The organism is Pseudomonas sp. NPDC008258, assembly GCF_042956345.1.
Classification (GTDB): Bacteria; Pseudomonadota; Gammaproteobacteria; order Pseudomonadales; family Pseudomonadaceae; genus Aquipseudomonas.
Map to the genome: position 1 here is coordinate 114,362 of NZ_JBIBGE010000008.1, position 57,671 is coordinate 172,032.

The following is a 57,671-nucleotide window of genomic DNA, read 5'->3' on the forward strand; positions in this document are numbered from 1 at the left end:
GCCAGGCTGCCAACAGCAGTACTGGCAGCGCCCACGGCGCCAGGCGTTGGGCCAGGTTGGAGGAAGTTGCACGACTCATGGCCCGGCCCTCAGCTCTGCGACACAGACTTGGGCAGGATGTCGTTGGCCACCATCTCGCCGAAGGGGCTCACGTAGCCGCCGGTTTTCGGTTGCTCCGGGCGCTGTACGTCGAGGTGCGGGAACAGCAGCTCGGCAACGCGGTACGACTCTTCCAGGTGTGGGTAACCCGAGAAGATGAAGGTATCGATACCCAGATCAGCGTATTCCTTTACCCGCGCTGCCACGGTCGGGCCATCACCCACCAGTGCGGTACCGGCGCCGCCGCGGACCAGGCCAACACCGGCCCACAGGTTGGGGCTGACTTCCAGGTTGTCGCGGTTGCCGCCGTGCAGGGCAGCCATGCGTTGCTGGCCTACCGAGTCAAAGCGCGACAGCGAGGCCTGGGCCCGGGCGATGGTGTCGTCGTCCAGGTGCGAGATCAGCTTGTCGGCGGCAGCCCAGGCTTCTTCGTTGGTTTCACGCACGATCACGTGCAGACGAATCCCGAAGCGTACCTCACGGCCCTGGGCAGCTGCCTTTTCGCGCACCTGGGCGATCTTCTCGGCAACCGCTGCAGGTGGCTCGCCCCAGGTCAGGTACAACTCGACCTGTTCGGCGGCGAGGTCCTGGGCAGCTTCGGACGAACCGCCGAAATACAGCGGCGGACGTGGTTGCTGAATCGGCGGGTAGAGCAGCTTGGCGCCCTTCACCTGAATGTGCTTGCCGTCGTAGTCGACGTTTTCGCCTTCCAGCACCTTGCGCCAGATACGGGTGAACTCGACCGAGGCTTCGTAGCGCTCCTGGTGGTTCAGGTGCAGGCCATCACCGGCCAGTTCGTCCGGGTCGCCACCAGTCACCAGGTTGAACAAGGCACGGCCATTGGACAGGCGGTCCAGGGTTGCTGCCTGGCGTGCGGCCACGGTTGGCGAAATGATGCCTGGGCGCAGGGCAACCAGGAATTTCAGGTGCTGGGTCACGGGGATCAGCGACGCTGCCACCAGCCAGGAATCCTCGCAGGAGCGCCCGGTGGGGATCAGCACGCCACCAAAGCCAAGGCGGTCGGCCGCCTGGGCGATCTGCTGCAGGTAGCCATGGTCAACGGCGCGAGCGCCATCGGACGTGCCCAGGTACTTACCGTCACCGTGCGTAGGAAGGAACCAGAAAATGTTAAGGCTCATTGGAGTTGTCTCCTCAAGGGTGGCTCAGCCAGGGCGGCGCCCCGGCGCAGGCGAATCAATCAAGGCGCGCTAGCGACCTTGGCCGGGGGTGTCCAGATCACGTCCTTGATGCTCAGCGGCTTTGGTATCAGCTTGAGCGCCTGGAAGGTGTCGGCGATTTTCTGTTGTGCGGCCACGACCTCGGGAGTCAGCGGTGCAGCACCGTAGCCTTGGCGCTTGACCGAGGTCAGGGTGATGTCGGCGGGCAGGCCGAGCAGCGGTGCAACCTGGTCGGTCACCTCCTGCGGGTTGGCCTGGGACCACTCGCCCACGGCACGCACTTCCTCGATCAGGGTGTTGATCACCGCCGGGTGCTGGGTCGCGTAGTTGCGGGTGGCGAGGTAGAACTGGTGGTTGTCGACCAGGCCCTTGCCATCACGCAAGGTACGCGCCTGCAGCTGCTGTTCGGCGGCTGCCTGGTACGGGTCCCAGATCACCCAGGCATCGACGCTGCCACGCTCGAAGGCGGCGCGGGCATCAGCCGGCGGCAGGTAAACGGGCTGGATGTCGCTGTACTTCAGGCCAGCATCTTCCAGGGCGCGGACCAGCAGGTAGTGCACGTTGGAACCTTTGTTGAGCGCGACTTTCTTGCCCTTCAGGTCCTTGACCGACTGGACCGGTGACCCCTTCGGCACCAGGATCGCCTCGCTGTGCGGTGCTGGCGGCTCATAGGCTACGTAGAGCAGATCGGCGCCGGCAGCCTGGGCGAATACGGGCGGGGTTTCGCCGGTAACGCCAAAATCGATGGAGCCAACGTTCAGCCCTTCAAGCAGCTGCGGGCCGCCGGGGAATTCGGTCCACTGCACCTGCACGCCCTGCTCGGCCAGGCGCTTCTCCAGCGTGCCTTTGGCTTTGAGCAGCACCAGGGTGCCGTATTTCTGGTAACCGATACGCAGGCTCTCGGCCTGGGCTTGGGTAATGGCGCCGAAGGACACAGCCGCCGCAAACAGGGCGACCAGACCGCGACGCAAGAAGACTGTGCGCATGGCGCTCTCCTGTACGTTTGGGTTCGGGTTGCACCTGCTTGCCTCGTTGTCGGGCGAGTAAGGTGGTAAAGCGGGGTGTGCCGGTCAGATGCTCCAGCGAGCGCTGATCAGGCGTTCATTCAGTACGCCGGGGGCCACGGGGCGTGGCCGACGGGCCAAGGCAACGTGGAAGGTTTCCAGCGAGTCCAGCAGGCGTTCTTCCAGCGCCGGTACCAATTGCGCGGGCTTCGTGCCCTCTGCGTAAGCCACCTGGCTGTCGTCGGCAAAGATCCCTTGCAGGGTCTCTTGTGCCTTGAGTGCCGACAGCACGGGTTTCAATGCGTAATCCACCGCCAGCATGTGGGCGATGCTGCCGCCGGTGGCGATTGGCAACACGATCTTGTGTGCCAGGGCGCGCTCAGGCAGCAGGTCGAGCAAGGTTTTCAGTGCACCGGCAAACGACGCCTTGTACACCGGGGTTGAAACGATCAGGCCATCGGCCTGGGCTACCAGCTGCTGGAAGTGCTGCACATGCGGGCTGTCGAAACGAGCGTGGAGCAGGTCTTCGGCGGGGAAGTCCCGTACCTGGAACGTCACGACCTCGACGCCTTGGTCCTGCAGCCACTGGCGCGAACGCTCCAGCAACACGCCGGAGCGTGAACGAGGGCTTGGGCTACCACCGATTGATACGACCAGCATTGCAGCGCTTCCTTGTGTTCTGTTGGGAGTGACATTAACAGTCACCGCATATATCTAGAAATCATATTTTTTCATTTGGTTATTCCATTTTTGATTTTGTATTTCAGGGCCTATTCGCGGGCATGCGCGGTCCCTGTGGGAGCGGGCGCGCCCGCGAAGAAGCCCACACAGTTCTTGCAGCCATAAAAAAAAGGCCGTCGAAACGGCCCGAAAATCCCTGCTTGGCTAAGAGCAATGCAACGAGGAATCCATTAACGATTGGGCTGAGGGGTCAGCCGCAGATAGGGTTTGACCGCCCGGTAACCTTTGGGGAAGCGCTGCTTGATCTCTTCCTCATCCTTGAGCGAAGGCACGATCACCACCTCGTCACCGTCCTGCCAGTTACCTGGTGTGGCGACCTTGTGGTTGTCGGTCAGCTGCAGCGAGTCGATCACCCGCAAAATTTCGTTGAAGTTGCGCCCGGTACTGGCCGGATAGGTGATGGTCAGGCGCACCTTCTTGTTCGGGTCGATCACGAACAGCGAGCGCACGGTGAGGGTGTCGCTGGCGTTCGGGTGGATCAGGTCGTACAGGTCGGAGACCTTGCGGTCAGCGTCGGCGATGATCGGGAAGTTGACCACGGTGTTCTGGGTCTCGTTGATGTCCTCGATCCACTTGTGGTGCGAGTCGACCGGGTCTACCGACAGGGCAATGGCCTTGACCCCGCGCTTGGCGAAATCGTCCTTGAGCTTGGCAGTCAGGCCCAGCTCGGTGGTGCACACCGGGGTGAAGTCGGCCGGGTGGGAGAACAACACCCCCCAGCTGTTGCCCAGCCACTCGTGGAAGCGGATCTTGCCTTCGCTGGAATCCTGTTCGAAATCGGGGGCGATATCGCCGAGTTTGAGGCTCATGGGCTGCGGCTCCTTGGCTGGGTTCTGTACCGTATGGGTTCAATGTGCCTGCATTCGATTAAAAACAAAAAGAATAAATAACGATTTATTTATAACCTTAAAGCATACTAATTTGCAGGCACAAAAAAGCCTCGCACTAGGCGAGGCTTCTTGTTCAGCTACGGCTTACAGGAAGTTGTAAGTGTAGTTCACGATGAAGCGAGTCTGGTCCTGATCGTTGGCAGAGCCGGAACCGGTACCACGATACACACCTTGACGCAGGCTGAAGCCCAGGCCTTTGAGCGTACCTTCCTGCAGCACATAATCAACGCGCGCGTCGCGCTCCCACTCAGTGAAGGTGCCATTACCATTGGTGCTACGGCCATCTTCACCACGCAGGTAAGCTACAGACGCTTTCAGGCCTGGTACGCCCAAGCTGGCGAAATCATACGAATATTGACCAAAGGTAGTGTTTTCACCTGCTTTGGCAAACTGGTTGATCATGCTGTCGGTGAACAGGTAGAAGCTCGAGCCGCCAGCACCTTCATCAACCAAGCTGCCTTGGTTCAACCATACGAAACCACCGTCATCACTGACCTGCTGGTGACCCAGCATCAGAGCATGGCCACCCAGGGTGTAGGTGAACATTGCAGACCAGGTCTTGTTATCGACCTCGCCTGGATTCTTGGCATACCCGCCGTTGTTCTTGAACTCATAGCCAGCTTCGCCATTGCGACCGTCCTTGCTACTGTCGAAATAGCGCAGGTCGGTTTTGAACGACTGATCGTCAGCAATCTTGAACACATGAGTAGCGCCCAGGAAGTGCTGCTTGTAGAAATCTTCCAGGTTCGAGTAGTAGTACTGCAGAGTCAGGTCAGGAGTGAGCTTGTAATCCAGACCCGCGTAGCGGAATTTGTTGCTCTCCTGAGTCGCGCCTTGTACCGAAAGACCAGTGCGGTTGCTCGATGCACGGCCCATGGCGTGAGTCAGCTGACCAGCGTTAATGGTCAGATTGTCGATTTCCTTCGACTGGATAGTACCGCCCTCGAAGGTCTGCGGCAGCAGACGGCCATCGTTGGAAACAAGGATTGGCAAGTTCGGCGCGAGTGCGCTACCGAAATGCGCTTCCGTCTTCGAGAAGCGAGCCTTGGCGTTGGCACCGAAGCGAGCCCACTGGGCTGCCGAACCTTTGCCGTCATCCGGGAAGAAACCGCTCTTGTGGTAGCCCTCGCCACCGTCCAGGTGGATACCCCACAGGGCCTGCGCGTCGACCCCGAAGCCTACGGTGCCTTCGGTGAAGCCGGAGATGTAGTCAAGCTTGAAGCCTTGACCGGATTCACGCTGATCCGGACGCTCGGCCCCGGCTGCGGCGTGAGCTTCACGGTTGTCGTTGTTGAAGTACATGGTGCGCGAGCTGAGCGACAGTTTGCTGTCTTCAACGAAACCGGCAGCGCCTGCTGTTTGGGCGAAAACCCCCAGTGCCACGGCCACGGCCAGGCTGGACTTGTACATGTTTTGCTCCTCTACGTTCTAATTCTTGTGTATCTCTGGCGGCGGGGTCTGTTGCCCCGCTCACCGTGGATTGGCGATTTAGTCCCAAAGCGTGACCATGAAGTCAATCGTTTCTAAACGTTTCGCGACTTTGGTCTAAGACGCCACCTGCGCTACAGGATAATGACAATCCTATAAATCCAAAATGACCGTTTTATGAATTTGTAAGATTTTTAAGGAATATGTTAGGAACCTTTACTGCCATTCGTTGTAGCAAGCGCCCAATCAATAACCTTTAGTTATTTGCAAACGTTTGCTCATAACCTAATAACGTATCGTTCTATAAGGACGAGGAAGCCTAGCAGCTAGCTCTGATTTCGCCATTCGCGAGGATCATCCCAAGTCGGAACGTTGTGCGTTCGCTGTGGGAGCGGCCTTGTGTCGCGAAAGGGCTGCACAGCAGCCCCAGCGATTTCTGCTGCGCTGCTGAAGCCGAGGGGCCGCTGCGCGCCCCAATCGCGACACAAGGCCGCTCCCACACAGAGCCCCCGCTCCTGGGCTTAAAGCATTTGGCTCCTAAGCTAATGCAAAAAAGTTATTTATTTGTAAATTCTTAGATCATTTAGTCTTCTCGCCATCCATCACACCGATTGCCTGACGAGAGGTTCACCATGATCCCGCACGCTCCGCTGCGCCTGTTCGCCGCCCTGACCCTCGCCGGCACCAGCTGGTTTGCCCAGGCTGCCGACCTGACCGTGGCCTACCAGACCACGGTCGACCCGGCCAAAGTGGCCCAGGTCGATGGCGACTACGAAAAAGCCAGCAAGGCCAGCATCGATTGGCGCAAATTCGATAACGGCGCCGATGTGATCACAGCGGTGGCCAGCGGCGACGTGCAGATCGGCTACCTCGGCTCCAGCCCGCTGGCCGCTGCCGCCACCCGCAAGCTGCCGGTGGAAACCTTCCTCATCGCCACCCAGATTGGCGCCGGTGAAGCATTGGTCGCCCGCGACAGCATCAAGACCCCGCAAGACCTGATCGGCAAGAAGGTCGCCGTGCCGTTCGTTTCCACTGGCCATTACAGCCTGCTGGCCGCCCTGAAAAGCTGGAACATCGACCCGTCCAAGGTACAGATCCTCAACCTGGCACCACCGGCCATCATTGCCGCCTGGAAGCGCGGCGACATCGACGCCACCTACGTGTGGGACCCAGCCCTGGGCGTGGCCAAGGAAAACGGCAAGGTGCTGATCACCTCGGGCGAGCTGGCCCAGAAAGGCGCACCTACGTTCGACGCCTGGATTGTGCGCAAGGACTTCGCCGAGAAGCACCCTGAAGTGATCAAGGCCTTTGCCAAGGTCACCCTCGATGCCTACGCCGACTACCGCAAAGACCCGAAAGCCTGGCTGGCCGACAAGGCCAACGTAGACAAGCTGGTGAAATTGTCCGGTGCCAAGGCCAGCGACATCCCGGTGCTGCTGGAGGGCAACGTCTACCCGCTGGCCGCCGACCAGGCCAACGCCCTGGGCGCACCGACCACCCAGGCACTGACCGACACGGCCAACTTCCTCAAGCAGCAAGGCAAGGTCGACGCCGTACTGCCGGACTACTCGCCGTACGTCAGCGCCAAGTTCCTTCCAAACTGATCCGGAGCCCGTCATGGCCTTGCTCGAGCTGGAGCGCATCAGCGCACAGTACCCTGGCGCCAGCACCCCGGTGCTGGCCGACATCAACCTGAGCCTGGGGCCGCGCCAGTTGCTGGTGGCCTTGGGGCCTTCCGGCAGCGGCAAGACTTCGCTGCTGAACCTGATCGCCGGCTTTGTCGCCCCCAGCGGCGGGCGCATCACCCTCGACGGCGTGCCGGTGCAAGGCCCCGGTGCGGAGCGCGGCGTGGTGTTCCAGGACGATGCCTTGCTGCCGTGGCAGAACGTGCTGGGCAATGTCGCCTTCGGCCTCGAGCTGGCTGGTGTGCCTCGCGCCAAGCGAGAAGCCAAGGCCCGTGAAATGCTCGCCCTCGTCGACCTCGATGGCTTTGGCGAGCGGCGTATCTGGCAGTTGTCCGGTGGCCAGAAGCAGCGCGTAGGCCTGGCCCGCGCACTGGCGGCCGACCCTCGCGTATTGCTGATGGACGAACCGTTTGGCGCCCTTGATGCCTTCACCCGCGAGCAGATGCAAGAACTGCTGTTGCAGGTGTGGCAGCGCACCGCCAAGCCGGTGTTCCTGATTACCCACGACATCGAAGAAGCCGTGTTCCTTGCCAGCGAACTGGTACTGCTGGCCCCCAACCCGGGGCGAGTGGTGGAACGCCTGCAACTGGACTTTGGCCAGCGCTATGCCGCTGGTGAATCGGCTCGGGCGATCAAGTCCGACCCCGCCTTTATCGAAACCCGCGAGCATGTGCTGGCGCGGGTGTTCTCCCAACGCCAAAACCTGCAGGAGCGCGCATGAGCAGCCTGGACCTGCCGGTAGCCGGCAAACACCAAGCCCAAACCCGGCCTGTTGCAACAGCACGCCGGCAACTTTCTACCCGCTGGATCAGCACCCTGACCCTGGCCAGCCTGCTGCTGGTCTGGTGGCTGGTGACGGCCGCAGGCTGGATCGAGCCGCTGTTCCTGCCTTCGCCTGGCGACATCCTGGCCAGGGCCTGGACCCTGCTGACCCAGGGTTACATGGATGCCAGCCTGTGGCAGCACCTGGGCGCAAGCCTGGGCCGTATCGGCCTGGCGCTGATAGCCGCAACCCTGACCGCGATACCGGTCGGCATCGCCATCGGCTACAACCGCGTGGCGCGGGGCATCCTCGACCCGCTGATCGAGTTCTACCGGCCTATCCCGCCGCTGGCCTACCTGCCGCTGATCGTCATCTGGTGCGGCATCGGCGAGCTGTCGAAGGTGTTGCTGATCTACCTGGCGATCTTCGCCCCCATCGCCATTGCCACTGCCACCGGCGTGCGCACGGTCGACCCGGCCAAGCTGCGTGCAGCGCAGTCGCTGGGCGCCACCAAGGCCCAACTGATCCGCCATGTGATCCTGCCCAGCGCGCTGCCCGACATTCTTACCGGCATCCGCATCGGCCTGGGGGTCGGCTGGTCGACCCTGGTGGCCGCCGAGCTGATCGCCGCCACCAGCGGCCTGGGCTTCATGGTGCAGTCGGCGGCTCAGTTCCTGGTCACCGACGTAGTGGTGCTGGGGATCCTGTTGATCGCCCTGATTGCCTTCGCCCTGGAAATGAGCCTGCGTGCCCTGCAACGCAAACTGGTGCCCTGGCACGGGCAGAGCCACTGATTGCCGACTGACCACGCCGGCAACCCGGCGCAAAGAACGAGAAAAGACATGAGCCTGACCGTTACCCCCCTCAGCCCGGCGCTGGGTGCGCAGATCAGCGGCGTGGACATCAGCCGCGAGATCACCGCACAAGAGCGCGACGCCATCGAACAGGCGCTGCTGCAGCACCAGGTGCTGTTCTTCCGCGACCAGCCGATCAACCCGGAGCAGCAGGCGCGCTTTGCCGCCCGCTTCGGCGACCTGCACATCCACCCGATCTACCCCAACGTGCCCGAAACCCCGCAGGTGCTGGTACTCGACACGGCAGTGACCGATGTACGCGACAACGCCGTGTGGCACACCGACGTGACCTTTTTGCCGACCCCGGCACTGGGCGCGGTGCTCAGCGCCAAGCAGTTGCCCGCTTACGGTGGCGATACCCTGTGGGCCAGCGGCATTGCCGCCTTCGAAGCCTTGTCGGCGCCGCTGCGGGACATGCTCGACGGCCTGACTGCCACCCACGATTTCACCAAGTCGTTCCCGCTGGAGCGCTTTGGTACCACCCCCGAGGACCTGGCGCGCTGGGAGGCGACGCGGCGCAACAACCCGCCGCTGTCGCACCCGGTGGTGCGTACGCACCCGGTGAGCGGGCGCAAGGCGCTGTTCGTCAATGAAGGGTTTACTACCCGCATCAACGAACTGAGCGAGTTGGAAAGTGATGCGCTGCTGAGGTTGCTGTTCGCCCATGCGACGCGGCCGGAGTTCAGCATTCGCTGGCGCTGGCAGGAGAATGACGTGGCGTTCTGGGACAACCGCGTGACCCAGCATTTTGCGGTGGATGATTACCGGCCCAATCGGCGGGTGATGCACCGGGCGACCATCCTGGGGGACGCGCCCTTTTAGTGGTTGCCTGTGCTGGCCTCTTCGCGGGCTCGCCCGCTCCCACAGGTACAACATAGGTTTCGAAACCGGTGCCGTACCTGTGGGAGCGGGCAAGCCCGCGAAGAGGCCAGGACAGGAGAGCCTGGTCAGCGGACCAGATGCAGGTACTGCATGTGCCGCTCGTACTGGTCGAGGATGTCGTTGATGATCTGCTCCTTGCTGTAGCCCACCAGGTCGTAGTTCTGGCTGCCTTCGCTCAGGTGCACCTCCGCCCGGTAATAGCGGCGGTTCTTCAAATCCTGCGTACCCAACCCACCCAGGGCAAACGACGGCGTGAAGTAGCCACGCATCTGCACCTGGTAAATGAACGGCTGCTCCTCGCCATGCCCGATCTTCAGGCTGACGTTGTCGTGGCTCGGGTCATCCTGGGTAATCAGCACCAGGCCCTTCTGCTCGAACACCTCACGCACTTCGGCAATCGCCGGGCGCACCACGTCGTCCATGAAGCGGTACACCTCATCGCGCGACGGGAAGTGCACAGCCTGGCTCAGGCGCTGGCGCCAGCCGCCACGGCCGCGACGTGACTGGGCAAACGGGGCCAGCGAGTGCATCTGCGCGATCTGCCGTTGCGACTCCAGGTAGAACGCCTTGTGCAACCCCCACATCATGCACAGCAGAATCAGCGAGAACGGCAACGAGGTCAGCACCACCGCCGACTTCAGCGAGTCGATGCTGCCGGCAAACAACAGCGCACTGGTGATCAGCGCGGTCATTGCACCCCAGAAGATGCGCAGCCAGTTCGGCCCATCCTCATCCGCTCCACCGCCCTTGGCCGACAGGGTCGACAACACAACGGTGCCCGAGTCGGCCGAGGTCACGAAGAACACGAAGCTGATGAACACCGTGGTGGCGATCACCGCCTTGCTCCAGGGGTAGGTCTCCAGCAGCAGGTACAGGCTCATCGACGGGTTATCCAGTGCCGACTGGCCCAGCGCTGTCATGCCGTGATTGATGACCTGGTCCAGCGCGCTGTTGCCGAAGATCGACATCCACGCCAGGGTAAAGCCCAGCGGAATCAGCAGCACGCCAAAGACGAACTCGCGGATGGTACGGCCACGGGAGATACGGGCAATGAACAAGCCCACGAACGGCGCCCAGGCAATCCACCAGGCCCAGTAGAACACCGTCCAGCCACCCAGCCAGTCGCGGTTTTCACCGTAGGCATACACGTCGAAGCTTTTGCGTGGCAACGCACCCAGGTAGTCGCCCAGGTTCTGGATCAGCGTGTTGAACAGGTGCTGGGTTGGCCCGGCAAACAGCACGAACAACAGCAGCGCGCAGGCCAGGAACAGGTTGATGTCGCTCATCACCCGCACGCCCTTTTCTACCCCGGCAACGGCAACGGCCACCGCCGCGCCCATCATCAGGGTGATGAGGATCACCTGCACCCACTGGCTGTGGCTGATGCCGAACAGGTAATCCAGGCCAGCGTTCAGGTGCAGCACGCCAAAGCCCATGTCGGCACCCAGGCCGAACACCGTGGCAATGATGCCGAAGCCATCGACCGCGTAGCCGATCGGCCCATTGATGCGCTTGCCGATCAGTGGATACAGGGCCGAACGCAAGGCCAGTGGCAGGTTATGCCGGTAGGCGAAGTAGGCCAGTGCCATGCCGACGAAGGCGAACACGCCCCAGCCATGCAGGCCCCAGTGCAGGAACAGGATCTGCATCGCCTGGCGCCCGGCCTCGGCCGTGCCCGCTTCGCCCTGGGGCGGCTGCAACATGTGCGTCAGCGGCTCGGACACGCAGAAGAAGAACAGGGTAATGCTGATGCCGGCGGCGAACAGCATGCCGGCCCACGACAGGTAGCTGAACTCGGGTTCGTCGTGGTCGGCACCGAGCTTGATCTTGCCGTAGCCGGACAAGGCGGTGACCACCACGAAGACCAGGTACAGCGTCATCGCCAGCATGTAGTACCAGCCGACCGTGTTGGCTGCCCAGTTCTGCGCCGCCAGCAGCCAGTCGCCTGCGGCTTGCGGGTTGCTGATGACCACCAGGCCAAAGATGAGGATGAAACTTGCCGCAAAGTAGAACACCGGGGGGTTCATGCGGATCTTGCCATTGGCAAGGGATGGGGTCGGTGCACTCATCGGGCGTGCACCTCGTCAAATGACGTAAGGTTCGGAATGAACGGGTTCAGCAAAGGAATCCTCCTGTTGAACACCGGCAGCGGACCAGCGTTTTTCATTGAACAATCGTTCAAGTTAAACATGGATCGGATTTCAATGCGAATTGGGGCGCTGATTGGTGCTGTCCTGTGCCGGCCTCTTCGCGGGCTTGCCCGCTCCCACAGGTACGGCACAAGCCTTGAGCGTTCTGCAGTCCCTGTGGGAGCGGGCAAGCCCGCGAAGAGGCCGGCACAAGCAAAAAGAAGGCTAGATCAATTCTTGTCCTGGCAATCCAGCTGCAGGTTGGCCTGGGTAATGTTGCTTTCAGCCGGCACACTACGGGTCAGCCACACGTTGCCACCAATGGTCGAGCCTTTGCCGATGGTAATACGCCCCAGCACCGTGGCCCCGGCATAGATCACCACATCGTCCTCGACGATAGGATGGCGCGGCAGGCCTTTGTGCAAGGTCCCCGACTCGTCACTGGGGAAGCGCTTGGCGCCCAGGGTCACTGCTTGGTAGATACGCACGCGCTCGCCGATGATCGCGGTTTCGCCAATGACCACGCCGGTGCCGTGGTCGATGAAGAAGCTCGGGCCGATCTGCGCGCCAGGGTGAATGTCGATACCGGTGGCCGAATGCGCCAGCTCCGAACTGATCCGCGCCAGCAGCGGCAGGCCGGCCTGGTACAGGTGGTGCGCCAGCCGGTGGTGGATGATGGCCAGAATGCCCGGGTAGCACAGCAACACTTCATCGACGCTGCGCGCCGCCGGGTCGCCGTGATAGGCGGCCAGTACGTCGGTGTCGAGCAGCACGCGCAGGTCTGGCAGCGCGGCGGCAAACCCCTGTACCAGGCTCAGCGCATGGGCATCGACGCCGGCCAGCTCGGCGTTGCTCTGGCGCGCCGCGTAACGCAGTTCGAGGCGAGCCTGGGCAAGCAAGGCAGTCAGCGCGGCATCCAGGGTATGGCCGACGTAGAAGTCTTCACTTTCTTCGCGCAGGTCTACAGGCCCGAGGCGCATCGGGAACAGCGCGCCGCAGAGCTGCTCCAGAATCTGCCGCATCGCCTCGCGCGACGGCAGCTCGCGCCCGCCCTGCTCGCCTATGCTGCGGCCATTGCGGGTGCGCCATTGCTCACGGGCGCCGCGCAGGCCGCTGACGATGCTTTGCAACTGCCAATGCGCGGATGAAGGTTGTTCGCTCACGGTTTTCTCCTGCCGTATAGGCCATCTGATTTATTCGCCAGGCCCGGCCTCTTCGCGGGCGCGCCCGCTCCCACAGGAATCTCGCAAACATCAGGCCCTGTGCTGTACCTGTGGGAGCGGGCGTGCCGGCGAAAAGGCCGGGCCTGGTTACATGCAATCCACTCTACGGCAAATCCGGCCCTTGGAAAAAACAACGCTTTATTCCATCCTGCGCTAAGTCGGGCATAAGCCGCGATGACGGAGTGGGCAACCTCGCCTACCCTCAAAGCAGCCAGCACCTGACGAAACACAAAAAGGAAATAACAAAATAATTTTTTAGTATTTCCTGGCCTAAGCAGCCAACCCTATAGTCGCCACCTCACTACTTACACAACAAGCGCGGGGCTCTGTCATGTCGAAATTCGCCAAACCTCTACTCAACGCCACCCTGGCTCTGCTGCTGGGTACCGGCCTGCTCAGCCAGGCCTTCGCCGGCGAGCAGCTGAAGACTATCCAGGAAAAAGGCGTGATCAACGTCGGCCTGGAAGGCACCTACCCACCGTTCAGCTTCCAGGACGAGAACGGCAAGCTGGCCGGCTTCGAGGTGGAGCTTTCGGAACTGCTGGCCAAGGAGTTGGGGGTCAAGGCCAAGATCCAGCCTACCAAATGGGACGGCATCCTTGCCGCGCTGGAATCCAAGCGCCTGGACGTGGTGGTCAATCAGGTAACCATTTCCGAGGAGCGCAAAAAGAAATACGACTTCTCTGAGCCTTACACCGTTTCCGGTATCCAGGCCCTGATCCTGAAGAAGAAAGCCGAACAGTTGAACATCAAAGGCGCACAAGACCTGGCTGGCAAGAAAGTCGGCGTAGGCCTGGGCACCAACTATGAGCAATGGGTGAAGCAGGACGTGCCGAAGGCTGAAGTGCGTACCTATGAAGACGACCCAAGCAAGTTCGCCGACCTGCGCAACGGCCGCATCGACGCCATCCTGATCGACCGCCTGGCCGCACTGGAATACGCGCAAAAAGCCAAGGACACCCAGCTTGCCGGCGATGCCTTCTCGCGCCTGGAAAGCGGCGTGGCCCTGCGCAAAGGCGAACCCGAACTGCTGGCGGCCATCAACAAGGCCATCGACAAGCTCAAGGCTGACGGCTCGCTGGCCAAGCTGTCCGAGAAATACTTCGGTGCCGATGTCACCAAATGATTGCTGAAAGCCTGCAACTCGTTGTCGACTCCACGCCCTTCCTGCTGAAGGGCGCGGGTTATACGGTGCTGCTCAGCGTTGGCGGCATGTTCTTCGGCCTGGTGCTCGGCTTTGCCCTGGCGCTGATGCGGCTGTCGAAGCTCTTGCCGCTGAACTGGCTGGCGCGGATCTACGTGTCGTTCTTCCGCGGCACGCCGCTGCTGGTGCAGCTGTTCGTGATCTATTTCGGCATGCCGCAGATCGGCATCGAACTCGACCCCATCCCCGCCTCGCTGATCGGCCTGTCACTGAACATGGCGGCCTACATCTGCGAGATCTTGCGCGCAGCCATTTCCTCGATTGACCGTGGCCAGTGGGAAGCCGCCGCCAGCATCGGCATGACTCGCGTGCAGGCCATGCGCCGGGCGATCCTGCCACAAGCCTTGCGCACTGCCCTGCCACCGCTGGGCAACAGCTTCATTTCGCTGGTCAAGGACACTGCCCTGGCGGCGACCATCCAGGTGCCCGAGCTGTTCCGCCAGGCGCAGCTGATTACCGCACGCACCTTCGAAGTGTTCACCATGTACGTGGCGGTGGCAGTTATCTACTGGGTGCTGTGCAGCATCCTCGCGCACTTCCAGAACCGCATGGAAGCGCGGGTCAACCAGCATGACCAGGAGCAATGAGCATGATTGAAGTCAAAGGCCTGACCAAGCGGTTCAAGGGCCAGACCGTGCTCAACGGCATCGACCTGACCGTGCAACCGGGCGAAGTGGTGGCCATCATCGGCCCCAGCGGCTCGGGCAAGACCACCTTCCTGCGCTGCCTGAACCTGCTGGAAACCCCCGATGCCGGGCAGATCCAGATCGGCGCCATCAGCATCGACGCCAACCGCCCGCTGGGTGGCCAGCAAAGTGCGATACGCCGCTTGCGCCAGCAGGCCGGGTTCGTGTTCCAGAACTTCAACCTGTTCCCGCACCGCACCGCGCTGGAGAACGTGATCGAAGGGCCGGTGATCGTCAAGAAGACACCCCGCGAGCTGGCCATCGCACTGGGCCGGCGCCTGCTGGCCAAGGTCGGCCTGGCAGGCAAGGAAGACGCCTACCCACGGCGCCTGTCCGGTGGCCAGCAGCAACGGGTGGCCATCGCCCGCGCCTTGGCCATGGAGCCGGAAGTGATCCTGTTCGACGAACCCACCTCGGCACTGGACCCGGAGCTGGTGGGTGAAGTGCTGGCGACCATCCGCGGCCTGGCCGAGGAGAAACGCACCATGATCATCGTCACCCACGAAATGAGCTTTGCCCGGGATGTGGCGAACCGGGTGATCTTCTTCGACAAGGGCGTGATCGTGGAACAGGGCGAGGCCAAGGCACTGTTTGCGGCGCCGAAGGAAGAGCGTACCCGGCAGTTTTTGCGCAAGTTCCTCGGGACTGCTGCCTCCGAGTAAGTCTGTTGCGGCCTCTTCGCGGGCACGCCCGCTCCCACAGGTTTGGCACCGGTTTTGAGACCTGCGCTGTACCTGTGGGAGCGGGCATGCCCGCGAAAGGTCCGGCACATCCACAGCAAATCCCTCCTTCTATGTATATTCCAAAAGGTTAGTTCATAAACTTTTTATAAAGCATTAGGGTATATAAACCGGACCACCGGACCAGCACACATCTGCCGCGACCAGCTGTAGTGGCACAACAATTTTGTGAGGTCAGGAATGGTCAGGATCACAATCACCCCAGTGCGTATCGCCAGGGCATTGAGTGCAGCCAAGGAGCGGTACTGATGTCCAGCCAGCCAAATACCCAATTCCATAGCGATCTCGACAGCTCGCCCCTGCTGCTGCCGGCCAAGGTACTGCGCAATGACGCAGAGGCCCTGCAAGCGGCCCGCGAACTGGCCGAGGTTGCCCGCGAGCAGGCCGCCCGCCGCGACCAGCAACGCAAGCTGCCATGGGCCGAGATCGAGTTGTTTACCCGCAGCGGCCTGGGCAGCATCAGCGTACCCAAGGCCCACGGCGGCCCGGATGTATCGTTCGAAACCGTAGCCGAAGTATTCCGCCTGATCAGCGCCGCCGACCCGGCCTTGGGGCAGATCCCGCAGAACCAGTTCGGCATGCTGCAATTGCTTCGCCTGACGGCCACCGAGGCGCAACAGGCGCTGATCTTCCGCAGCGTGCTCGACGGCTGGCGCATCGGCAATGCCGGGCCAGAGCGCGGCACCAAGGACACCCTCACCCTCAAGGCCAGGATTACCCGCGCAGGCGACGGTTATCACATCAGCGGCGAGAAGTTCTATTCCACAGGCGCCCTGTTCGCCCATTGGGTCGCCGTGAAAGCACTGGACGATGAAGGCCGCCAGCGCCTGGCGTTCGTGCGTCGTGGCAGCCCAGGGCTGCGCATCGTCGATGACTGGTCCGGGTTCGGCCAGCGCACCACCGCCAGCGGCACTGTGCTGCTGGACGAGGTGCCGGTAGACGCGGAGCTGGTAATCGACAACTGGCGCCAGCGCGATATCCCCAACATCCAGGGTGCAGCTTCGCAGCTGATCCAGGCCGCAATTGACGCCGGCATCGCAGAAGCCGCGATCGATGATGCGATCACCTTCGTGCGCGAAAAGTCCCGCCCGTGGATTGAAGCCAACGTGGACCGTGCCAGTGACGACCCTTATGTGATCGCCGACATCGGCCGGCTGAAGCTTGAGCTGCACGCCGCCGAAGCGCTGCTGCGCAAGGCTGCGCGGGTACTCGACGAGGTCAATGCTGCGCCCATCGATGCAGCCAGCGCGGCACGGGCGTCGATTGCGGTGGCCGAGGCCAAAGTGCTGACCACCGAAATATCCCTGCAAGCCAGCGAGAAGCTATTCGAGCTGGCTGGCAGCCGCGCCACCCTTGCCGAGTTCAACCTCGACCGCCACTGGCGCAACGCCCGGGTGCATACGCTGCATGACCCGGTGCGCTGGAAGTACCACGCGGTGGGCGCTTACCACCTGAACGGCACCCTGCCTGCGCGGCATTCCTGGATCTGATTTGCAGCCTTTGGGGCTGCTGCGCAGCCCTTCGCGGGCTTGCCCGCTCCCACAGGATTACCACCGCCTGAACTGGCATCACTTTACCTGTGGGAGCGGGCATGCCCGCGAAGGGCCGCGAAGCGGCCCCCGGAGAACTCTATGACAATCGCAATCATCACCAGCGACGCCGAAGCCCTGGCCGTCGCCGAAGACATCGCCCAGCAACTGCGCCGCGACAGCGCCCTGCGCGACCGCGAGCGCCGCCTGCCGCACGCCGAACTCGAGCTGTTCACCCGCTCCGGCCTGTGGGCCATCAGCGTGCCCAAGGCTTTCGGTGGCGCCGGCGTGTCCAACGTCACCCTGGCCAAGGTCATCGCCCGTATCGCCCAGGCCGACGGCTCGCTGGGGCAGATCCCGCAAAACCATTTCTATGGCCTGGAAGTACTGCGGGTAAACGGCACGCCCGAACAGCAACAGCGCCTGTACGCCGAAGTACTCGCCGGCCGCCGCTTCGGCAACGCCCTGGCCGAGCTGGGCACCAAAACCGCCAACGAGCGCACCACCCGCCTGAGCCGTGACGGCGATGGCTTTCGCATCAACGGCCGCAAGTTCTATTCCACCGGTGCCATCTACGCCCAGCGCATTCCTACCTCGGTCGTCGACGAACAAGGCGTGCAGCAACTGGCCTTCGTCCCGGCCGACAGCCAGGGCTTGCAGGTGATCGACGACTGGAGCGGCTTCGGCCAGCGCACCACCGGCAGCGGTTCGGTGGTGTTCGACAACGTGTACGTCAGCGCCGACGACGTGGTGCCGTTCCAGAGCGCCTTCGAGCGCCCCACCCCGGTCGGCCCGCTGGCACAGATCCTCCATGCCGCCATCGACACCGGCATCGCCCGCGCCGCTTATGAAGACGCCCTGCACTTCGTGCGCACCCGCAGCCGCCCGTGGGTCGATTCCGGCCTGGACAAGGCCACGGATGACCCGCTGACGTTGAAAAGCTTTGGCCACCTGGCGATCCGCCTGCATGCGGCCGAAGCCCTGCTGGAGCGCGCCGGCGAATACCTCGACCGCGCCCGCGACGACAGCAGCGCCGACAATGTGGCCGCCGCCTCCATCGCCGTGGCCGAAGCACGGGCCATCAGCACCGAGATTTCCCTCGCTGCCGGTACCGCCCTGTTCGAGCTGGGCGGCAGCCAGGCCACCCTGGCCGAACACAACCTCGACCGCCACTGGCGCAACGCTCGCGTGCATACCCTGCACGACCCGGTGCGCTGGAAGTACCACGCCATTGGCAACTACTACCTCAACGATGCCAACCCACCACGCCGGGGGACCATCTGATGGCCAAGCAGATCCTGCTCAATGCTTTCAACATGAACTGCATCGGGCATATCAACCACGGCCTGTGGACCCACCCACGGGACACCTCGACCCAGTACAAGACCCTGGAGTACTGGACCAGCCTGGCGCGCCTGCTGGAGCGCGGGCTGTTCGACGGGTTGTTCATCGCTGACATCGTCGGCACCTACGACATCTACGGCCAGTCGCTGGACGTCACCCTCAAGGAGTCGATCCAGCTGCCGGTCAACGACCCGCTGCTGCTGGTCTCGGCCATGGCCGCAGTCACCCGCCACCTGGGTTTCGGCCTTACCGCCAACCTCACCTACGAGGCGCCGTATCTGTTCGCCCGGCGTCTTTCCACCCTGGACCACCTGAGCAATGGCCGGGTGGGCTGGAACATCGTCACCGGTTACCTCGACAGCGCCGCCCGGGCCATGGGCCTGGCGCAGCAACCGGAGCATGACCGCCGTTACGACCAGGCCGAAGAATACCTGCACGTACTGTACAAACTGCTGGAAGGCAGCTGGGCCGACGACGCCGTGGTCGCCGACCGCGAGCAGCGCGTCTACGCCAGGCCCGACAAGGTGCGCAAGGTCAGCCACCACGGCGAGTTCTACAACGTCGAGGGCTACCACCTGAGCGAACCCTCGCCGCAGCGCACCCCGGTACTGTTCCAGGCCGGCAGCTCGAAACGTGGCCTGGCGTTTGCCGGCAACCATGCCGAGTGCGTGTTCATCAGTGGCCAGGACAAAGCCGCCACCCGCGCCCAGGTCGACAAGGTACGTGCAGCCGCCGAGGCCGCCGGTCGCGACCCGCAAGCGGTCAAGGTGTTCATGGGCATCACGGTGATCGTCGCCCCAACCGAGCAAGAGGCCCGGGCCAAGCATGCCGAATACGTGCGCCATGCAAGCCCTGAAGCTGGTGTTGCGCACTTCGCAGCATCCACCGGTATCGACTTTGCGGCCTATGAACTGGATGAGCCAATCGGCTTCAGCCAGGGCAACGCCATCCAGTCCGCCACGCGCCAGTTGCAGGACAACGCCTGGACCCGCCGCCGCCTGCTGGAACAGCACGCCTTGGGTGGCCGCTACGTAACCTTGGTCGGCTCACCTGACCAGGTGGCTGAGCAGTTGATCGCATGGCTCGATGAAACCGGCCTGGACGGTTTCAACCTGACCCGCACCGTCACCCCGGAAAGCTTTGAAGACTTCATCGACCTGGTCATCCCGCAATTGCAGCAGCGTGGCCGCTACAAGACGGCCTACGCCGAGGGCACCCTGCGCGAGAAGCTGTTCCAGGCCGACCACCCGCACTTGCCCGCCGACCACCCTGGCTCGGCGCACCGTTTTACCCCTACCCCTGCCCCGACTGGAGCCCTGCACCATGCTTGATAAACTGTTCCGGCCCGTCGCGGCCATTGCCCTCACCCTGGGCCTGTCTGCCAGCGCCCTGGCTGCCGAACCGCTGAAGATCGGCACCACTTCTGCCTTTGCCATCCCGCTGGAAGCCGCTGTGGAAGAAGCCCACAAGCAAGGCCTGGAAGTGAAGCTGATCGAGTTCAGCGACTGGATCGCGCCCAATGTCAGCCTCAACAGCGGCGACATCGACGTGAACTACTTCCAGCACATCCCGTTCCTGGAGAACGCCAAGGCTGCTGCGGGCTTCAACCTGGTGCCCTACGCGTCGGGCATCATCAACAACGTTGGCCTGTATTCGAAACAGTACAAAAGCTTTGCCGAGCTGCCTGAAGGTGCCAGCGTGGCCATCGCCAACGACCCGATCAACAGCGGCCGTGGCCTGCAACTGCTGGCCAAGGCCGGGCTGATCACCCTCAAGCCAGGCGTTGGCTACAAGGCCACCGAGGATGACATCGTCGCCAACCCTAAAAAGCTCAAAATCCTTCAGGTAGAGGCGGTTCAACTGGTACGCGCCTACGATGACGCCGACCTGGTACAGGGCTACCCGGCCTACATCCGCCTGGCCAATACCTTCGACGCCACCTCGGCATTGCTGTTCGATGGCCTGGAAAACAAGGAATACGTGATCCAGTTCGTCATCCGCCCGCAAAGCAAGGGCGATCCGCGCCTGGCCAAGTTCGTCGACATCTACCAGCACTCGCCCGTGGTACGCGCAGCCCTGGACAAAGCCCACGGCAAGCTCTACCAAGCCGGCTGGGAAGGCTGACATGAGCCAGGCCAGTGCGCTCAGGGCGCCAACACCACAACCATTGCCGCCAACGGTCAAGGAACAGGCCCTGCGCCCGGAGGTCAACGAAGCCCATGTGCGCTTCATCGGCCTGGGCAAGACCTACCCTGGCCAGGCACAACCGGCCTTGCAAGGCATCGACCTGAACATCCGCCATGGCGAGATCTTCGGCATCATCGGCCGCAGCGGCGCCGGCAAGTCGTCGCTGTTGCGCACCATCAACCGCCTGGAGCAACCCAGCCAAGGCCGGGTGCTGATCGACCAGGTAGACATCGCCCCGTTCGACGAGGACCAGCTGGTGGCCCTGCGTCGGCGCATCGGCATGATCTTCCAGCACTTCAACCTGATGTCGGCCAAGACCGTGTGGCAGAACGTGGAGCTGCCGTTGAAGGTGGCCGGCGTTGCCAAGGCCGAGCGCCAGCGCAAGGTGCGCGAGCTGCTGGAGCTGGTCGGCCTGCAGGAAAAGCACCACGTGTACCCGGCGCAGCTCTCCGGTGGGCAAAAGCAGCGTGTGGGCATCGCCCGGGCGCTGGTGCACGACCCACAAATCCTGCTGTGTGACGAAGCCACCTCGGCACTGGACCCGGAAACCACGGCCTCGATCCTTGACCTGCTGCGCGACATCAACCAGCGCCTGGGCCTGACCATTGTGCTGATCACCCACGAAATGGCGGTGATCCGCGATATCTGCCACCGGGTGGTGGTGCTGGAGCGCGGCGAAGTGGTCGAACAGGGCGAAGTCTGGCGGGTGTTCGGTGCTCCACGCCATGAGGTCACCCGCACCCTGCTCGCACCCTTGCAGGCCAGGCTGCCTGCCACGCTGCAAGCCAGCTTGCGGGCCAGCCCGGTAAGCCGCGATAGCGCTGTGGTACTGAAGCTGACCCTGCTCGGCGAACCCGAGCTGTCTGCCCTGTTCAACGACCTGGGCGGCCGCGTACGCCTGCTGCAGGGCGGTGTGGAAACCATCGGCGAACATGCCTTGGGCCAACTGATCCTGTCGGTGCAGCACTCGCCGCACGACACCCATCAATTACTGGAGCGTGCCCGCCGCTGGGCCGAGGATGTGGAGGTACTGGGCCATGTGGTTTGATCGCCTGCTGGAAGGCCTGCTCGATACCCTGCTGATGGTCGGTGTATCGTCACTGATCGCCCTGCTGGTGGGGGTGCCGATGGCGGTGTTGCTGGTGACCAGCGACAAGGGCGGCATCTTCGAGGCACCGCTGCTGAACCGCGTGCTGGGCGCCTTCGTCAACCTGTTCCGCTCAATCCCGTTCCTGATCCTGATGGTTGCGCTGATCCCCTTTACCCGCCTGGTGGTAGGCACTACCTATGGCGTGTGGGCAGCGGTGGTGCCGCTGACCATTGCCGCCACGCCGTTTTTTGCCCGGATCGCCGAGGTCAGCCTGCGTGAAGTCGACCATGGGCTGGTGGAAGCCGCACAAGCCATGGGCTGCCGGCGCTGGCACATCGTCTGGCATGTACTGTTGCCCGAGGCGCTGCCGGGTATCGTCGGGGGCTTCACCATTACCCTGGTCACCCTGATCAACTCCTCGGCCATGGCCGGAGCGATTGGTGCCGGGGGCTTGGGGGATATTGCCTACCGGTATGGTTACCAGCGTTTCGACAGCCAGATCATGCTGACTGTGATCGCCATGTTGGTGGCGCTGGTGGCGCTGATCCAGTTGGGTGGGGATCGATTGGCGAAGGGTTTGAACAAGCGTTGAATTCTTCGCGGGCACGCCCGCTCCCACAGGTCCCCACATCTCTCAGGTCCTGTGCAGTCCCTGTGGGAGCGGGCGTGCCCGCGAAGAGGCCCTCAATCCCAGCGAAGATCCCCAGCCGGCACCGGCCGCCCGAACCAGTAGCCCTGCCCCAGCTGACACTGCTCCTGCAACAGGAAACCAGCCTGCTCGGCCTGCTCGATGCCCTCGGCATGCACCTGCATGCCCATGCTGCGGGCCAGGGCGATGATCACCCGCACGATCGCGATGTCATCCTCATCCAGCGGCAACCCGGCAACGAAGCCCTGGTCGATCTTGAGCTTCTGCACGGGCAAACGCTTGAGCCGCAGCAACGACGAATAGCCGGTGCCAAAGTCGTCGATGGCCAAAGTCACCCCAAGCTCTCGCAAACGGTGCAGCTGTTCCAGCGCCACTTCCGGGTCTTCCATCACCGCGCTCTCGGTCACTTCCAGCTCCAGCAGCGCCGGCGCCAGGCCCGTCTCATGCAAAACCGCCGCTACCTGCCGGTACAGCTCGTGCTGACCAAACAGGCGGCTGGAGATGTTCACCGCCACAAAAGCCAACTGCCGGCCTTCAGCCTGCCATTGCACCATCTGCCGGCACGCCTGACGCAGCACCCAGGCATCGATCTCGGCGATCAGCCCGGTGCGCTCGGCAATCGGGATGAACTCGCCTGGGGGCACCAGCCCGCGCTGGGGATGCTGCCAGCGCACCAGCGCCTCGACCCCGACCTTGCTGCCAGTGGCCAGGTCGTGCACCGGCTGGAAGTAAACCCGCAGCTCATCCTGCTCCAATGCACGGCGCAGTTCACCCGCCGTCTCGACCCGGTGCTGGGCGTGGGCGGTCAACTCTTCGGTGTACAGCGCATAGCAGGCCCGCCCGTTGCTCTTGGCCTTGTACAACGCTGCATCGGCATTGCGCAGCAGTTGCTCGCTACTCAAGGCATCGCTGGGGAACAGGCTGATGCCAACGCTAACGCTGATGAACAGGCGATGGCCATCGAACAGGAAAGGCTCACGCATACGCTCGATGATGCACTGCGCCAGCTTGCCCGCCTGGCCGACCTGCTGACAGTTCTCTGCCAGCACGCCAAACTCATCGCCGCCCAGCCGTGCGAGGGTCACGCCGCTACCCAGCACCTCACCCAGACGCTCGCCCACCAGCTTCAACAACTGGTCGCCGATGGTGTGGCCAAGGCCGTCGTTGATGCTCTGGAAGTGGTCCAGGTCCAGCAGCAGCAAGGCACAGCCGCGCTTGTTGGCCTGGGCCGCCGCCAATGCCTGCTCGGCGCGGTCGGTGAACAGCAGGCGGTTGGGCAGGCCGGTGAGCGGGTCGTGGTGAGCCAGGTAGGCCAGCTCCTTTTCCGAATGCTTGATCGCACTGATGTCACTGAACACCGCCACGTAATGGCTCAGCTCACCTTCGTCGTCACGAATGGCGCAAATGGTCTGCCACTGCGGGTAGATCTCGCCGCTTTTGCGCCGGTTCCAGATTTCGCCGCTCCACTCACCCTGCTCGGCCAGGGTGGCAAAGATCTGCTGGTAGAACGCCTGGCCATGGCGGCCCGATTTGAACTTGTTCGGACGCTGGCCGATAACCTCGTCCTGCTGGTAGCCGGTGATGCGCATGAAGGCGCGGTTGACGTGCACGATCAGGCCCTGACGGTCGGTGACCAGTACACCTTCGAGGGTACTGTCGAACACGGCAGCGGCCATGCGCAGCCGCTCACGGTCCTCGCAGCGCAAGCGTGCACCCACACCGATGAAGTTCAACAGCCGCACCCTGGAAACGTAGATCAGCACGGCACTCATCAACACCCACAGCACCACATTGATCTGCCGCCCCACGGTCAGTGCCAGGGGGTCGTCAGTCATGCCGTGCAGCACCACCTCGGCGAGCGCCAGCCAGAGGATCGAGAGCACCACATACAGCGCAGCCATGCGCAAGGCGTCGCGAACAGAAACAGACATGTCGGGTGGGATAGCCCTTCAGAAAAGAATGAGCATTATAAAGGCTGAAACATGTCGTGACCTCCTATCTAAACGGGTGACTGGTTTTATTTCCCTGCCAAGGGATAATCAGCCCCTCCTCCTGCATTCCGAGGGTTTTTACACCTATGTGGTACAACGGCCTGCTCGACTTGTCGGCCTGGCAACTGGTCGGCATCACCTTGTTGATGACCCATGTGACCATTGTCAGCGTCACGGTCTACCTGCATCGCTACTCCGCGCACCGGGCACTGGAGCTCAACGGCGCGCTCAAGCACTTTTTCCGCTTCTGGCTGTGGCTGACCACGGCGCAGAACACCCGCGAATGGACCGCCGTCCACCGCAAGCACCACGCCAAATGCGAAACCCCAGACGACCCGCACAGCCCCGTGCACAAAGGCCTGAGCACCGTGTTGCGCAAGGGCGCCGAACTGTACCGTGAAGAAGCGCGCAACCCCGATACCCTGCGCATCTATGGCAAGAACTGCCCGGATGACTGGATCGAGCGCAACCTCTATTCGCGCTACAAGCTGGGCGGCATCGTGCTGATGGCCGTCATCGACCTGCTGCTGTTCGGCACTATCGGCATCACCATCTGGGCAGTGCAGATGATGTGGATTCCGTTCTGGGCGGCTGGCGTGGTCAACGGCCTGGGCCATGCGCTGGGCTATCGCAACTTCGAATGTCGCGACGCGGCGACCAACCTCGTGCCCTGGGGCATCGTCATTGGTGGCGAAGAACTGCACAACAACCACCACACCTACCCCAACTCGGCCAAGCTGTCGGTCAAGCGCTGGGAGTTCGACATGGGCTGGGCCTGGATACGCGTGTTCTGCCTGTTGCGCCTGGCAAAAGTACAGCGCGTGGCGCCCATTGCCCACCGTGTGGCGGGCAAAGCGAGCCTGGACATGGACACCGCCATGGCCATCCTCAACAACCGCTTCCAGATCATGGCCCAGTACCGCAAGCTGGTGATCGGCCCGCTGGTCAAGCAGGAGCTGGCCCGGGTGGACGCCTCGGTCAGCCACCACTTCCGCCGTGCCAAGCGCCTGCTCTCGCGCGAGACCAGCCTGCTGGAAGACCGCCACCATGTACGCATCGAGTCGATGCTTGCCCACAGCCAGGCGTTGAAGACCATTTACGAAAAGCGCCTGGCCCTGCAGCAGATCTGGGCGCGCACCAGTGCCAACGGCCACGACATGCTGGCCGCCATGAAGGACTGGGTACACGAAGCCGAATCCAGCGGCATCCACGCCTTGCGCGACTTCGCGGCGCAGCTCAAAACCTATTCCCTGCGCCCGACCGGCGCCTGACCACCGTTAGTCGGCATGCCCCTTGGCGGGGCATGCCGCCCGGAACTTCGCGCCGTCGCCACCACTCAAACCTGCACATCGCCCGCGTGGCGGGCAGGATGCTGGCCGCACGCTTTCAAGTCGAGACCTGATTCGTGCACATGGCCAAGAACATCCCCACGATCCTGCCCGGTACCCCGCCCCCTGAAGCCGCCCAGACTCTGCTGGCCTTGCTCCACGCCCAAGGCGAAGTCGCCCGTTTGAGCGAACGCGAGCAGTTGTTCAGCTCGCTTCTCGACAGCGTCAATGCGGTGCTCTGGGCCTTCGACTGGGAAACCCGCCAGGTGCTGTACGTGAGCCCCGCCTACGAGCGCATCTTCGGTCGCCCGGTCAGCCTGGTGCTGGCCGACTACAACGAATGGCGCGACAGCATCTACCCCGACGACCTGGAATACGCCGAGCGCAGCCTGGCCCAGGTGCTGCTAAAGGGCTCGGTGGAAGACCGCGAATACCGCATTCTCAATGCCGACGGCCAACTGCGCTGGCTGAGCGACAAGTGCTACATCAACCAGCAGCACGAGAGTGACAGGGTGATCATTGTCGGCATCGCCGAAGACATCACCGAGAAAAAACAGCTCGAAGGTGAGCTACAGCGCTTGGCCACCACCGATGTGCTGACCCAGAGCAGCAACCGCCGGCACTTCTTCGAATGCGCCCAGCAAGCCTTCGACAGTGCCCGCGAAGACGGCACGCCGCTGGCCTTCCTGTTGCTGGACATCGACGATTTCAAACGTATCAACGACAGCTATGGTCACCAGGAAGGCGACCAGGTGCTGCAGCGCATCGCCGACAGCGGCAAAGCCGTGCTGCGCCGTGGCGACCTGTTCGGGCGTATTGGTGGCGAGGAATTCGCGGCGGTGTTCCCGGGTTGCAGTGCCCAGGCGGCGGAGCAGATTGCCGAGCGCTTGCAGCGGGAGATCCAGCGCTTGAGCTTCAACCATGAAGAGCAGACGTATGGCGTTACGGTAAGCCAGGGGCTGACCGAATTGACCAATGACGATGTGACACTGAACAGCCTGTATGCCCGGGCCGATGCGGCGATGTACCAGGCCAAGCGGCAGGGCAAGAACCAGATCGTCTGCGGCTGACCGCAGCGCAGGCATGCGAGTCAGCCCAACAATGACTCATAAGCCGCTTCAACCCTCGCGACAATCTCATCCGGTTCCAGGGCCAACAGCTCCACAGCGGTCGTTTCAGCGCTGATCAACTCATGCTCGATGACAAGGGAAGGCAATCCGAGCTTCTGCCTAACTTTGAGCATCGCGGCAGCCTCCAGCGGTAGGAGGTCAAATGGGGGGTATTTGAATTCAGGATCCCAATCACTGCCCTGATCATCCATGTTGCCCAGGAGGTAGCGGCACACCTCTGGCAACGCCCCGACAAGCGTCTGCTCGTCTTCTCACAGTCGACAACCCGTTGATAAACACCTAACGCGTTACCCTCTTGTGCTGTACCGTCCGACGAATACCTGCCATCAAGAAACTAGTCGGCTGCGTTCCAATTAACGAAACTGAACACTGACCTAAACAGTGCTTCGACTTCTGGAGCAGACGCCAAATAGTCAAGCGCTTTCTCTGCCGAGATGGGCATGTCGAACGGATTGAAGCCTCGACTTACTGCAATACCGTAGAGCGCATACTCTTGGACCTGTGTATGTTCCCATGTCGGCACATGGCCAATTACCTTGAAAATTTTGAATAAGTCTTCGTCGAACTCCAACAGGTCGTAGAGGTATGACGGCGCATCTTCCAATACCAACGCCTCAGCACTCCAGACGTTAAGCTCATCCTTACGGATCGCCCCACAAAATAGGCAAGTAACGACAAATGCCAGTAATTCATCATTAAACTTATTCAACTCAATCGTAGACGCAGTCACATCCCACCTCCCATTTTTTCGCCGCCAACATGCCCGGTCTTGCTGTGGATCAGTTCAGGTACCAGCTGCATTCTCCCACTGTCCTGATGATGATGCCATGTATAGCCGTCGATTTTTCTGGACCCTGCATGAATTTGGTCAAGCTGTTTTGCGGTGAACTGCGAGGCATTCAATTGCCCATTGTCAATCGCACTGGCCAAATCCTTGGTAGCAAGCCGCATTTGCCCCTCATAGGTTGCAGATTTGAATGCATCCGCTGGTAGTCGCGTGTCGAACGCACTCACATCATCAAAAATGGGGAATCCTCTATTATCAAAAACGATGCCGGTCACCGGATGGCGTTGTCCTGCCAGCCGCACGTTCTTACCATTAGCCGGCGGTGTTGTTGTAGAGGTTACATTTTCTTCGCCGTATTTGGCCTCAAGTTCAGACCTGACCGTTTTAGGGTCATAAGGCACATCTGACCCCTTCGCCGCCTCAGCATTGAGTTGGTCAGTGAAGTCATTCGGTTTTTTAACTGTTTTCCCGTTGTGCGTAACACTGGGGTTATCGTACGCAGTACTACCCGAGCGAGGGAGATCGGCACTGGTCCACTGCGGTACCGTCTTACCTGCGCCAGCAACCTCGACTTTGGCCAACTTGGCGCTGTCCACCGCCATTTTTTCCAGGCTCTGTCGCCCCAACTTGATGCCGACGCTGGCTAGTTTCACGCCTCCTTTTGCGACCCCTCCGGCCCCGGTGGCAACGCTACCCACCTGCCAAACCAGTTCGCCCAGATCTTTACCTAATTGCAGAGCGTGCTCATCCCCCCCCTGCTCTAGGGCGGTTTTCATACTGTCGATCTTGGTGTCGAGGTCCTGCAGCACACTATCAGCAAACTGCTTGCGTGCTTCATCACTATGGATCAGCTCTTTAAGACCGTTGAGGCTGTCGATCGGGTGAGCGATAAACTCGGCCAAGCCCTGGATATCGTTGAAGCCAGCTTGGACAAGCCCCACGCCGACCCCAGCTTGAGTAATCAAATCCTGCTTCTTGCTGATAAAGCCCCACTTCGCCAGGATCTTCAGTTCAGCGACTACGCCGTCGGCCTCTTTAAGCTCCTTCTTCGCCTGCACCAGCTGCTGTGTCGCCAACCAGTTGTTATCCACAGCCCCCGAAGCCGCACCCGTCGCGGTCGCAGCATCCAGGCCGGTGGTAGCCGCAAGGCCGGTGACAAGGCTGACGATCAGGTTGCGTTTGGCTTCACGTTGGCGTTCGCTTTCGGTGGGACTGGCCTCAGAGAACAGCCCGGTCAGCAAGCTCGACGCTGCCGCGCCAGCCGCGCCGCTGCCACAGCTCTGGCTGCTGGCCGCCGCGCCGGCGCAGGCAACGATGCCGTGCAAGGCCGCATGCAGGGGCGAGCCTTCGACCAAGGTGCCGTTGGCCACCAGGTCACCGATATAGCCAGCGCCTTGCTGCTGTACGTAGTTGACCACCATGCCCTGCAGGAAGGCGCCGTTGCCGGCGCTGATATTACCGCTGGCAGCCGCCACCAGGGCGGTGGTGATCTGCCGGTAGGTGCCACCGGAACCCCAGTTGCCAGCAATGCCATCGGCCTGGCCGCGCAGCCTCTGGGCTTCGTCACGCAGGGCCTGCGCGACCTCATCATCGGTGCTGGAGCGTGCCTTGGCGTCGGCCTCGTCGGCGGCTTTGCGTTTCTCGTCAACTTCCTTGGCCTTGTTCGCCAGCAGCGTGCCGGCTTCGTTGGCAAAGGCATTGACGATCTCGAACCCGGCACGAATCTGCTCTTCATCGAAAATCGGCTTGAGCGTGTTGCTGCTGTCGCGGTCGCTGGACACATCGCGGTTCAGCTCGGCAACCGTCTGCCCAGCACCCTTGCCGGTGCGCTCGCGCTGGGCGGCTTCGTCAGTAATCAGGATCGAGCCACCGCTGATGCCGCTGCGGGTCACGCTACTGGCACTGTCGCTGGCGCTGATCGCGATGGGCAGGCTGGCGCCCAGTTCATCTTCGTTGGTTGGCAGCTCGGTGCCGGGGCTGACCTTGCCGCCCGTCTGCACCTGGCCTTCCTGGTCCTTGCCCGCTGCCTTCCAGCCGCCACCGATATTGAATGTGCTGGCGTCATATTCGGCCTTGTTACGGATGTCGCTGCTGGTCAGGCTGGCGGTAACCAGACGGTTGTTGCCGTCCTGCACGGCCTTGTCGCCGCTGGCAATGACTGCGCCGACCAAGTCGGTGTTGCCGCCCACACGCACGTCGAAGCCACCATCACCGGCCTTGATGCCGGACTGCTCGGTGACGCTGGCGTAGTCCGAGTCCATGTTGGTGCCGCCAAAGTTGGCACTGGCACCGTCCACCGACACCGAGCTGACGCCAGCACAGAACGGCGGGATGCACAGGCTGAGGCCAAAGCCCATGCTGCTCTCGTCAACCTTGAAGGTGTCGGTGTCTTGCAAGCTTTCGATATTCAGATCACCGCCCACGTCGGCGATCACCTGCTGGCCACTGACCACTGCACCGCGCAGGTTGGTGTCGCCGCCAGAAACCAATGAAGCCGTGTTGCCCGCCTGCACATGGCTATTGGTGTGGGTCAGGGTATCGCCGTCGGCTTCGCCACGGTTGCCGCTCACCCCCAGGTCGAGGGTGAAGCCGTTGCGACTGCCCCCCAGCGAAAAACCAATGCCCACGCTGGCACTGCTGCCTTTGCTGTCGCTGTCCTGCTGGCTGGTGTTGCGTGCGGCAAGCAGGTTGATATCGCCATCGGCCACCAGCGAGGCGTCGCGGCCGGCACGAATGTCGCTGCCCTGCACGGTGATATCGCTGTCGCTACCCGCTCCGGTGGCGTGCAGGCGCACGTCGTTGCCAGCGACGATGGTCGAGCCCGCAGCAGCATCGCTGTGCTGCACCGTGGTGCTCTGCTGCTGTTTGGTACCCAGTGACAGGCTGATGTTGATACCCCCGGCCATGCCCGGGTCCTGCGCTACGGCAGTTGCGGCATTGTTCACCGCCAGTGCCGTGGTCGCCGCCGCCAGCGCCTGCATGCGGCCATCCTCGGTTTTCTTCGAGGCGTCGTGCATCTGCTGGCTGGTCTGGATGGCGCTGATTACCGGGTTGGTGATGGTCAGGGTGAAACCGGTCTGCTTGAAGCGCGTTTCACGGGTGCGTTCTGTGGTTTCACGGGCTTCGGTGATTGCAATCTGCTGGGCCAGCACGTCGATGTCGCCCTTGGGCGCCATTACATCACTGCCCACCTGCCGGTACTGGCGGCCGGCGTCGATCAGAATGTCGCCCTCAGTGCTGCCGACGGTGCTGGCACGTGCGGTTTCGCGGGTGGTGAGGTCTTTGACGCTCTGTTCCTGGGTGCCCAGGGTGACCGCGATACCGCCACCGCTGAACAGGCCACTTTTCTTGGTAGCCTTGTCATGGCGCTCGCTGCTGCTTTCGCTGGCGGCTTCGATATTGATATCACGGTCAGCCGCCAGCACGGTCTGGCTGGTGGATACCACATCGCTGCCGCGCACGTTGATGTCGCGGCCCGCTTGCAAGTAAGCCTGCTCGGCACTGAGCGTGCTGCCGCTGGCCTGGGTCTGGCTCACGGTGTCGCGCAGGGTGGTGGTCTTGCTGGAGAACAGCCCGTTGCTGCCCTTGAACTTGTGGGCTTCATCGGCGAATTGGTACTGCTCGGATGCGGTCATTGTCAGGTCGCGCCCCGCTTCGGCCAGCACCATGCCTTCTTCACTGCTCAAGGTCGCGCCGCGCGCCGCAATGTCCTGCCCAGCCCGGACCCGCAGGTCGCCGGTAGCCTGCACCGTACTGCCAGCCTCACCACGACTGGCCTCGTTGCGCCAGTTGCTGGAGTTCCACACCAGCGACTGCTGGTGGCTTTCGCCAAGCGTGGTCAGGTTCACGTCACGCCCGGCTTCAAGCTGGGTGACGCCCCCTGTGCCGGTGTTGACCACCTGCGCCGCGGCCAGGTTGAGGTCGTTGCCGGCCGACACCCGCATCGAGCCCTCGGCGCCGCTGACAAACAGCCCGGCCACCCGCGACACGTTGGTGCGACTGCCTTGTTCGCTGCTGCTGTCGCGGGTCAGCGAACGCACGTTGATATCCTGCCCGGCGTCGATGGCCAGGCTGCCGGTGGCACCGATCAGGCCACCGAGGTTATTGAGGCTGTCGCGGGTCTGCAACGACACATTGTTGGCCTGGATGCGCCCACCGAGGTTGTCGATGTTCTGCGCAGTCAGCGCCATCACGCTACGCCCACCCAGGCTACCACTGTTGAGCAAGTCGCTGCTGAGGTCGAGCTTGAGCTGTTGGCCGGCGATCAGGGCACCATTGCCGGTGAGGTCGCCTTCACGTACCCGCACGTAGACCTGCGGCACCAGCACCTGGCGCGTCTCGCCATTGGCCAGGGTTACCGAGCGCTGCACCAGCCAGACGATATCGCTGGTCAGCTGGGCCATCTGCCCGGCAGTCAGGGCAACACCCGGCACCAGGTTCCAGTCGTTGGCCAAGGTAACGGCATTATCGATCAAGGCCCGGTACTGGGTTTCGTCGCTGGCATAACCGTCGAGGAAGCGGCGCCCAGTGAGCTGGGCAATCTGTTCGCGGATCAGCTTCTGTTCGTAGAAGCCATCGCCCAGGCGCAGCTGGGTGGTGGCCGGGTCGACCTGCAGGCGGTCGAGCATGTAGTCCGACGACAGCCACTGACGGTAGCTGGTGAAGCGCGGGTCCGACTCGATCAGGTAACCCTGGGTACCTGCAGGGTTGGTCTGGAACAGGCTGTTGCTCGGCAGCGCCAGGCTCGGCGCGCCGCTACGTACCAGGTCGGCGACGCCCTGGCCGTCTTCGAGTTTCACCTCTACCACGGCGCCCACCTGGTGCTGCTCGCTGACCTGGGCGTCCACTTGCCCGACTGCCGCGACCTGCTGATCCACCACCTGCTGCTCGCGCCCGTTGATTTGGGTGCCGCTGCCACTGATGGTGGCGTGCTCGCCATACTCGGTGGGGGTGAGGTCGATGTCCTGGATCAACGGTGCCGGGCGATAGGCGGTGACGCTGGTGCCTTGGCGATCACGCCCCTTGCGCTGGATACGATAGAAGTTGGTGGCGGTACCGGCGTCCGTGGTTACGCGCTGGCCATCCACCTCGGTGTTGGTCACCGTGGCTGAACCGGCCTGCAACAGGCCACCCGCGAGGATGCGGCTCTTGTCGTTGAAAACCGAATCGCCGCTGAAGGTCAGGTTACCACCGGCCAGGATCTGCCCTGGCGCCGAGGTCAAAATACGGGTTTCGGTCACCGTACGGGTATAGTCGTAACGGTTGAAATTGTCGCGGGTACCCGTCGGTGTGCGCAGGTGGTCGACTTCGTCGTTGTAGACGCTGACCTCGTCCGGCTTGTAGCGGTTCGGCGAGCCGCTGATCTGGTACTCGCGCAATTGCTCGCTGCTTACCTGCACCTGAGCGGTACTGAAATGTTCGTTGGTGTTGCGCAATGCGGCCACTGCCAGGCGCAGGTCACCCAGCGACTCGACAGTGGCACTGGCATTGCGCAACTCTGCGGCACTGCCGGTGGCGTGATCGTCAGCATCGAGTGCACCACCAATGGCCAGATCGCCGGCGCTGAACAACAGCGCATCTTCGCGGTTGTCGATGGACTGGGCGCCGATGTCCAGTTGCTCGCGAGCAGCGATCACCGCCGCACGCCCCTGCTCGTCGCGGTTGTTCAACGCGTTGGCAGAAATGGCCAACTGATCGCCGTAAACGCGCCCGGTGCCAAGGTTGTCGAAGGTAGCGGCCTGAAGCCGTACGTGCTGGCCGTCGAACAGGCCCCGGTTGGTCAGTTGGCCACCGACCCGCACATTCACTGCAGTGGCAGACAGCTCGCCGCTGGCCTCGTTATCCAGCGCCTGGCTGCTGAGCGCGAGGGCTTTACCGGCCAATAGCTGGCCGCTGTTGCTCAGGCTGCCGCCAATGGCGATGTCCAGCGTGCCATTGGCTTGCAGGCGCCCGCGGATGGTCAGGTCGCCCTGCTGGCGCAGGATAAGGTCGCCCAGGCTCAAGGCTTGGCCGCTGCCGCTGAAGTAGGCGGCATTCATCGACAACAGGCTGCCGGCAAGCAGGGTACCGCTGCCATTGTCGATGCGCAGGCGCGTGGCGTTGCTGTCACGGTCGGCCAGCAACAGCTTGCCGCCTGCCGAAACCAGGCCTGCATCGTTGCTCAGGCCAGTGCTCAGGCCCAGGTCGATGTCGCTGTCGGCGCGCAGTGCGCCCGAACGGTTGTCCAGGCTGTCGGCGCGCAGCTGCAGCGACTGGCCTTCAATGCCATGGTCCAGGCCCCCACTCGTGCTGTTGTCCAGCTGCGCCGTGGTCAAGGTGAGCTGCCCGGCGCTGCGCAACAGGCCGTTGCGGTTGTCGACCGTGTTGGCCTGTTCGAGGGTCAGCGCACCGCGTGCCTGGACTTCGCCCGTCTGGTTATCCAGTTGGGCGCCGGTCAGACGCACCGTGCTTTCACCGATGATCTGGCCGTGGTTCACCAGGGTTTCGGCAGCCAGCAATACGTCGCCCTTGCCGGCGATGAAACCTTGGTCGTTGATCAACTGTGCGCTGTGCAGTTGCACTTCACCCCGGCCGACGATGCCCTGGGTGGTGCCGGAACCGCTATTGCGCAACGCCTTGTCGCCGGTGTCGACCAGCAGGCGGCCACCGGCCTGGATCAAGCCAGCGGCATTGAGCAACTCGCCACTGCGCAAGTCGAGCGTGGCAGCAGCAGCCAGGGTGCCACTGGCGTTATCGACACTTTGACCGCGACTGTCGAGCAACAGGTTGCGGCCACTGACCACACCTTGACGGTTATCCACACCCGCTGCACTCAGCTGAATGTCCCCCGTCGCTTCCAGGCGCCCGCCCAGGTTGAGCAGCCTGTTATCCAACGTGAGCTGCAAGCCGGCATTCACCGAGCCGAGGACCCCGCCGCTGTTGTCCAGCTGGCCGGCCATCACTTGCATGGCCTGGGTGGCCGCCACGGTGCCGGCCAGGTTGCTCAGGCGCTGGGCCTGTATGTTCAAGGCGCCACCAGCGCTGAGGGTGCCGTCGTCGTTGAGCAACTCACCCACGTTGAAACTGGCCGCGCCACCGGCGGCAAGCGTGCCACCGCGGTTGTCCAGGTGCTGGGCACTGCGCACTTCGAGGGTGCCGCCCTGCGCGGCGATGACCGTGCCATCGCGGGTGTCGAGGGTACGCGTGTCGAGCACCAGCTTGCGGGCCTGGGTCTGCCCCTCGGCAAGCACAGCATCCTGCGCCGTCAGCTGCAAGCTGCCGTTACTGGCCAAGGTGCCCGCCTTGCCGTCGAACTGATCGGCCTGCACCGTCAGTTGCCCGCTGCCGGCGTGTTCGACCTTGCCTTGCTGGTTATTCAGGTGGCTGGCTTGCAGGGTCAGGTCCCGACCATTGCTGGCGATGCGCCCGTCGTAATTGTCCAGCGTGCCTGCGGCCTGGATGCTGGAAGCGCCTTGGCCCGTCTGCACCAACTCACCACCGACGTTGGCAATATGCTTGGCCGCCAGTTGCAGGTTACCCACGTTGACCTTGGCACTGTCGCTGCGCAAGGTGCCACCGGCGCTGGCATTGAGCGTGCCAGCACTGTTGATCTGGCTGCCGGCCAGGTCCAGGTCACCTTGAGTTGCATTGAGCCGCATGTCACCGGCCTGGGTCTGGCTACCCTGCAGGTCGATGCTTTTGCCTTGCAGGTCGAGCGTGCCGCTGGCATGGATCTGGCCATTGGCCGTGATCTGTTCTGCGCTGGCTTGCAGGCGGGCATTGCCACTGGACTTGCCTGCGCTATCGACGCCAGCCGCCAGCAAGGAAGCCTTGCTGTTGGTGAGTGTGGCGGCCTCGATATTCACATCGCCTTGACCAGCCAGCACGCCACTGTTTGTTACGCTACCGGCGCTGGTCACCTCCAGTGAGCCTTTGGCATACGCACTGCCGCTGTTATCAACAGCCCCCACCGCTACCTGCAACGCACTGGCACTGCTGATCGTCCCCTGGTTGACCAGCTTGCCATCGGCGCTGACCACCACTTCGCCGGCCATGGCGCCGATTTGCCCGGCGTTGCGCACACCTACGCCGGCCTCGGTGCCCACCAGCTTGATCTTGCCGGCGTACATGCCACCCAGTGCAGCCACATCAATTGCCACTTCCGGCTTGGCGCTGCCATCGCCTGCAAGCGCAGTAGCCTGGGTGTTAGCTGCATTCACCTGGTTGCGCCCGACGGTGACTTTCAGGTCGCTGGCCCACACCCCGGCGTTAACCTCGACGGTGCGTGCAATCAGGTCGGTGTAGTCGCTGTCACGGTCATCCAGGCCCTTGCCAGAGATGCTCAAGGTACCGCCTTCAACGCGGTAGCCGGTGATCTGGCCATTCTCCAGCTGAGCACGCCCGGTGGTCAGCGTGGAGCGGTCGGCGTTAATGAAGCCGCAGCCGTCACAGGTAATACCTGCCGGGTTGGCGATCACAACCTCGGCGCGCTTGCCGGCCACTTCGACATAACCGCGCAACTGGCTAGGGTTGCTGGCGTTGACTTCGTTCAGAATGACACGTGCGCTGCCATTGCCCAGGTACGGGTTACCTTCGACCCAACCGCCCAATTGCGTCTGGCTGTTGCTCCCGGCGTTGTTGAGGATGGCACCTCGGCCATCGACGTCGAACTGGTTGTAGGTGTTGTGCGAAACACCTGCTGCACTGGGCGCCTGGATGTTGACCAAGGGCGTGCCGTTGGCGCTTTCCGTCACCATCGGCCGCTGGCCGCCCGGAGCCGATGGGTCGGCAACAATGCCCGCAGCCCAGGCCGGCGCAGCACTCAGGCTTACCAAGCCCAGGGCGCCCATCACGGCAAAGCGCAAGCGGCCCAAAGTTGCGATGCACTGCTTGGCACTGTGCCCTGGCGCTTGCGTGTTGCCCGGCGCCTTGCCCTGCGCGCTGACATTTTCGGCCACCACCATGAGCAGGCCGCGCGCCTTGTTGAAAACGATCCGGTAAAGGTGCTTGTTCATTGCAACTCCCTTTGCGCTTGCAGGTCAGGCAGCGGTGACGACGGGGTGGGCGGCAAACCAGGCACGGGCCTGTTCGGGGATCACGCCGATGCCATGGAATTTCTTGATCTTCAGGCCACGCTGATCGCCCTTGTGGTAGAGCGCGCGGGCACAGCTGTTGGGGAACACGCGGCTTAACAACAGCCGGCTCAGCGCCTCGGTGTGGCCAAACGGCGCAACCCAGTCGTTCACCCACAGCCGCTGGCCGCTACACCAGTCTGCGTCGTCCATCTCGATGGGCGAACGCGTCAGGTAGCGGCGCTCGGCGGCCTCGTCCAGGCTTAGCCACGACAGGTAGAACACCGGCTTGCCACCCTCGCTGCCCAGCACGAACTGGCGGTGCTTCAGGGCCGGCAGCAGCAGGCTCGACAGGGTGTGCAGCGGCACATCACGGTGCGCCTGGGAGTGCATCCACAACCAGGTGGCGCTGCCCAGCGCCGTGGCCTCGTTCCAGGGCTCGTCGAACACGCCAGGGGCCGTGATTTCAAAGGTGTCGAATCGCATGGTTGGCCCTCAGAAAGACAACGCGACGGTAAAGGCGCTGGTGAAGTGGGCGGTCTCGAAACCATCCGGCTTTTTCAGCGGGGTGCCCCACGACCAGTCGTACGACAGGTTACGGTACCCGCCGCGTACTCCCACCACAGCGCCGGCCAGGCGCCGGCCAACCAGGTAGTCGGCGGAATTGCCGCCCACCTCGCCATAATCGATACCGGTGTAGAGCTCCTGGCCGCTGCTGCCCAGGGCCAGGCCCAGTTCGTTGCTCAAGGTCCAGCCGCGGTCGGCAGCCAGAATGTTTTCACCATCGAAGCCACGCACGCTGTAGCGCCCACCGATGCTGAAGCGGTCCTGGGGAACCAGTTCGGTACGGTTCCACTGCGCGCGCCACGCACCCAGATAACGCAAACGCTGGTCATAGGCACTGAACGGCACTTGCCACTGGGCATCGGCGAGGATGATTTTCGAGCGCGACGAGCCGTCCCCAATCGCCTCTTCAGGGGCCTCCAGCGAGCCATGGGCACCGGTGCCGCGGCGGTAGCTGGCCCCCAAGTCGAGCGTGGCCGGCCCAATGAACTCGCGGTGGTTGAAGCCCGCCAGCCAGCCAGCCATGCGTCGGTGTTGTTGCTGGATCTGCGTGTCGTCGATGAAATTGTCGGACGAGCGCGTCCACAGGCTGCTCCACAACGTGGTCTTGCGCACGGCATCGCGGTATACCAGGCGCGACAGGCGAAGTTCGTTGTTGCGGCTCTCGCCGCGGTACTGGAAGCTCTGGTTAACCCCGGCCACATTCTGGTGGTAGTCGTACTCACTGCTGGTCACCGCCAGCTGCCAGTAACCGAACGGCAGCGAGTAATGCAGCGTGTGGCCCTTGGAGCCTTTGTCGCCTGACTCGCCACCACCCAGGTCGTGGTTGAAACTGGCGTAGAACAGGTCGTTGAGGCTCAATGGGTTGTCCAGCGACAGCGCTACGGCACCCTGGTATTTGCCGGTTGTCTTGCTACCGCCGTTGTCCACCGACAGGCTCAGGCGTGCCGGGAAGCGCTGGCGCCATGCAATGATCACATCGCTCTCGCCGGGCTTGGCGTTGCGGCCGCTGGCGGGGGCAATGCGGATATCGGCTTGTGCGGTGGGCACACGCTTGAAGTTCTCCAGCGCTTGCTCGATATCACGCAAGTTCAACAGGTCGCCGGGCTCAGCCGGCATGGCGTTCCACAGGTTGGCCCGGCGGCTTGTGCCTTCGGCGAAACGGATATCACCAATACGCCCCGGCAGCAGGGTCAGTACCAGGATGCCGCTGCTCAGGTCCTGTGCTTCGGCCAGCACCCGGGTGGTGACGTAACCCTTTTTGATAATCGCATTCTGTATGCGCTTCATCGTGAGATTGATAGCGCCCGACCCCAGGCAGCGCCCCAGCGCGGGGTCACCGTTGGGGTTGGCCGCCGCCAAGGCCCACTGGAACTGCTCGGCGGCATCGCCGATCAGGCGAATGTCGTTGATCCTGAAGCACGGGGTTTCCTGGGCTGGCAGTATTCCGTGCGCGGTGGTGGGTGCTTCCAGGCGCACATCCGGCTGGGCTTCAATCTGCTCACGCAATGCCCGTTCGCGCTGCTGTTGGCGCAACAGAGGATCGTCGGCTGTGGCAGCCAGGCTGCTTTGCGCTGCGCTCAGGCAGCCGGCCAGCAGGAGCAGGCGGAGGGCGATGGTGGGCATATCACATCCTTGTGGACCGATAAGTACAGTGGCGTTTATCGGGCGATGTGACGGGCGAGAGCAGGAAAAGTTGCAGTAGATGGGAAGAAAATTGGTGAAATATAGCTTTTTGTGAAGCAATTCCCACACGAAAAGTCGTGTTTTGTCGCGACTAACACAAAATGAAGCAGCGAGCGGGGAGCGGGTTCAGGGCGCTGCGCGACCACCCTGGGGCGCACAGCGCATGCACACGCTTAGGCAGTCGGCTCGGTTGGTTCGGGCTGCTCGGGGGGCGTCGGTTCATCGATTTTCAAGGGCGCCTCGGCCAACTGCACGGGCTTCGCTTCGGGGTTTTCCACCTTGCGCAGCCGGTTCAGCTCTGGCAACCCAAGCTTGAGCAAGCGCGCCGTCTTTCCGTTGGCTACCTTCTCCATCCCCTGCTCGGCCGGCAGCCGCGACAACTGCCCGGCCAGGTTCATGGCCAGAATCTCTCGCGAATAAACCCCGCCGCCCAGCTGGTAGATCGCCGCGATCAATTCGCGCAACGCCAGCGGCAAGCGCCAGCGCGTGCGTAGCGCCGAACCGAACGCCGCACCGAACTCATCCAGCGAGTGCTGCACGTTGCGTTCGTCCAGCTCGCCCCCGGCCAACCGCCACTCTTGCAGGCAGCGCAACACCGCCAGGTCGCCCAGGCAATGCAGCAGCCCCGCGCAATAGCAGCGCCCTTCGTCCAGCTCGAGCATGCGCGCCAAGGTACGGCCATATTCGGCGGTATGCAGCGAAAGGTCCCAATAACGGGCAGCGTGCTGCGCCAGCAGCGGGTCACTGAGGCGCGCACTGCGCTTGAGGGTCATGCCCAGGATCAGGTTCATGCTCTGGGTGCTGCCAAGCTTGTTCAGGGCCTGCAGCAAGGTTTGCACCGGTGCTTCACGGTGCAACGCGGCGCTGTTGGCTGCTGCAATCAGCACGGCGGTAACCTGGGGGTCGTTACGCACTTCCTCTTCTAGCACCTTCAGGTTCAGGCCCTGAGGGTTGAGCGCGCGCTTGATTGCCACCTGCACATCGGCCAGCAGCGGCCCACCATCGGCGGTAGCGCGTCGTTGCTCAAGGTAGGCAGGCAGGCTGGCACCGGCCTGCAAGGCCGGTACCGGGCAGGCGATTTCCTCGCCAACTGCCACCAGCAACTCTTCCAGACGCTTGCGCAGGTTATCCAGGTTCAGCGGCTTGCTCAGGTAGGCGGTGGGGTGCAGCGGCAATGTTTCGCGCACGCTGGCGCTGTCACTGCGGTTGCTCATGAGGATGAACGGCAACCCCGGCCCTTTGGCGCGGACCTTGCGCAGCAGGTCGAGGCCATCGACACCGGCCAGCTCGCGGGCGGCGATGATCAGGTCAGGTTTGTTGGCCAACAGGTTGAGTGCCTGCGAGCCGTCGGCGCACACGTGTAGCCGTGCATCACAGCGCACGCTGAGCAGCATTTCGCTGAGCATGTCACGTACCCAGGGGTCGCCCTCGACAATCAGTACGTTTGGTGCGGTGGGGTTTGCAGCGCTCATCGCCAACAGCTCCTGATTAGCCTGACACACAGTCCGTCGCAGCTTCCAAAGCAAATCCTCCGCTAACGATAGCGCCCCGTGGCTTTTCTGGGCACAAAAAAAACCCGCCGAGGCGGGTTTTTTCAGAAGCGCGTCACATCAGGCGAGTTCAGCGAAGCACTCTTCGATGATGGCCAGGCCTTTGTCCAGCAGTGCGTCTTCGGCAGTCAGCGGTACCAGGATACGCAGGACGTTGCCGTAGGTGCCGCAGGACAGCAGGATCAGACCCTTGTCGCGTGCCTTGGCAACAACCTGGCCAACAGCAGCAGCGTTCGGGGTGTGAGTGCCTTTCTCGAACACTTCAACAGCAATCATCGAGCCCAGACCACGGACGTCGCCGATGATCGGGAACTTCTTCTGGATTTCGCGCAGGCCAGTGGTCAGGCGCTCACCCACAGCCTTGCTGCGGTCCAGCAGTTTCTCTTCTTCGAACACTTCGATCACGGCCAGGGCCGCGGCGCAAGCGATCGGCGAACCGGCGTAGGTGCCGCCCAGGCCGCCTGGAGCGATGGCGTCCATGTACTCGGCCTTGCCGCACACACCGGCCAGCGGGAAGCCGCCAGCGATGGACTTGGCGAAGGTGGTCAGGTCAGGCGCAACGCCCATCTGTTCCATGGCGAAGAAGGTGCCGGTACGGCCAGCGCCAGTTTGAACTTCGTCAGCGATCAGCAGGATGCCGTGCTGGTCGCACAGGGCGCGCAGGCGCTTCATCAGCTCTTTCGGCGCTGGCAGGAAGCCGCCTTCGCCTTGTACTGGCTCGAGGATGATCGCAGCGATGTCGCGTGGCTCGGCGTCGTTCTTGAAGATGCGCTCTACCGAAGCGATAGCGTCGTCAACGCTCACGCCGTGCAGTTCGCTCGGGAACAGGGCGCGGAACACGCCGCCTGGCATCAGGCCCATGCCAGCGGAGTACGGCACGACCTTGCCAGTCAGGCCCAGGGTCATCATGGTACGGCCGTGGTAGCCGCCGGTGAAGGCGATGACGCCAGCGCGGCCAGTGGCGGCACGGGCGATTTTCACGGCGTTTTCAACGGCTTCGGAGCCGGTGGTGACCAGCAGGGTCTTCTTGTCGAAGTCGCCCGGGACCAGCTTGTTGATCTTTTCGCACAGCTCTACGTAGGGTTCGTAGGCCAGCACCTGGAAGCAGGTGTGGCTGACTTTGGTCAGCTGCTCTTGCACGGCTGCAACCACTTTCGGGTGCAGGTGGCCGGTGTTCAGTACTGCGATGCCGCCAGCGAAGTCGATCAGTTCGCGGCCTTCAACGTCGATCACGGTCGAGTTCTTCGCGGTGTCGACGAAGATCGGGTGGATCTGGCCGACGCCACGTGGGACGGCAGCTACACGACGTTGCATCAAGGATTCGTTGGTCTTGCTCATAATGCCCTCATTGCGCCGACAGGAATGGCGCTTTTATTCGGGGGTGGCTGGGAGTGCTCGCGAACAGTATTCGTTGATCGACTGCCACAAACGCCCTGGCCACCAGGTACTGCGATGTAAAAAAGGCCAGCGAGACGTCGCTCTCGCGCCCCGCTGGCAGAGGTAAAGCCTTTACCGTGCTATCAGACGCTGATGCACAGGTATTTGATTTCGAGGTAGTCCTCGATACCGTACTTGGAACCTTCGCGGCCCAGGCCCGAAGCCTTGATGCCACCGAACGGTGCCACTTCGTTGGAAATCAGGCCGGTGTTGATACCTACCATGCCGTACTCCAGGGCTTCGGCAACACGGAACACACGGCTCATGTCGCGGGCGTAGAAGTACGAGGCCAGGCCGAACTCGGTGTCGTTGGACATGGCGATGACTTCGGCTTCGTCTTTGAAGCGGAACAGCGGCGCCAGTGGGCCGAAGGTCTCTTCCTTGGCGACAGCAGCAGTCTTCGGTACGTCAACCAGGATGGTCGGCTCGAAGAAGTTGCCTTCAATGATCTTGCCACCGGACAGCACCTTGGCGCCTTTGGAAACGGCGTCTTCAATGTGTTCCTGGACCTTGGCGACAGCTTTGCCGTCGATCAGCGGGCCAGTGGTGGTGCCGTCTTCCAGGCCGTTACCGATCTTCAGCTTGGCTACTGCAGCAGCCAGCTTCTCGGCGAACGCGTCGTAGACGCCGTCCTGCACGTAGATACGGTTGGCGCAGACGCAGGTCTGGCCGTTGTTGCGGTACTTGGAGATGATCGCGCCCTCTACCGCCTTGTCCAGGTCGGCGTCGTCGAACACGATGAACGGGGCGTTGCCACCCAGCTCCAGGGAAACCTTCTTGATGTCCTTGGCGCATTCTTCCATCAGCTGGCGGCCGATTTCGGTCGAGCCAGTGAAGGACAGTTTGCGTACCAGCGAGTTGCCGGTCAGTTCGCCGCCAACTTCGCCAGCGCTGCCGGTAACGACGCTCAGCACGCCAGCCGGGATACCGGCACGGTGTGCCAGCTCGACCAGGGCCAGGGCGGAGTACGGGGTTTGCGAAGCAGGCTTGAGCACCATGGTGCAGCCAGCAGCCAGGGCCGGGCCGGCTTTACGGGTGATCATGGCGGCCGGGAAGTTCCACGGGGTGATGGCCGCGGTAACGCCGATTGGCTGCTTGATGACGATCAGGCGCTTGTCTGGCTGGTGGCCAGGAATGGTGTCACCGTAGACGCGCTTGGCTTCTTCAGCGAACCACTCGATGAACGAGGCGGCGTAGGCGATTTCGCCCTTGGCTTCGGCCAGTGGCTTGCCTTGTTCGGTGGTCATCAGGCGAGCCAGGTCGTCCTGGTTCTCGATCATCAGTTCGAACCAGCGACGCAGCTTGGTCGAACGCTCTTTGGCGGTCAGGGCACGCCAGGCCGGCAGGGCCTTGTCGGCGGCTTCAATGGCGCGGCGGGTTTCCGCGGTGCCCATCTTCGGCACGGTACCGATGACTTCACCGGTGGCCGGGTTGGTCACCTTGATGGTCTGGCCGTTGTCCGCATCCAGCCACTCACCATTGATATAGGCTTGCTGGCGGAACAACTGAGCGTCTTTGAGCTGCATGTCGGCTTCCCGAATTGTTGATTGTTGAAAAGCGCCCAAGGCAGGGCATCGAGCGTTTGAAATCTCAAACGAATGCTAAGCGGCTGCTGGGGTGTTGGACAATAGGCTGTTCGAAAAAAAGAACGAATGGTTGAACAGCCGGGCGGAAAATTCATCATTCTGCGTGATGGCAACTGGCCCTTTCGCGGGCACGCCCGCTCCCACAGGTACCCCACCGGTCTCGAGTTCGGTGCAGTACTTGTGGGAGCGGGCGTGCCCGCGAAAGGGCCGGTACAGGTTAGACGAATGAACTGAAAGAAATGTGAAGGGAGGACCGACGGCCCTCCCGGGGGGATAGATCAGAATGCCTTGGCCAAGTCGATCACCAGTGCCCGGTAGCCGACACTGCCCGGCTGGCGGCTGTGCACCTTCAACTCCACCAGCACCTCCTGAGTCCCGCGCCGTACCTCATTCAGCACGGTAGCGGTCAGCTTCTCGGGCGTCAGGAAATTCACCGAAGCCGAGTAGATGAACTGGGTATCGGTCTCCGGCCGGTAGGCCACCACCGAAGTCACCGGGCTGTACCACTCGTCGCCGCGCTCCTTGCCGTACTCCCACACCTGCTCGACGGTGCCCTTGGCCTCATCGATGCGGTACTCGACCGCCCGGCTGTAGTTGCCGCTGAGCTTGGTCGGTGCAAAGTCACGGCCCCAGCCGTTGTCGAACACGGTCAGCGTGCCCTTGCCGGTCAGCCAGGCGGTGTGTTGGGTCCATGACCAGTCGAAGCCTTCGCTCTCGACCGGCTTCAGCACCTTCGCACGCAGGTGCTGCGGCCAACCTTGGGGCGAGGCAAGAATCCATTTCACCTGTTTGTCACGACCGATCTTCACCACGCCCTGGTGACGTGCTGAAACGATGATGCTGTCGTCATCAGCGTCGTAATCGATGGCATTGACGTGTGCCCAGTTACGCCCGGTACCCACGCCGGGGGTATCGCCAAAGGGCAGATCACCTTCAGCCAGTTCGTTGGCCAGCCGGTCGTCCTGCTTCTGTACGCCCTCCGGCAGCTGGACAGCAGCCTTGCCCAAGGTTTCCAGCAGGTCGCCGCGGTACGGGTCGAGGATCTGGTTGAGGTCCCAGAAGTCCAGCACATCCCCGGCCTCGTTCACCTCGATGATGTGGTCGCGGATCGAGCGCACACGCTTGCCGTCGGGGCGGCGGTAGTCGCTGGTGCCTACCCGTAGCAGGTAGGTGCCGTTGCTGGTCTCGCGGATTTCATGGGAGAAATCGGCAAACTTGTCGGGCAGCGTGCGTTGCCAGATGCGCCGGCCCAGCAGGTCGTACTTGGAATAGGTCTGGCCCTGGCCCCAGATCAGCTTGCCGTCGCGGGTCTGCTGGAAGCCCATGGTGCCACCCAGGCTGTCACGCCGGTTGGAGTCGTGGATCTGCTCGATATCCAGGTACCAGCGCACATCGCCATTGGTGTCGGCGATCCAGTTGTTGCCCACCTGGTCCCATTCCGCCGCGCCGCCCAGGGCGTTCCACTTGAAGGCACGGCCGCCCGGGATGTCGCCCTGCAAGTGGTTGAACAGGTAAAGGCGCTTTTCAAAACCCGACGCCACCTTGATCGGCTCAACCTCCGGCAACGCGGCTGTCTGCTTCGCCACCACTGGCAGGCGTACGGCCGGGGCGTAGATCTGGTACTGCTGGCGGATACGCTCGCCGTCCAGCTTGTAGGTCACTTCCACCTGGTTGACGTGGTCCGGGTACAGGCCAAATACCGGGATGCCACCGTAGGTCCACAATGACCGGTCAGACACGTCATAGACGATGTCCACGCCGCGCTCACCGCGCCCCAGCACGCGCACATGCACGTCACTCAGGCTGCGGCCACCGTCGCGGATGATTGCGGTCAGCGGCGCCAACCGGTACGGGTTGACTACCACGTCACCCAGCAGCGCTTCGTCGTGCTGCGGGACTTTCGCGGTAAGGCAGGCGCCTTCAGGCAAAGCTGGGGTTTCGGTCTTGGCATTCATGGCAAAGCTCCTTGTGCTCAGAAGTCGTAACGGGCAGTTGCGCCGAAGGTGCGCGGGGTACCGAGTACGCCGGCATAGCCACCGTTGGCGGAGTTCCACAGGCTGGTGAAGTAGGTTTTGTCGCCGGCGTTTTTCACCCACAGCGACAGGTCGACCACGCCGTCGCCCTGGTCCAGGCGTACACCGGCTGAAAGGTTGACCAGCGCATAGCTGGGGATCTGGCCGAAATCGGAATCGTCGATGGTGCCCACGGCCTTCGAGCGGAAGGCATAGCTGGCGGTAACGTAGGGCTCGACATGGTCGGTGGCTTGCCACTTGTACTGGGTGTTGAGGTTGGCGATGTACTTGGAGGCGCCGACCACCTGGTGGCCAGACAGGTCGCAGGTGGCGGTGGCATTGGCCAGGCTCACCTCCGGCGGGCATGGCGCGTCCTTGTATTCGGTGTAGCGCACGTCGTTCCACGAGCCGTTGAAGTTGACGGTAAGGCCGCGGATCGGCAGCGCCGTGGCTTCGAACTCCAGCCCGCGAGAGCGCACGCGGCCGGCGTTGGCCAGGTATTGCACGCGGTTGATCTGGTCGTAGACGTTGGCCTGGTAGCCGTGAACTTCAGCCCAGAACAGGTTGCTGTTGAGTTGCAGGCGACCGTCTAACAGGGTGCTCTTCAAACCCAGTTCGGCGTTGTTGACCCGCTCGGTGCCGACCAGCAGCGAGTCAGTGCCCAGCCGTGGTGCAGCGCCGACCGTGAGGTTGACGCCGCCAGACTTCTCGCCGTGAGTCAGGGTGGCGTAGCCCAGCAGTTGCTCGTTGAAGCGGTAGCTCAGGCCCAACAGGCCGGAAGGGCTGAAACTGTACTGGTTGAGGTCGCCCGAATCGTAGGCCCCTATCCGGGCCTGGCGCGCTGTGGCGGCGGCACCGGTCACTGCCGCGCCGCCACTGGGTGCATCGCGGGTTACCCAGGCGCTCTTCTCTTCATAGGTACCGCGAATGCCTGCGGTGAAATCCAGGCGGTCGGTGACATGCCAGGTGCCTTGGGCGAACAGCGCATAGCTATCGGTATCGATATGCCCGTCACCAATGGTATTGACGTTGTTCAGCGCGCCGGCAGGTGTGAGGTTCCAGACATCCGCCTGCGGCCCGTAGTAAGTGAAGGATTTGTTGTCCAGGTCCTGCTTGAAGTAATAGGCACCCAGCACGTAGTCGAAGGCGCCACCGGTTGGCGAAGCCAGGCGGATTTCCTGCGAGTACTGCTTGTCGCGCACCGATACCCCGGCACTGTAGAACACCGGCACGTTCAGGCCATCGTCATTGCGCGGGGTGAAGTCCCACCAGCGGTATGCGGTGATCGAGGTCAGGGTGAAGTCGTTAGGCAGGGTCCAGTTGGCCTCTACCGAGGTTCCGCCCTGGAACACCGTCACCTGTTGGTCGGCGTCGAAATTGACCTTGCGGTCCTTGCCAGACACCAGCGTCGCGCCCGCCTGGGCGGCCAGGCTTTCGTAGCGGTTGACGCCGTTGATGGTCGGGCCGGTGCTGTACAGGCTGAGGATGCCGTTGTTGGAATCCTCTTCGTTGTATTCGCCAATCCAGCGCAGGTTGAAGGTATCGCTAGGCTTGAACAGCAACTGGGTACGAAAGCCCTGGCGCTTGCCGCCATTGAGGTCGTCGCCGTTGTGGATGTTCTTCACATAGCCATCGTCTTCGGTGCGGTAGGCGCTGATGCGCCCGGCCAGGGTCTCGCTGATCGGCCCCGAGAAGCTGCCTTGAGTTTGCAGGTAGCCGTCTTCGCCAATCGACTGCTGGATGCTGCCTTCGCGGTGGAAGGTGGGCTTGCGCGTGGTGATGTTTAGCACGCCGGCCGTGGTGTTCTTGCCGAACAGCGTGCCCTGCGGACCGCGCAGCACTTCGAGCTGCTCCACGTCCAGCAGGTCGAACACCGCCATGCCTGGGCGGCCAAGGTAGACGTTGTCCAGGTAGATACCGACGCTACCCTCCAGGCCGTCACTGGCCGGGTTGTTGCCCAGGCCACGGATCGAGATGCTCGATTGGCGGGCATGCACGTAGGCGACGTTGGTGCTGGGCACCAGCTGTTGCAGATCCTGCACACGGTAGATGCGTTGGGTTTCCAGGGTTTCGCTGTCGAGCACGCTGATCGGCGTGGGCACGCTTTGCGCGGTTTCTTCGCGGCGGCGGGCATTGACCGTGACGGTGCCGAGCTTGGCTTCCTGTTCCACCGCCGGAGTGGCGCTGACCGGCTCTTCGGCGAAGCTGCCAGAGGACGCCGCCAGCAGCACGCCAGCGGCCAAGGGTTGCAAGGTAAAGCGCGACGCGCGCGCAGGCCAACGGGAAAGTCCGGACATGCAAATGCTCCTTGAGGCATGGGCCCTGGCGAGCATTTCCGTTGGCGGAACCGAATCGCGGTCAGTCGGGCTTATATTCTTCTAAGTGATATAAATATTTGTAATTCATATTTAGTGGAATAAGTAACACCCTTTATAAGGGGACTCACCCTTGTCAGCAATTGCATTTGACCGAAGGTTTTAATGTAGAAAATGCATATCGATCTGCGTCAGCTGCGCCACTACATCGCCCTGGTCGAGCACCGCAGTTTCGTGGCCGCTGCGGCTGCCGTGAACCTGTCGCAATCGGCTTTCAGCCGCAGCATCCAGACCCTGGAGCACAACATTGGCTGCCGCCTGGTGGACCGCGCCAGCAAAGAGCTGGCGCCCACCCGCCAGGGCCTGCTGGTGCTGGAGCACTCGCGGCGGCTGGTGCATGGGGCGCACAACCTGGTCAACGAGATCCACCAGTTCAACGGCGCCACTACCGGCGTGGTGCGCTTCGGCTCGGGGCCTGCGCCGGCCGGTGGCCTGGTACCGCGAGCGGTGGCGCGTTTCGTGGCCGAATACCCGGCAGCACGCACCTGCTTCCAGGTGGACAACTGGCAGGCGCTGAACCGCAAACTGGTTGCCGAGGAAATCGAGTTCTTTGTTGCCGACACTCGCCAGTTCGAGTCCGACCCGGACTACCAGGTGCACAAACTGACGCCACAGCGCTGGCACTTCTGCTGCCGCGCCGGGCACCCGCTGACCCAGCAGGAAGCCGTGCATGCGCGAGACCTGTTCGACTACCCGATGGCCACCACCTTCCGCCCGCCGAACATCCGCAAGATCCTCAGCGACCTCAGCGGGCGGCAGGACTTCCTGCCAGCGGTAGAGTGCGAGCACGGGTATGCCCTACTGAATGTGGTGATGCACTCGGACACCATCGGCATTGCCTGCAATGCCAATTTGCGGCCGTATCAACGCGAGGGCGGGTTGGTGAAGTTGAACCTGGCGGACCTGACGCCCGAGCAGGAAGAGGCGTGCCATACCCGCTATGGAGTGGTGAGCCGGGTGGGGTATGGTTTGTCGCCGTTGGCGCAGGGGCTGGTCAGGCAGTTGATTGCCTGTGATACCGAGGTGTAGCTGGCGGGGGCTTCGCCCCCGAATCGCCGGCAAGCCAGCTCCCACACCGACCGCGCCGAACTCAAGTCATGTGCAGTACCTGTGGGAGCTGGCTTGCCGGCGATGGGACGCAAAGCGGCCCCGGCTATATCAGCCTTTACGCGTAGTCCTGCTCAACTGGCCATCGACACCCACAGGCACCTCCCCCGCCAAGGTCACCCGCCGCACCACCCGTGGCTGGGTACCATAGTCATCCACCGCATAATGCTGCGTCGCGCGGTTATCCCAGATCGCCACATCCCCCGCCTGCCAGCGCCAGCGCACGGTGTTCTCCAGGCGCGTCACATGCCCCTGCAGCACAGCAAACAGGTGCTGCGAATCCGCCAGCGAATAGCCCTTGATGCGTTTCACGAAATGCCCCAGTTGCAGTGCCCGCTCACCACTGATCGGGTGCACACGCACCACCGGGTGCTCGGTTTCGTACACCGTCGAGGTGAACACCTTACGGTAACGCTCCAGTTTGGCCGGGTCCACATCGGGTTTGATGCTGGCGTAGTCGTACTCGTTGCTGTGCACCGCCCACAACTTGTCGGCCAGTTCACGCAGCGGCTCGGGCAGCTCCTGATAGGCCGCCGCCGTGTTGGCCCACACGGTATCGCCACCCGATGCCGGCGCCACCACGCTGCGCAGGATGGAGGCCTTGGGGTAGGCGTCGACGAAGGTCACGTCGGTGTGCCAGGAGTTGGCCCGCTGGCCATCGGCGCCATCGAGTTGCAGCAGGTAGCTGGTACCGTCCACCACAGGCACGGTGGGGTGGGCAACCGGCTCGCCGAGCAGCTTGGCAAAGCCTTCCTGGCTCTGGTCATCCAGGTGCGTCTGATCGCGGAAGAAGATCACCTTGTGCTGTACCAGTGCAGCCTGGATCGCCTCGATCGTGGCTGCATCGAGGTCGGCAGACAGCCTCACCCCGCGGATTTCGGCGCCGATGCGGCCGGCAACCGGGTGAATGTCGAGTTCGAGGGCTTGTGGCGCGGTGGCCAGGGCGGCATTGCTCATGGTCGTGGTCCTTGCGGTGATTGTCGGGTTATCAGGTTTCAGCGAGCAGCCTGCACGGCCTGCTCCTGTTTCAATGCAGCATCGAGAAAGCGTGGTTCGATCCAGTCGGCTACCTGGAAGCCACGGCGGATCAGGCGCTCCTTGGCTGCCAGGTCGACGCCCTGCTGCAACTGGCCGACAAATTCGGCGTCCAGGCGTGGGTCGAAGTAGTGGGCGAGGTTTTCCTTGGCCAGGTCATCGCTGAGGATGCTGCGTGGCCAGTTGGCGTTGTTGGCCACCAGGTCCACATACGCCTCGCGGTTGTGCTCATCGCGCAGCCAGTTACTGGCTTGCTCCTGGGCGTTGACCAGGCGCTGGACCAGCTCGGGGTACTTGCGGATGAAGTCGCCCGTGCCCAGCAGCACCGCCTGGGTGCTGCCGGCACCTTCAAGGTCGCGCGAGTTGACCGGCAACTCCACCAGCCCGCGCTCACGCAGTGACAGCAGGTTGGACAGGCCCCAGGTGGCGTCGATCTGCTTGGCGGCCAGCGCGGCGTTGGCGGCATTGAAGTCCAGGTTGATGACCTTCAGTTCGCGTTCGGTCAGCCCCTGGCTGGCCAGTGCACTGGCGAACGACAGCTGGTTGGCCGTACCACGGAACACCGCCACGCGCTTGCCCTTGAGGTCGTGCAGGGTCTTGATGCCGGAGCCAGGCACTACGCCCAGGTAACTCTTGACCCCTCGCACACCTGCCGACAGCACGCGGGTGTCCAGGCCATTGGCCTTGCCGACGATCGCGGCCAGGTCACCCAGGTAGGCGAAGTCGGCCTGGCCGTTGGCCAACGCCTCGTTGACCACAGGGCCGGCCCCCTTGAAGAAGTGCCAATCGATGCGGATGCCGTCCTTGGCAAATTCCTTCTCAAGCAACTGCTGATCACGCAGCACATCAACTACGCCGCCCGCACTGGGCTTGCTGCCGGCACTGAGGTCGGGCACGGCAATACGGATGCTCTCAGGCTTGGCGGGCTCGGCCGCCTGGGCACCGAGGGTGAAGGCCAGCCCAAGGGCGGTAACGAGGTGGCGCAACGGGGTTTTCATGGCAAGGCTCCTTGGCAGGCTGCCACCGGCGATGGCCGGCGCTTTGGCCAGAAGCTAGGCAGGTCTGGTTAGAACCTACAAAGACCAAAACTTCATCTTTCAGTAACTGGAAGGCATAAACCAGGCTGCATGCGGGTCTGCGAGGTGCTTGCGCAAAGCGCATGGAAAATATGAGGAAAACGCAACGACGGGGGGCTTCCGTATGCAGGGGACGCATGCTCTTATCTCTTGAAAGTTGCTTGTTGGATTTTTTAATTCCATAAGTGAATAAACTAACAACGTCTCGAGAGATGGCCGATGAATGGAGTTCTGAGCAGGAATCGGAGGTGGCTTCCGGGGGCGCTGCGCGGCCCTATCGCGAAACAAGGCCGCCCCCACACAGGCCGTGACCGCTTGTTGCCTTGGTTGCTGCCTGTGCTGATTGCGCTGCTGTGGGTGGTGGCGAGCCGGCAGCACTGGATGAGCGAGCAGATCCTGCCGGCGCCGGCACTGGTGTGGCAGAGCGCGGTGGAGTTTGGCTCTGGCGAGCTCTGGGGGCACCTGTGGATAAGCCTGCAACGGTTGTGCTGGGGGCTGGCGGCGGGTATCGGCAGCGGATTGCTGCTGGGGGTGTGGCTGGGCGCTTCGCGGCAAGCACAGACGCTGGTTTTGCCGACTTTCGTGGCGCTGGCGCAAATTCCCACTCTGGCCTGGATCCCGCTGTTCATGCTGTTCTTTGGCATCGGTGAACTGCTGAAGCTCGTGGTGCTGGTAAAAGCCGTGGTGGTGCCCGTCACCTTGCACACACTGGTGGGTGTGCGCGATGCCCAGCCAAAACTGCGTGAAGCCGCTGCGGCCCTGCGCCTGCCACGCCACCTGCTGTTCCTGCGCCTGCTGCTGCCAGCTGCCCTGCCCGCTTTTCTCACTGGCGTGCGCCTGGCCCTGGCCACCGGCTGGACCTCGCTGCTGGCGGTGGAGCTGCTGGCATCCAGCGAAGGAATCGGCTACCTGATGGTGTGGGGACGCCAGCTGTTCATGCTCGACCTGGTGCTGCTGTGCATTCTGGTAATCGGCCTGGTGGGTGCCGTACTGGAGCGCAGCTTCTCCGGCCTGGAAAAGCGCCTTCTGTACTGGCCACAACCGGCCACGGGTGAACAGCAGCGCGGGCCGGTGCCACGCGGATGGCAAAGCCTGCTGCTGCCTCTGGCACTGCTGGCGCTGTGGCAAGCCAGCAACAGTTTCGGCTGGGTTGACCCGAACATCCTCACTTCGCCACTTGAGGTGCTGCGCACACTGCTGGTCGGTCTGGCCGATGGGTCACTGCCGCAAGCCTTGCTGCTAAGCCTGGAGCGCACCCTCGCCGGCCTGCTGCTGGGTGGCGGTGCCGGTCTGCTGACCGGCTTGCTGCTGGGGCTCTCAAAACCGGCAGATCGCCTGTTCGGACCTGGCCTTACGGCCTTGCGCCAGGTAGCGCTGTTCGCTTGGGTGCCGCTGCTCACCGCCTGGTTCGGCCTGGGTGAAGGGGCCAAGCATGTGTTCGTCGGCCTGGCCGCATTCTTCCCGCTGCTGATCGCTACCCAGCGCGGTATCGCCAGCCTCTCGCCACAGCTGGGCGAAGCGGCCCGCACGTTACGCCTGGGCCTGTGGCAACGCTTGCGCCTGCTGGTGCTGCCCGGTGCAGCCCCGGCCATTTTTGCCGGCCTGCGCCTGTCGCTGATCTATGCCTGGCTGGGCACCATCGGCGCCGAATACTTCATGCCTTCGGACGGCGGCATCGCCAGCCTGATGATCGGCGCCCAGCAACTGTTCCGCATGGACCAGGTAATGGCTGCGATGGTGCTGATCGGCCTGGTCGGCGCCCTGCTCGGCACCCTTGGACAACGCCTAGAATCGCGCGCCACGCGCTGGAGAACTGCATGAACGCCTTCAACACTTCGCACCTGCACGCGGCCAACCAGCCCGACGTCACACCGCCGCTGGTCTGCTTCGAGAATGTCAGCAAGGTTTTCAGCGTGGACGGTCAGCCCATCGAAGCGATCCGCAACTTCAACCTGTCGATCAACCAAGGCGAGCTCATTGCCATCGTCGGTGCCTCGGGCTGCGGCAAGTCCACGCTTTTACGCCTGTTGGTAGGGCTGGATACCGATTACAGCGGCAGCATCCGCGTTGACGGCCATACCGTCAGCGGCATCGGGGGTGAGCGCGGTATCGTCTTTCAGGAGCACCGCCTGTTCCCTTGGCTGACAGTGGCGCAGAACATCGCGCTTGGCCTGGTCAACGAGCACCTGACCCAGGGCGAGCGCGCCCGGCGCATACATGAATTCGTTCAGTTGGTTGGCCTGCTGGGTTTCGAGTCCGCCTACCCACACCAGCTTTCCGGCGGCATGGCGCAGCGTGTGGCGATTGCACGCGGGTTGGTCGCCAGCCCCCGTATCCTGCTGCTGGACGAACCGTTTGGCGCGCTGGATGCATTGACCCGTCAGCAGCTACAGGATGAGCTGCTGGCCATTCGCGAACGCGCCGGGGTCACCGTTTTACTGGTGACCCACGATGCCGAGGAGGCCACCTACCTGGCAGACCGGGTGGTGGTTCTGGAGCCGCGCCCGGGTCGGATCAGGTCGGTGGTCGAGGTACCGCTGCCACATCCGCGCCAGCGCAGCGGGGTAGCCCTGCACAGCCTGCGGGAAAAAGTGCTGGGGCAGGTTACCGGCGTGGTCAACCGACCCGAACCGGCGCGAGCAAGGGTTGAGGGCCTAAGACCGGAACTCATCGCCTTGTGAGCCTGGCTGGCTGGGGAACAGGCGCTCGACCAGCGCCTCGCTGCCGACCCGCTCGGCATACGCCTGGCGGTCAAAGGGCTCGCCGGTACGCATGTCGAGCAGCGTACCCTCGGTGGGCCGCTCCACTTCGCGAATCCGCACTTTGATGAAGCGATAGTCATTGCCCAGCACTTCACGTACCGACTCAATCCGAAAGTAATGCCCCGGGGTGAACAATACCTCGGCCTCCACCGGGTGGATCGACAGCGGCGCCACGGGTATGCCGCTGCGCAAGCCCTCACCTACCCATTCATACACCACCGCTGTTTCATCGAATGCGTTAGTGGTTTTAGAGGTCAGGAACATGCGCAGTACGTAGGGGTTTTCGGTGAAGGAGGTGATGTCCGTGTTGACCAGGACATCGCCAACATTCACCTCGCCGGTACGATAGCGGACGCCGCCAGTCGCCCTCAGGTTGCTGCCCCCACGCCATAAACGCATGGCATTGGACTTCGGTAGCGTTTCCAGCGAATCGAACAACAGATTCAGGTAAGCATGAACTTCCTCGCGCGAGAGCGTCGGCAGGTCAGTCCGCCCGAAGCGGAACAGGTCATTGACCTTGGCAACTTCCATGCTGTAGTTCAGCACCAGCATATTGTGCAGGTCGCCGTCTTCCTCGAAGGTGTAGTGGCGTTTGCCATCACGCAGCGCGTAGGTCCAGCCTTGCTCATCCACGATGGCGTCATCGTGGTCCTTGACCCGAGGCAGGTCTGCCTCGCTCAACAACGCTCTCTGGCGTGCCAGAATGTCCTCTGAAAGCCCGACGGCGAAACCCTCGTTGGGGTGCATATACACATCCCAGAAGCGTGAGGTCAGCGTCTCCAGCCGTGCTTCAGGTGCCTGCAACTGCCACAGGCCACTTTCCTCCATACGCACCGGCAAGGTTGGCAGGAACGCGTACGGGTCGTCGTCATGCACCACCAGCCACTCTGACAAGTCCGGGCTATAGCGCACACGCACGGTTCTTTCACGCATTTCAATCCAGGTAGCGCCGTCATCACTGAGCTTGATTCCGCTCAGTAACCCTTCAGTGCAGGTATCCAGGCCCAAGATCCGGTTGGCTTCCAGGTTCTCCATGTCTTCGCCCAGTTCATCAGTGGCTTGCCAGCCTTCGAGGTTGGCCAGGCGTACATGCGGTGGCTCCCGGTAAGTCAAGGCACGTACGCCCAGGCCTATGTCGATGATGGAAAACACCGTGACCAGTGCATCGCCCACCGCAGAGATGATCGCGGCACGGCGCTGGTCGGTAGAACGGCTATGCCAGGCAGCATCAACGTCCAGCACCAGGCGCGCCCCGCCTGCCCCCAGCAGAAGCAGGCTCAACGGCCATGCAGCTGTCGCAAAACTGCCAAATACCTGAATGAACGCCCCCAGGTAGCCCCGCCATAGCTGTTTGCGCAGGTCGGCATTGCTGATCAGCGCTTGCTGTTGCGCTTGCAGATCTGCCTTGGCCCAGTGCGCAAGCGTTTCAAACAGGTCAGCAGACAATGCCTGGCCCTCACCCAAAGGCTGCTGCTCGCCCAGCCAGTGCTGCAGGCTTTCTCGCCGGGCAAAAGCCTGCAATGGCTTGGCCGAGGCCGGATCGTAGAGGAAGATGCGACCATCGCCAGCCATCAAGGTCAGCAGGCGGCCACCACCCGCTCGCAGGTATTCGCGCAGGCTCATCGAGGTGCCTGGGCTGATGGCTTGCAAGTCGGCCAATGTGGGGGGGTGGTCGCTTGCCAGGCCAAGCCAGTTGAGCAAGAGGGTGCGGTCGCCCTCGTCGAGCGCCGACTCGCGCACGCCTTGCTCGATGGCCGCGATGAAGCCGGCCCTGGCCAGCAGCGGCAACGTGCGGCCCTCTTCAGCCCAGAACAGTTCGGTACGTGCATGCACCTGGGCAGCGAAGTCCATCGCCCAGAAATCATCCAGCACTTGTTGGGCGTCCAGGCGTACTTCATTGGTCTGGTCATATTCAGCGGCATTGCCATCCGCAGTGTAGAAGCCGCTGTACAGTGCCAGGGTGTCCGGTGCCTCCTGGAAGCCACCGCCGAAGCGATGGACCAGCAACTGGGTGAAGGTCAGCGATTGAGTCGGCGGCCCGGCATGCCGCCAGCCAGTGAATGTGGGCGCACTGACGGCGGTGTCGAAGGCATGCCACCACACCTTGTCCGGGTCCAGCGCCTGGCCGGTATGTGCCTGGAGGTAGCTGCTGGCTCGCTGCTGCGCCAGCACATAGAGGTCGGGCCAGGCGGCCACATAGGCACGTGCAGTTTCCATCAGCGCCCGTGCATCCTTGAGCGAGGCCAGGCTGCGGGCATAGTGTTCAGTATCGATGGGCATAACGGGGGTCATCGTCGGGTCGAAAGATATCTCGATTAACCGCTACGCACCAGCACACGAGGTGGTAGCCCGATGGCACCTCTGAGCCTCCTGTGCACATCCCGTGAGAACAGGGAAAAAAAGCCACAGATCAAGGCGATGGACGCCACTGGCACAGATGGGTATCATGCGTGCGCGTTGCACTCGTAGCTCAGCTGGATAGAGTACTGCCCTCCGAAGGCAGGGGTCGTGGGTTCGAATCCCGCCGAGTGCGCCATATCAAAAAGCCCTGGGCCTGAGCCCGGGGCTTTTTCGTTTGTGCGACATGTCGCGTTTCTGGTACTCCCGTGCCACGGGTCATTGGTGTTAGCGTGGGCGTCTTCCCGTTTTCTGACGGGTAGCCCATAACAATGATTGGCGAAGGAATGCGCACAACCATGCACCTGAAAAAACTGACCGCCACCACCCTGCTGCTGGCCAGCATCGGCCTGTTCACCCAGCCGGCCCAGGCCAACCTCACCCAGCAGCAGTCCGCTGCCATCGTCAAAGCCTTCGACGGCAGCACCCCGAGCGACTTCAAGCAGTTCCTAGGCAAGCTCAAAGGCAGCGACCTGGCCAAGGCCGACAACCTTGAGGCAACCCTGGACGCCTACCTGGCCAACAAGCAACTGGCCGCCGAACAGCAAGATGAAATCAACCGCCTGCTCGGCCTGTATACCCGTATCAAGTACGGCAAGGCCGCCACCGAAACCCTGCGCGAACTGGTGGCCATCCCCACCTTCAGTGTCGAGGGGACGCCACAGCACGAGAACCCCGAGTTCCTGAAGATTGCCGACAAGCTCAAGGCCCTGGCCGATAGCTTTGGCCTGGCCTTCCGCAACATCGACAACCGGGTGTATGAGGTTTCGCTCGGCAGCGGCAAGGAAGTGATCGGCATCCATGCCCATGCCGACGTGGTGCCGGTCAACCCGGACAACTGGAAGCTGGCCGACGGCACGCGCCTGGACCCGTTCAAGGTCACCCTGGTCGGCGACCGCATGTACGGCCGCGGCACCGAAGACGACAAGAACGGCATCGTGGTAGCGATGTACGCCCTGAAAGTGGCCAAGGACGAGAACCTGCCGCTGGCCCGGCAATTCAAGCTGCTTATCGACACCACCGAAGAAACCAGCGGCGACGCCATCCCCTACTACTTCGAGCGCAACCCCACCCCCGACTACAACCTGGCCCTCGACGGCGGCTACCCTGTGGTAATTGCCGAGAAGGGCTACGGCACGGTCATGGCCAGCTTCAGCAAGCGGGCGGGCACCGGCAAGGGCGCAGAAATCGTCAACCTGACCGGCGGCCTGGCCACCAACCAGATACCGACTACCTCGGTGGCGACCCTGGTTTCGGACAACCCGGCTCAGCTGGCCAAACAGTTGCAGCAAGCCGGTGCCAAGTACGTGAAGAAACAGGGCGGCGACTTCAGCATTGACGCCAAAGCCGATGGCAAACAGGTGTTACTCACCGTGACCGGTGTTTCCGCCCACTCCTCGGAGCCAGAGTCCGGCGTAAACCCGGTAGCGCGTATGCTCGGCTTCATCAACGGGCTGGGCCCGCAGGTGCCACTCAAGCAAAACCACTTCACT

The 57,671-nt window shown here is 62.6% G+C and carries 41 protein-coding genes and 1 tRNA gene (2 of these 42 running past the window's edge); 20 read left to right on the plus strand and 22 right to left on the minus strand.

Annotated elements, in window-relative coordinates; translation table 11 throughout:
- The 6 genes from ssuC to ACFY9W_RS08810 form a co-directional block, all read right to left on the minus strand.
- Positions 1–79, minus strand: partial view of an aliphatic sulfonate ABC transporter permease SsuC gene (ssuC, locus tag ACFY9W_RS08785; RefSeq protein WP_391128507.1) — the 5' end (the start) only. The gene continues 719 nt to the left of window position 1, outside the view; 79 of the gene's 798 nt are visible here — the first part of the coding sequence; its start codon is at positions 77–79; the stop codon falls past the left edge of the window.
- 10 nt (positions 80–89) lie between these two features.
- Positions 90–1,238, minus strand: a complete 1,149-nt coding sequence (ssuD, locus tag ACFY9W_RS08790) for an FMNH2-dependent alkanesulfonate monooxygenase (RefSeq protein WP_391128510.1) — start codon at positions 1,236–1,238, stop codon at positions 90–92.
- Between the two features lie 59 nt (positions 1,239–1,297).
- Positions 1,298–2,263 (minus strand): aliphatic sulfonate ABC transporter substrate-binding protein, encoded by a 966-nt coding sequence (locus ACFY9W_RS08795; protein ID WP_391128513.1) that lies wholly within the window; start codon positions 2,261–2,263, stop codon positions 1,298–1,300.
- Positions 2,264–2,347: 84 nt separating this feature from the next.
- Complete coding sequence (gene ssuE / locus ACFY9W_RS08800) at positions 2,348–2,941, minus strand: NADPH-dependent FMN reductase (protein WP_391128516.1); 594 nt, start codon at positions 2,939–2,941, stop codon at positions 2,348–2,350.
- A 251-nt stretch (positions 2,942–3,192) separates the two neighbouring features.
- A complete protein-coding gene (locus ACFY9W_RS08805; protein WP_016497546.1) occupies positions 3,193–3,831 on the minus strand; it encodes a peroxiredoxin in 639 nt (212 codons plus the stop codon).
- A gap of 165 nt (positions 3,832–3,996) precedes the next feature.
- Entirely contained in the window at positions 3,997–5,322 is a 1,326-nt protein-coding gene (locus ACFY9W_RS08810) for an OprD family outer membrane porin (protein ID WP_391128519.1), read from the minus strand.
- Between the two features lie 650 nt (positions 5,323–5,972).
- On the opposite strand from ACFY9W_RS08810, the gene tauA reads away from it, so the two are divergent.
- The 4 genes from tauA to tauD are packed head-to-tail and all read left to right on the plus strand — an operon-like array spanning position 5,973 to position 9,464.
- A complete protein-coding gene (tauA, locus tag ACFY9W_RS08815; protein ID WP_391128522.1) occupies positions 5,973–6,944 on the plus strand; it encodes a taurine ABC transporter substrate-binding protein in 972 nt (323 codons plus the stop codon).
- A 13-nt stretch (positions 6,945–6,957) separates the two neighbouring features.
- Entirely contained in the window at positions 6,958–7,746 is a 789-nt protein-coding gene (gene tauB, locus ACFY9W_RS08820) for a taurine ABC transporter ATP-binding subunit (protein ID WP_391128525.1), read from the plus strand.
- The gene (tauC, locus tag ACFY9W_RS08825; RefSeq protein ID WP_391128528.1) at positions 7,743–8,582 is read left to right on the plus strand and encodes a taurine ABC transporter permease TauC; all 840 of its coding nucleotides are present in this window, start codon (positions 7,743–7,745) and stop codon (positions 8,580–8,582) included. The genes tauB and tauC overlap by 4 nt, the downstream gene beginning before the upstream one ends.
- Positions 8,583–8,630: 48 nt before the next feature.
- Entirely contained in the window at positions 8,631–9,464 is an 834-nt protein-coding gene (gene tauD, locus ACFY9W_RS08830; RefSeq protein WP_391128531.1) for a taurine dioxygenase, read from the plus strand.
- 125 nt (positions 9,465–9,589) lie between these two features.
- On the opposite strand, the gene betT is transcribed toward tauD, so the two are convergent.
- On the minus strand, positions 9,590–11,551 hold the full coding sequence (gene betT / locus ACFY9W_RS08835; RefSeq protein ID WP_391128713.1) for a choline transporter BetT: 1,962 nt from the start codon (positions 11,549–11,551) through the stop codon (positions 9,590–9,592).
- 332 nt (positions 11,552–11,883) lie between these two features.
- Positions 11,884–12,816: a serine O-acetyltransferase EpsC gene (gene epsC / locus ACFY9W_RS08840; RefSeq protein ID WP_391128534.1), complete on the minus strand. Its 933-nt coding sequence runs from the start codon at positions 12,814–12,816 to the stop codon at positions 11,884–11,886.
- A 391-nt stretch (positions 12,817–13,207) separates the two neighbouring features.
- Between epsC and tcyJ the strand changes: the two genes are divergently transcribed.
- From tcyJ to ACFY9W_RS08885, 9 genes are all read left to right on the plus strand, one after another.
- Positions 13,208–14,002, plus strand: a complete 795-nt coding sequence (gene tcyJ, locus ACFY9W_RS08845; protein ID WP_391128537.1) for a cystine ABC transporter substrate-binding protein — start codon at positions 13,208–13,210, stop codon at positions 14,000–14,002.
- The gene (gene tcyL, locus ACFY9W_RS08850; protein WP_391128540.1) at positions 13,999–14,667 is read left to right on the plus strand and encodes a cystine ABC transporter permease; all 669 of its coding nucleotides are present in this window, start codon (positions 13,999–14,001) and stop codon (positions 14,665–14,667) included. The genes tcyJ and tcyL overlap by 4 nt, the downstream gene beginning before the upstream one ends.
- A 2-nt stretch (positions 14,668–14,669) precedes the next feature.
- On the plus strand, positions 14,670–15,428 hold the full coding sequence (gene tcyN / locus ACFY9W_RS08855) for an L-cystine ABC transporter ATP-binding protein TcyN (RefSeq protein ID WP_391128543.1): 759 nt from the start codon (positions 14,670–14,672) through the stop codon (positions 15,426–15,428).
- 326 nt (positions 15,429–15,754) lie between these two features.
- Positions 15,755–16,996 carry an SfnB family sulfur acquisition oxidoreductase gene (locus tag ACFY9W_RS08860; RefSeq protein ID WP_391128546.1) on the plus strand — a complete coding sequence of 414 codons (1,242 nt, stop codon included), beginning with the start codon at positions 15,755–15,757 and terminating at the stop codon, positions 16,994–16,996.
- A 141-nt stretch (positions 16,997–17,137) separates the two neighbouring features.
- A complete protein-coding gene (locus ACFY9W_RS08865; RefSeq protein WP_391128549.1) occupies positions 17,138–18,319 on the plus strand; it encodes an SfnB family sulfur acquisition oxidoreductase in 1,182 nt (393 codons plus the stop codon).
- A complete protein-coding gene (locus tag ACFY9W_RS08870; RefSeq protein ID WP_391128552.1) occupies positions 18,319–19,710 on the plus strand; it encodes an NtaA/DmoA family FMN-dependent monooxygenase in 1,392 nt (463 codons plus the stop codon). The genes ACFY9W_RS08865 and ACFY9W_RS08870 overlap by 1 nt, the downstream gene beginning before the upstream one ends.
- Positions 19,703–20,503 carry a MetQ/NlpA family ABC transporter substrate-binding protein gene (locus ACFY9W_RS08875; protein ID WP_391128554.1) on the plus strand — a complete coding sequence of 267 codons (801 nt, stop codon included), beginning with the start codon at positions 19,703–19,705 and terminating at the stop codon, positions 20,501–20,503. Before ACFY9W_RS08870 ends, ACFY9W_RS08875 begins: the two co-directional genes overlap by 8 nt.
- 1 nt (position 20,504) lies before the next feature.
- Complete coding sequence (locus ACFY9W_RS08880) at positions 20,505–21,614, plus strand: ATP-binding cassette domain-containing protein (RefSeq protein WP_391128556.1); 1,110 nt, start codon at positions 20,505–20,507, stop codon at positions 21,612–21,614.
- Positions 21,604–22,248, plus strand: coding sequence for a methionine ABC transporter permease (locus tag ACFY9W_RS08885; RefSeq protein WP_008096606.1), 645 nt, complete (start codon positions 21,604–21,606; stop codon positions 22,246–22,248). The genes ACFY9W_RS08880 and ACFY9W_RS08885 overlap by 11 nt, the downstream gene beginning before the upstream one ends.
- 92 nt (positions 22,249–22,340) lie before the next feature.
- On the opposite strand, the gene dibA is transcribed toward ACFY9W_RS08885, so the two are convergent.
- Positions 22,341–24,236, minus strand: a complete 1,896-nt coding sequence (gene dibA / locus ACFY9W_RS08890; RefSeq protein ID WP_391128559.1) for a phosphodiesterase DibA — start codon at positions 24,234–24,236, stop codon at positions 22,341–22,343.
- A 146-nt stretch (positions 24,237–24,382) separates the two neighbouring features.
- Here dibA and desA point away from each other — a divergent pair, with 146 nt between their 5' ends.
- Entirely contained in the window at positions 24,383–25,567 is a 1,185-nt protein-coding gene (desA, locus tag ACFY9W_RS08895; RefSeq protein WP_391128562.1) for a delta-9 fatty acid desaturase DesA, read from the plus strand.
- 140 nt (positions 25,568–25,707) lie between these two features.
- Positions 25,708–26,694, plus strand: a complete 987-nt coding sequence (locus tag ACFY9W_RS08900) for a diguanylate cyclase domain-containing protein (protein WP_391128565.1) — start codon at positions 25,708–25,710, stop codon at positions 26,692–26,694.
- 20 nt (positions 26,695–26,714) lie between these two features.
- Here the strand turns inward: ACFY9W_RS08900 and ACFY9W_RS08905 are convergent, their stop codons facing one another.
- The 10 genes from ACFY9W_RS08905 to ACFY9W_RS08950 form a co-directional block, all read right to left on the minus strand.
- Complete coding sequence (locus ACFY9W_RS08905) at positions 26,715–26,945, minus strand: hypothetical protein (RefSeq protein ID WP_391128568.1); 231 nt, start codon at positions 26,943–26,945, stop codon at positions 26,715–26,717.
- Positions 26,946–27,088: 143 nt separating this feature from the next.
- Positions 27,089–27,484: a hypothetical protein gene (locus ACFY9W_RS08910; protein WP_391128571.1), complete on the minus strand. Its 396-nt coding sequence runs from the start codon at positions 27,482–27,484 to the stop codon at positions 27,089–27,091.
- Positions 27,481–36,534: a hemagglutinin repeat-containing protein gene (locus ACFY9W_RS08915; RefSeq protein WP_391128574.1), complete on the minus strand. Its 9,054-nt coding sequence runs from the start codon at positions 36,532–36,534 to the stop codon at positions 27,481–27,483. The genes ACFY9W_RS08910 and ACFY9W_RS08915 overlap by 4 nt, the downstream gene beginning before the upstream one ends.
- 24 nt (positions 36,535–36,558) lie before the next feature.
- Positions 36,559–37,077 (minus strand): toxin-activating lysine-acyltransferase, encoded by a 519-nt coding sequence (locus tag ACFY9W_RS08920; protein WP_391128576.1) that lies wholly within the window; start codon positions 37,075–37,077, stop codon positions 36,559–36,561.
- A 9-nt stretch (positions 37,078–37,086) separates the two neighbouring features.
- Positions 37,087–38,781: a ShlB/FhaC/HecB family hemolysin secretion/activation protein gene (locus ACFY9W_RS08925; RefSeq protein WP_391128579.1), complete on the minus strand. Its 1,695-nt coding sequence runs from the start codon at positions 38,779–38,781 to the stop codon at positions 37,087–37,089.
- 233 nt (positions 38,782–39,014) lie between these two features.
- Complete coding sequence (locus tag ACFY9W_RS08930) at positions 39,015–40,313, minus strand: HDOD domain-containing protein (RefSeq protein ID WP_391128582.1); 1,299 nt, start codon at positions 40,311–40,313, stop codon at positions 39,015–39,017.
- Between the two features lie 138 nt (positions 40,314–40,451).
- A complete protein-coding gene (gene gabT / locus ACFY9W_RS08935; protein ID WP_391128585.1) occupies positions 40,452–41,729 on the minus strand; it encodes a 4-aminobutyrate--2-oxoglutarate transaminase in 1,278 nt (425 codons plus the stop codon).
- Between the two features lie 182 nt (positions 41,730–41,911).
- Positions 41,912–43,354: an NADP-dependent succinate-semialdehyde dehydrogenase gene (gene gabD, locus ACFY9W_RS08940; RefSeq protein ID WP_119368460.1), complete on the minus strand. Its 1,443-nt coding sequence runs from the start codon at positions 43,352–43,354 to the stop codon at positions 41,912–41,914.
- Between the two features lie 338 nt (positions 43,355–43,692).
- Complete coding sequence (locus ACFY9W_RS08945; RefSeq protein WP_391128588.1) at positions 43,693–45,369, minus strand: aryl-sulfate sulfotransferase; 1,677 nt, start codon at positions 45,367–45,369, stop codon at positions 43,693–43,695.
- Positions 45,370–45,386: 17 nt separating this feature from the next.
- A complete protein-coding gene (locus ACFY9W_RS08950) occupies positions 45,387–47,723 on the minus strand; it encodes a TonB-dependent receptor domain-containing protein (RefSeq protein ID WP_391128591.1) in 2,337 nt (778 codons plus the stop codon).
- Between the two features lie 192 nt (positions 47,724–47,915).
- Here ACFY9W_RS08950 and ACFY9W_RS08955 point away from each other — a divergent pair, with 192 nt between their 5' ends.
- Positions 47,916–48,830, plus strand: a complete 915-nt coding sequence (locus tag ACFY9W_RS08955; RefSeq protein ID WP_391128594.1) for a LysR substrate-binding domain-containing protein — start codon at positions 47,916–47,918, stop codon at positions 48,828–48,830.
- A 129-nt stretch (positions 48,831–48,959) separates the two neighbouring features.
- Here ACFY9W_RS08955 and ACFY9W_RS08960 read toward each other — a convergent pair whose 3' ends face one another.
- Both ACFY9W_RS08960 and ACFY9W_RS08965 read right to left on the minus strand, forming a co-directional pair.
- Positions 48,960–49,865 carry a TauD/TfdA family dioxygenase gene (locus tag ACFY9W_RS08960; protein ID WP_391128597.1) on the minus strand — a complete coding sequence of 302 codons (906 nt, stop codon included), beginning with the start codon at positions 49,863–49,865 and terminating at the stop codon, positions 48,960–48,962.
- Between the two features lie 38 nt (positions 49,866–49,903).
- The gene (locus tag ACFY9W_RS08965) at positions 49,904–50,941 is read right to left on the minus strand and encodes an ABC transporter substrate-binding protein (RefSeq protein ID WP_391128601.1); all 1,038 of its coding nucleotides are present in this window, start codon (positions 50,939–50,941) and stop codon (positions 49,904–49,906) included.
- 297 nt (positions 50,942–51,238) lie between these two features.
- On the opposite strand from ACFY9W_RS08965, the gene ACFY9W_RS08970 reads away from it, so the two are divergent.
- Both ACFY9W_RS08970 and ACFY9W_RS08975 read left to right on the plus strand, forming a co-directional pair.
- Positions 51,239–52,840, plus strand: a complete 1,602-nt coding sequence (locus ACFY9W_RS08970; protein ID WP_391128604.1) for an ABC transporter permease subunit — start codon at positions 51,239–51,241, stop codon at positions 52,838–52,840.
- Entirely contained in the window at positions 52,837–53,700 is an 864-nt protein-coding gene (locus ACFY9W_RS08975; RefSeq protein ID WP_391128607.1) for an ATP-binding cassette domain-containing protein, read from the plus strand. The genes ACFY9W_RS08970 and ACFY9W_RS08975 overlap by 4 nt, the downstream gene beginning before the upstream one ends.
- Here the strand turns inward: ACFY9W_RS08975 and ACFY9W_RS08980 are convergent.
- Complete coding sequence (locus tag ACFY9W_RS08980) at positions 53,674–56,061, minus strand: dermonecrotic toxin domain-containing protein (RefSeq protein ID WP_391128610.1); 2,388 nt, start codon at positions 56,059–56,061, stop codon at positions 53,674–53,676. The genes ACFY9W_RS08975 and ACFY9W_RS08980 overlap by 27 nt on opposite strands.
- A gap of 179 nt (positions 56,062–56,240) precedes the next feature.
- On the opposite strand from ACFY9W_RS08980, the gene ACFY9W_RS08985 reads away from it, so the two are divergent.
- A tRNA-Arg gene (locus tag ACFY9W_RS08985) sits at positions 56,241–56,317 on the plus strand.
- A 160-nt stretch (positions 56,318–56,477) separates the two neighbouring features.
- Positions 56,478–57,671, plus strand: the 5' portion of a protein-coding gene (locus ACFY9W_RS08990; protein ID WP_391128613.1) for a dipeptidase. Its footprint extends 537 nt past the window's final position; only the first 1,194 of its 1,731 coding nucleotides appear in the window; it begins with the start codon at positions 56,478–56,480; its stop codon lies beyond the right edge, outside the window.

Bases quoted from the DNA above. Each gene is read 5' to 3' on its own strand.
- ACFY9W_RS08955 (WP_391128594.1), top strand. From the start codon at position 47,916: ATGCATATCGATCTGCGTCAGCTGCGCCACTACATCGCCCTGGTCGAG.
- ACFY9W_RS08905 (WP_391128568.1), bottom strand. From the start codon at position 26,945: ATGGATGATCAGGGCAGTGATTGGGATCCTGAATTCAAATACCCCCCA.
- tauB (WP_391128525.1), top strand. From the start codon at position 6,958: ATGGCCTTGCTCGAGCTGGAGCGCATCAGCGCACAGTACCCTGGCGCC.
- ACFY9W_RS08965 (WP_391128601.1), bottom strand. From the start codon at position 50,941: ATGAAAACCCCGTTGCGCCACCTCGTTACCGCCCTTGGGCTGGCCTTC.
- tcyL (WP_391128540.1), top strand. From the start codon at position 13,999: ATGATTGCTGAAAGCCTGCAACTCGTTGTCGACTCCACGCCCTTCCTG.
- ACFY9W_RS08960 (WP_391128597.1), bottom strand. From the start codon at position 49,865: ATGAGCAATGCCGCCCTGGCCACCGCGCCACAAGCCCTCGAACTCGAC.
- tauA (WP_391128522.1), top strand. From the start codon at position 5,973: ATGATCCCGCACGCTCCGCTGCGCCTGTTCGCCGCCCTGACCCTCGCC.
- ACFY9W_RS08950 (WP_391128591.1), bottom strand. From the start codon at position 47,723: ATGTCCGGACTTTCCCGTTGGCCTGCGCGCGCGTCGCGCTTTACCTTG.
- ACFY9W_RS08870 (WP_391128552.1), top strand. From the start codon at position 18,319: ATGGCCAAGCAGATCCTGCTCAATGCTTTCAACATGAACTGCATCGGG.
- ACFY9W_RS08810 (WP_391128519.1), bottom strand. From the start codon at position 5,322: ATGTACAAGTCCAGCCTGGCCGTGGCCGTGGCACTGGGGGTTTTCGCC.
- gabD (WP_119368460.1), bottom strand. From the start codon at position 43,354: ATGCAGCTCAAAGACGCTCAGTTGTTCCGCCAGCAAGCCTATATCAAT.
- ACFY9W_RS08860 (WP_391128546.1), top strand. From the start codon at position 15,755: ATGTCCAGCCAGCCAAATACCCAATTCCATAGCGATCTCGACAGCTCG.
- tcyJ (WP_391128537.1), top strand. From the start codon at position 13,208: ATGTCGAAATTCGCCAAACCTCTACTCAACGCCACCCTGGCTCTGCTG.
- ssuD (WP_391128510.1), bottom strand. From the start codon at position 1,238: ATGAGCCTTAACATTTTCTGGTTCCTTCCTACGCACGGTGACGGTAAG.
- gabT (WP_391128585.1), bottom strand. From the start codon at position 41,729: ATGAGCAAGACCAACGAATCCTTGATGCAACGTCGTGTAGCTGCCGTC.
- ACFY9W_RS08925 (WP_391128579.1), bottom strand. From the start codon at position 38,781: ATGCCCACCATCGCCCTCCGCCTGCTCCTGCTGGCCGGCTGCCTGAGC.
- ACFY9W_RS08875 (WP_391128554.1), top strand. From the start codon at position 19,703: ATGCTTGATAAACTGTTCCGGCCCGTCGCGGCCATTGCCCTCACCCTG.
- ssuE (WP_391128516.1), bottom strand. From the start codon at position 2,941: ATGCTGGTCGTATCAATCGGTGGTAGCCCAAGCCCTCGTTCACGCTCC.
- ACFY9W_RS08880 (WP_391128556.1), top strand. From the start codon at position 20,505: ATGAGCCAGGCCAGTGCGCTCAGGGCGCCAACACCACAACCATTGCCG.
- dibA (WP_391128559.1), bottom strand. From the start codon at position 24,236: ATGTCTGTTTCTGTTCGCGACGCCTTGCGCATGGCTGCGCTGTATGTG.
- ACFY9W_RS08970 (WP_391128604.1), top strand. From the start codon at position 51,239: ATGAATGGAGTTCTGAGCAGGAATCGGAGGTGGCTTCCGGGGGCGCTG.
- ACFY9W_RS08945 (WP_391128588.1), bottom strand. From the start codon at position 45,369: ATGAATGCCAAGACCGAAACCCCAGCTTTGCCTGAAGGCGCCTGCCTT.
- ACFY9W_RS08920 (WP_391128576.1), bottom strand. From the start codon at position 37,077: ATGCGATTCGACACCTTTGAAATCACGGCCCCTGGCGTGTTCGACGAG.
- ACFY9W_RS08980 (WP_391128610.1), bottom strand. From the start codon at position 56,061: ATGCCCATCGATACTGAACACTATGCCCGCAGCCTGGCCTCGCTCAAG.
- ACFY9W_RS08795 (WP_391128513.1), bottom strand. From the start codon at position 2,263: ATGCGCACAGTCTTCTTGCGTCGCGGTCTGGTCGCCCTGTTTGCGGCG.
- betT (WP_391128713.1), bottom strand. From the start codon at position 11,551: ATGAACCCCCCGGTGTTCTACTTTGCGGCAAGTTTCATCCTCATCTTT.
- tcyN (WP_391128543.1), top strand. From the start codon at position 14,670: ATGATTGAAGTCAAAGGCCTGACCAAGCGGTTCAAGGGCCAGACCGTG.
- ACFY9W_RS08930 (WP_391128582.1), bottom strand. From the start codon at position 40,313: ATGAGCGCTGCAAACCCCACCGCACCAAACGTACTGATTGTCGAGGGC.
- tauC (WP_391128528.1), top strand. From the start codon at position 7,743: ATGAGCAGCCTGGACCTGCCGGTAGCCGGCAAACACCAAGCCCAAACC.
- ACFY9W_RS08885 (WP_008096606.1), top strand. From the start codon at position 21,604: ATGTGGTTTGATCGCCTGCTGGAAGGCCTGCTCGATACCCTGCTGATG.
- ACFY9W_RS08900 (WP_391128565.1), top strand. From the start codon at position 25,708: ATGGCCAAGAACATCCCCACGATCCTGCCCGGTACCCCGCCCCCTGAA.
- ACFY9W_RS08805 (WP_016497546.1), bottom strand. From the start codon at position 3,831: ATGAGCCTCAAACTCGGCGATATCGCCCCCGATTTCGAACAGGATTCC.
- ACFY9W_RS08975 (WP_391128607.1), top strand. From the start codon at position 52,837: ATGAACGCCTTCAACACTTCGCACCTGCACGCGGCCAACCAGCCCGAC.
- desA (WP_391128562.1), top strand. From the start codon at position 24,383: ATGTGGTACAACGGCCTGCTCGACTTGTCGGCCTGGCAACTGGTCGGC.
- ACFY9W_RS08865 (WP_391128549.1), top strand. From the start codon at position 17,138: ATGACAATCGCAATCATCACCAGCGACGCCGAAGCCCTGGCCGTCGCC.
- tauD (WP_391128531.1), top strand. From the start codon at position 8,631: ATGAGCCTGACCGTTACCCCCCTCAGCCCGGCGCTGGGTGCGCAGATC.
- ACFY9W_RS08915 (WP_391128574.1), bottom strand. From the start codon at position 36,534: ATGAACAAGCACCTTTACCGGATCGTTTTCAACAAGGCGCGCGGCCTG.